At 52.5% G+C, this 57,671-nt stretch carries 55 protein-coding genes and 3 tRNA genes (1 of these 58 running past the window's edge); 9 read left to right on the top strand and 49 right to left on the bottom strand.

Features of this window, described 5'->3' with window-relative positions; genetic code table 11:
* Positions 1-503: the 3' portion of a tRNA 5-methoxyuridine(34)/uridine 5-oxyacetic acid(34) synthase CmoB gene (gene cmoB, locus AAIG26_RS00290; protein WP_020454132.1), read on the top strand. The gene continues 469 nt to the left of window position 1, outside the view; only the last 503 of its 972 coding nucleotides appear in the window; the start codon falls outside the window, past its left edge; its stop codon occupies positions 501-503.
* An 82-nt stretch (positions 504-585) separates the two neighbouring features.
* Here cmoB and cutC read toward each other — a convergent pair whose 3' ends face one another.
* Together cutC and AAIG26_RS00280 are read right to left on the bottom strand one after the other, a co-directional pair.
* A complete protein-coding gene (gene cutC / locus AAIG26_RS00285; protein ID WP_343179340.1) occupies positions 586-1,329 on the bottom strand; it encodes a copper homeostasis protein CutC in 744 nt (247 codons plus the stop codon).
* A 43-nt stretch (positions 1,330-1,372) separates the two neighbouring features.
* A complete protein-coding gene (locus AAIG26_RS00280) occupies positions 1,373-1,936 on the bottom strand; it encodes a VOC family protein (RefSeq protein WP_343179339.1) in 564 nt (187 codons plus the stop codon).
* Positions 1,937-2,082: 146 nt separating this feature from the next.
* Here AAIG26_RS00280 and argS point away from each other — a divergent pair, with 146 nt between their 5' ends.
* A complete protein-coding gene (gene argS / locus AAIG26_RS00275; protein WP_045511294.1) occupies positions 2,083-3,816 on the top strand; it encodes an arginine--tRNA ligase in 1,734 nt (577 codons plus the stop codon).
* Positions 3,817-3,876: 60 nt separating this feature from the next.
* Here argS and AAIG26_RS00270 read toward each other — a convergent pair whose 3' ends face one another.
* The 5 genes from AAIG26_RS00270 to flhB all read right to left on the bottom strand — a co-directional run bounded on the left by AAIG26_RS00270 (position 3,877) and on the right by flhB (position 10,538).
* Complete coding sequence (locus tag AAIG26_RS00270; RefSeq protein WP_343179338.1) at positions 3,877-5,016, bottom strand: glycoside hydrolase family 105 protein; 1,140 nt, start codon at positions 5,014-5,016, stop codon at positions 3,877-3,879.
* Between the two features lie 10 nt (positions 5,017-5,026).
* Positions 5,027-6,601 carry an MFS transporter gene (locus AAIG26_RS00265; protein WP_020454137.1) on the bottom strand — a complete coding sequence of 525 codons (1,575 nt, stop codon included), beginning with the start codon at positions 6,599-6,601 and terminating at the stop codon, positions 5,027-5,029.
* A gap of 292 nt (positions 6,602-6,893) precedes the next feature.
* A complete protein-coding gene (locus AAIG26_RS00260) occupies positions 6,894-7,244 on the bottom strand; it encodes a flagellar protein FlhE (RefSeq protein ID WP_276307067.1) in 351 nt (116 codons plus the stop codon).
* 71 nt (positions 7,245-7,315) lie between these two features.
* A complete protein-coding gene (gene flhA / locus AAIG26_RS00255) occupies positions 7,316-9,394 on the bottom strand; it encodes a flagellar biosynthesis protein FlhA (protein ID WP_045511290.1) in 2,079 nt (692 codons plus the stop codon).
* A complete protein-coding gene (gene flhB / locus AAIG26_RS00250) occupies positions 9,387-10,538 on the bottom strand; it encodes a flagellar biosynthesis protein FlhB (RefSeq protein WP_044489677.1) in 1,152 nt (383 codons plus the stop codon). The genes flhA and flhB overlap by 8 nt, the downstream gene beginning before the upstream one ends.
* A 285-nt stretch (positions 10,539-10,823) precedes the next feature.
* Between flhB and AAIG26_RS00245 the strand changes: the two genes are divergently transcribed.
* Positions 10,824-11,474: a type II CAAX endopeptidase family protein gene (locus AAIG26_RS00245; RefSeq protein WP_343179337.1), complete on the top strand. Its 651-nt coding sequence runs from the start codon at positions 10,824-10,826 to the stop codon at positions 11,472-11,474.
* Positions 11,475-11,553: 79 nt separating this feature from the next.
* Here the strand turns inward: AAIG26_RS00245 and cheZ are convergent, their stop codons facing one another.
* From cheZ to flhD, 17 genes are all read right to left on the bottom strand, one after another.
* Positions 11,554-12,198, bottom strand: a complete 645-nt coding sequence (cheZ, locus tag AAIG26_RS00240; RefSeq protein WP_020454142.1) for a protein phosphatase CheZ — start codon at positions 12,196-12,198, stop codon at positions 11,554-11,556.
* Between the two features lie 10 nt (positions 12,199-12,208).
* Positions 12,209-12,598, bottom strand: a complete 390-nt coding sequence (cheY, locus tag AAIG26_RS00235) for a chemotaxis response regulator CheY (RefSeq protein WP_007371559.1) — start codon at positions 12,596-12,598, stop codon at positions 12,209-12,211.
* A 17-nt stretch (positions 12,599-12,615) separates the two neighbouring features.
* On the bottom strand, positions 12,616-13,665 hold the full coding sequence (locus tag AAIG26_RS00230; RefSeq protein ID WP_020454143.1) for a chemotaxis response regulator protein-glutamate methylesterase: 1,050 nt from the start codon (positions 13,663-13,665) through the stop codon (positions 12,616-12,618).
* Positions 13,662-14,531, bottom strand: a complete 870-nt coding sequence (cheR, locus tag AAIG26_RS00225) for a protein-glutamate O-methyltransferase CheR (RefSeq protein ID WP_017458307.1) — start codon at positions 14,529-14,531, stop codon at positions 13,662-13,664. The genes AAIG26_RS00230 and cheR overlap by 4 nt, the downstream gene beginning before the upstream one ends.
* 19 nt (positions 14,532-14,550) lie before the next feature.
* Positions 14,551-16,149, bottom strand: coding sequence for a methyl-accepting chemotaxis protein IV (tap, locus tag AAIG26_RS00220; RefSeq protein WP_020454145.1), 1,599 nt, complete (start codon positions 16,147-16,149; stop codon positions 14,551-14,553).
* Positions 16,150-16,190: 41 nt separating this feature from the next.
* On the bottom strand, positions 16,191-17,855 hold the full coding sequence (tar, locus tag AAIG26_RS00215) for a methyl-accepting chemotaxis protein II (protein ID WP_020454146.1): 1,665 nt from the start codon (positions 17,853-17,855) through the stop codon (positions 16,191-16,193).
* Between the two features lie 86 nt (positions 17,856-17,941).
* Positions 17,942-18,904: a spore coat U domain-containing protein gene (locus AAIG26_RS00210; protein ID WP_343179335.1), complete on the bottom strand. Its 963-nt coding sequence runs from the start codon at positions 18,902-18,904 to the stop codon at positions 17,942-17,944.
* Positions 18,904-21,297 carry a fimbria/pilus outer membrane usher protein gene (locus tag AAIG26_RS00205; RefSeq protein ID WP_343179333.1) on the bottom strand — a complete coding sequence of 798 codons (2,394 nt, stop codon included), beginning with the start codon at positions 21,295-21,297 and terminating at the stop codon, positions 18,904-18,906. The genes AAIG26_RS00210 and AAIG26_RS00205 overlap by 1 nt, the downstream gene beginning before the upstream one ends.
* Positions 21,273-22,037 (bottom strand): molecular chaperone, encoded by a 765-nt coding sequence (locus AAIG26_RS00200; RefSeq protein ID WP_160269660.1) that lies wholly within the window; start codon positions 22,035-22,037, stop codon positions 21,273-21,275. The genes AAIG26_RS00205 and AAIG26_RS00200 overlap by 25 nt, the downstream gene beginning before the upstream one ends.
* A gap of 14 nt (positions 22,038-22,051) precedes the next feature.
* Positions 22,052-22,525 carry a spore coat U domain-containing protein gene (locus tag AAIG26_RS00195; RefSeq protein ID WP_343179332.1) on the bottom strand — a complete coding sequence of 158 codons (474 nt, stop codon included), beginning with the start codon at positions 22,523-22,525 and terminating at the stop codon, positions 22,052-22,054.
* 91 nt (positions 22,526-22,616) lie between these two features.
* Positions 22,617-23,186, bottom strand: a complete 570-nt coding sequence (locus AAIG26_RS00190) for a spore coat protein U domain-containing protein (RefSeq protein ID WP_045511272.1) — start codon at positions 23,184-23,186, stop codon at positions 22,617-22,619.
* A gap of 420 nt (positions 23,187-23,606) precedes the next feature.
* Entirely contained in the window at positions 23,607-24,110 is a 504-nt protein-coding gene (gene cheW / locus AAIG26_RS00185) for a chemotaxis protein CheW (RefSeq protein ID WP_007371553.1), read from the bottom strand.
* Between the two features lie 22 nt (positions 24,111-24,132).
* Complete coding sequence (cheA, locus tag AAIG26_RS00180) at positions 24,133-26,184, bottom strand: chemotaxis protein CheA (RefSeq protein ID WP_343180295.1); 2,052 nt, start codon at positions 26,182-26,184, stop codon at positions 24,133-24,135.
* A gap of 10 nt (positions 26,185-26,194) precedes the next feature.
* Positions 26,195-27,154: a flagellar motor protein MotB gene (gene motB, locus AAIG26_RS00175; RefSeq protein ID WP_343179330.1), complete on the bottom strand. Its 960-nt coding sequence runs from the start codon at positions 27,152-27,154 to the stop codon at positions 26,195-26,197.
* Positions 27,151-28,038 (bottom strand): flagellar motor stator protein MotA, encoded by an 888-nt coding sequence (gene motA / locus AAIG26_RS00170; protein ID WP_017458318.1) that lies wholly within the window; start codon positions 28,036-28,038, stop codon positions 27,151-27,153. The genes motB and motA overlap by 4 nt, the downstream gene beginning before the upstream one ends.
* 126 nt (positions 28,039-28,164) lie before the next feature.
* A complete protein-coding gene (flhC, locus tag AAIG26_RS00165) occupies positions 28,165-28,743 on the bottom strand; it encodes a flagellar transcriptional regulator FlhC (protein ID WP_017458319.1) in 579 nt (192 codons plus the stop codon).
* Positions 28,744-28,745: 2 nt separating this feature from the next.
* Positions 28,746-29,096, bottom strand: coding sequence for a flagellar transcriptional regulator FlhD (flhD, locus tag AAIG26_RS00160; RefSeq protein ID WP_017458320.1), 351 nt, complete (start codon positions 29,094-29,096; stop codon positions 28,746-28,748).
* A 777-nt stretch (positions 29,097-29,873) separates the two neighbouring features.
* On the opposite strand from flhD, the gene uspC reads away from it, so the two are divergent.
* Positions 29,874-30,299, top strand: a complete 426-nt coding sequence (uspC, locus tag AAIG26_RS00155; protein ID WP_343179328.1) for a universal stress protein UspC — start codon at positions 29,874-29,876, stop codon at positions 30,297-30,299.
* Positions 30,300-30,331: 32 nt separating this feature from the next.
* Here the strand turns inward: uspC and otsA are convergent, their stop codons facing one another.
* The 8 genes from otsA to azuC all read right to left on the bottom strand — a co-directional run bounded on the left by otsA (position 30,332) and on the right by azuC (position 37,734).
* Entirely contained in the window at positions 30,332-31,756 is a 1,425-nt protein-coding gene (gene otsA, locus AAIG26_RS00150; protein ID WP_020454154.1) for an alpha,alpha-trehalose-phosphate synthase, read from the bottom strand.
* Entirely contained in the window at positions 31,731-32,537 is an 807-nt protein-coding gene (otsB, locus tag AAIG26_RS00145) for a trehalose-phosphatase (RefSeq protein ID WP_343179327.1), read from the bottom strand. The genes otsA and otsB overlap by 26 nt, the downstream gene beginning before the upstream one ends.
* A gap of 186 nt (positions 32,538-32,723) precedes the next feature.
* Complete coding sequence (araH, locus tag AAIG26_RS00140) at positions 32,724-33,704, bottom strand: L-arabinose ABC transporter permease AraH (RefSeq protein WP_017458324.1); 981 nt, start codon at positions 33,702-33,704, stop codon at positions 32,724-32,726.
* 14 nt (positions 33,705-33,718) lie between these two features.
* Complete coding sequence (araG, locus tag AAIG26_RS00135; protein WP_020454157.1) at positions 33,719-35,233, bottom strand: L-arabinose ABC transporter ATP-binding protein AraG; 1,515 nt, start codon at positions 35,231-35,233, stop codon at positions 33,719-33,721.
* A 70-nt stretch (positions 35,234-35,303) separates the two neighbouring features.
* The gene (locus tag AAIG26_RS00130; RefSeq protein WP_020454158.1) at positions 35,304-36,284 is read right to left on the bottom strand and encodes an arabinose ABC transporter substrate-binding protein; all 981 of its coding nucleotides are present in this window, start codon (positions 36,282-36,284) and stop codon (positions 35,304-35,306) included.
* Positions 36,285-36,601: 317 nt separating this feature from the next.
* On the bottom strand, positions 36,602-37,159 hold the full coding sequence (locus AAIG26_RS00125) for a DJ-1 family glyoxalase III (RefSeq protein ID WP_020454159.1): 558 nt from the start codon (positions 37,157-37,159) through the stop codon (positions 36,602-36,604).
* A 117-nt stretch (positions 37,160-37,276) separates the two neighbouring features.
* Complete coding sequence (locus AAIG26_RS00120) at positions 37,277-37,528, bottom strand: DUF2766 family protein (RefSeq protein WP_343179326.1); 252 nt, start codon at positions 37,526-37,528, stop codon at positions 37,277-37,279.
* A 122-nt stretch (positions 37,529-37,650) separates the two neighbouring features.
* The gene (gene azuC / locus AAIG26_RS00115; protein WP_017458329.1) at positions 37,651-37,734 is read right to left on the bottom strand and encodes a stress response protein AzuC; all 84 of its coding nucleotides are present in this window, start codon (positions 37,732-37,734) and stop codon (positions 37,651-37,653) included.
* A gap of 213 nt (positions 37,735-37,947) precedes the next feature.
* On the opposite strand from azuC, the gene AAIG26_RS00110 reads away from it, so the two are divergent.
* Entirely contained in the window at positions 37,948-39,372 is a 1,425-nt protein-coding gene (locus AAIG26_RS00110) for an MFS transporter (RefSeq protein WP_097405748.1), read from the top strand.
* 52 nt (positions 39,373-39,424) lie between these two features.
* Here AAIG26_RS00110 and AAIG26_RS00105 read toward each other — a convergent pair whose 3' ends face one another.
* The gene (locus AAIG26_RS00105) at positions 39,425-40,063 is read right to left on the bottom strand and encodes an RpiB/LacA/LacB family sugar-phosphate isomerase (protein WP_017458331.1); all 639 of its coding nucleotides are present in this window, start codon (positions 40,061-40,063) and stop codon (positions 39,425-39,427) included.
* Positions 40,064-40,300: 237 nt separating this feature from the next.
* Here AAIG26_RS00105 and yecR point away from each other — a divergent pair, with 237 nt between their 5' ends.
* Positions 40,301-40,633 (top strand): YecR family lipoprotein, encoded by a 333-nt coding sequence (yecR, locus tag AAIG26_RS00100; RefSeq protein WP_343179325.1) that lies wholly within the window; start codon positions 40,301-40,303, stop codon positions 40,631-40,633.
* Between the two features lie 207 nt (positions 40,634-40,840).
* A complete protein-coding gene (ftnA, locus tag AAIG26_RS00095; protein ID WP_020454164.1) occupies positions 40,841-41,338 on the top strand; it encodes a non-heme ferritin in 498 nt (165 codons plus the stop codon).
* A 40-nt stretch (positions 41,339-41,378) separates the two neighbouring features.
* Here ftnA and AAIG26_RS00090 read toward each other — a convergent pair whose 3' ends face one another.
* Together AAIG26_RS00090 and AAIG26_RS00085 are read right to left on the bottom strand one after the other, a co-directional pair.
* On the bottom strand, positions 41,379-41,618 hold the full coding sequence (locus tag AAIG26_RS00090; protein ID WP_097405746.1) for a YecH family metal-binding protein: 240 nt from the start codon (positions 41,616-41,618) through the stop codon (positions 41,379-41,381).
* A 110-nt stretch (positions 41,619-41,728) separates the two neighbouring features.
* Positions 41,729-42,220, bottom strand: coding sequence for a hypothetical protein (locus AAIG26_RS00085; protein WP_343179323.1), 492 nt, complete (start codon positions 42,218-42,220; stop codon positions 41,729-41,731).
* A gap of 36 nt (positions 42,221-42,256) precedes the next feature.
* Between AAIG26_RS00085 and tyrP the strand changes: the two genes are divergently transcribed.
* Entirely contained in the window at positions 42,257-43,468 is a 1,212-nt protein-coding gene (gene tyrP, locus AAIG26_RS00080; protein ID WP_045511397.1) for a tyrosine transporter TyrP, read from the top strand.
* Positions 43,469-43,861: 393 nt separating this feature from the next.
* Here tyrP and AAIG26_RS00075 read toward each other — a convergent pair.
* From AAIG26_RS00075 to uvrY, 6 genes are all read right to left on the bottom strand, one after another.
* Positions 43,862-43,948: transfer RNA gene (locus tag AAIG26_RS00075), tRNA-Leu, on the bottom strand.
* A gap of 13 nt (positions 43,949-43,961) precedes the next feature.
* Positions 43,962-44,035: transfer RNA gene (locus tag AAIG26_RS00070), tRNA-Cys, on the bottom strand.
* Positions 44,036-44,089: 54 nt separating this feature from the next.
* A tRNA-Gly gene (locus AAIG26_RS00065) sits at positions 44,090-44,165 on the bottom strand.
* Between the two features lie 149 nt (positions 44,166-44,314).
* A complete protein-coding gene (pgsA, locus tag AAIG26_RS00060; RefSeq protein WP_017458337.1) occupies positions 44,315-44,863 on the bottom strand; it encodes a CDP-diacylglycerol--glycerol-3-phosphate 3-phosphatidyltransferase in 549 nt (182 codons plus the stop codon).
* 56 nt (positions 44,864-44,919) lie between these two features.
* Positions 44,920-46,752: an excinuclease ABC subunit UvrC gene (gene uvrC / locus AAIG26_RS00055; protein ID WP_313626197.1), complete on the bottom strand. Its 1,833-nt coding sequence runs from the start codon at positions 46,750-46,752 to the stop codon at positions 44,920-44,922.
* Positions 46,749-47,405, bottom strand: coding sequence for a UvrY/SirA/GacA family response regulator transcription factor (gene uvrY / locus AAIG26_RS00050; RefSeq protein ID WP_020454168.1), 657 nt, complete (start codon positions 47,403-47,405; stop codon positions 46,749-46,751). Before uvrY ends, uvrC begins: the two co-directional genes overlap by 4 nt.
* A 466-nt stretch (positions 47,406-47,871) precedes the next feature.
* On the opposite strand from uvrY, the gene AAIG26_RS00045 reads away from it, so the two are divergent.
* A complete protein-coding gene (locus AAIG26_RS00045; RefSeq protein ID WP_020454169.1) occupies positions 47,872-48,096 on the top strand; it encodes a DUF2594 family protein in 225 nt (74 codons plus the stop codon).
* A gap of 67 nt (positions 48,097-48,163) precedes the next feature.
* Here AAIG26_RS00045 and sdiA read toward each other — a convergent pair whose 3' ends face one another.
* The 8 genes from sdiA to AAIG26_RS00005 form a co-directional block, all read right to left on the bottom strand.
* Positions 48,164-48,886 carry a transcriptional regulator SdiA gene (sdiA, locus tag AAIG26_RS00040; RefSeq protein WP_020454170.1) on the bottom strand — a complete coding sequence of 241 codons (723 nt, stop codon included), beginning with the start codon at positions 48,884-48,886 and terminating at the stop codon, positions 48,164-48,166.
* A 285-nt stretch (positions 48,887-49,171) separates the two neighbouring features.
* Positions 49,172-49,924, bottom strand: a complete 753-nt coding sequence (gene tcyN, locus AAIG26_RS00035; RefSeq protein WP_160269644.1) for an L-cystine ABC transporter ATP-binding protein TcyN — start codon at positions 49,922-49,924, stop codon at positions 49,172-49,174.
* A complete protein-coding gene (gene tcyL / locus AAIG26_RS00030; RefSeq protein WP_020454172.1) occupies positions 49,921-50,589 on the bottom strand; it encodes a cystine ABC transporter permease in 669 nt (222 codons plus the stop codon). Before tcyL ends, tcyN begins: the two co-directional genes overlap by 4 nt.
* 21 nt (positions 50,590-50,610) lie before the next feature.
* Positions 50,611-51,597 carry a D-cysteine desulfhydrase gene (dcyD, locus tag AAIG26_RS00025; RefSeq protein WP_343179321.1) on the bottom strand — a complete coding sequence of 329 codons (987 nt, stop codon included), beginning with the start codon at positions 51,595-51,597 and terminating at the stop codon, positions 50,611-50,613.
* Between the two features lie 110 nt (positions 51,598-51,707).
* A complete protein-coding gene (gene tcyJ, locus AAIG26_RS00020; protein ID WP_017458346.1) occupies positions 51,708-52,508 on the bottom strand; it encodes a cystine ABC transporter substrate-binding protein in 801 nt (266 codons plus the stop codon).
* Positions 52,509-52,591: 83 nt separating this feature from the next.
* Positions 52,592-53,143, bottom strand: coding sequence for a flagella biosynthesis regulatory protein FliZ (gene fliZ / locus AAIG26_RS00015; RefSeq protein WP_017458347.1), 552 nt, complete (start codon positions 53,141-53,143; stop codon positions 52,592-52,594).
* 62 nt (positions 53,144-53,205) lie between these two features.
* Entirely contained in the window at positions 53,206-53,925 is a 720-nt protein-coding gene (locus AAIG26_RS00010) for an RNA polymerase sigma factor FliA (protein WP_007371523.1), read from the bottom strand.
* Between the two features lie 281 nt (positions 53,926-54,206).
* Entirely contained in the window at positions 54,207-57,530 is a 3,324-nt protein-coding gene (locus AAIG26_RS00005; RefSeq protein WP_343179317.1) for a tetratricopeptide repeat protein, read from the bottom strand.
* Positions 57,531-57,671 lie beyond the last annotated feature (141 nt).

The raw sequence follows: 57,671 nt of genomic DNA, 5'->3' as shown, positions 1-57,671 counted from the left end.
TTTTATGCCAGTTTGAAGCCGTGCGTAAGCTGTTGGGCGACGATCGTCGCGCGCATCTTTTGCCGCTTGGCATTGAGCAGCTTCCGGCGCTGAACGCTTTCGATACCGTGTTTTCCATGGGCGTGCTCTATCACCGCCGTTCACCGCTTGAACATCTGTGGCAGTTGAAAGATCAACTGGTGAAGGATGGCGAGCTGGTACTGGAAACACTGGTGGTGGAAGGCGATGAAAATACCGTGCTGGTGCCCGGTGACCGCTATGCGCAAATGCGAAATGTCTATTTTATCCCTTCTGCGCTGGCGCTGAAAAACTGGCTGGAGAAGTGTGGTTTTGTTGATGTACGCATTGCGGATACCAGCGTTACCAGTACCGACGAGCAACGTCGTACGCCGTGGATGGTCACGGAATCACTGGCCGATTTTTTGAACCCGGCGGATAACAGCAAAACCGTTGAAGGCTACCCGGCCCCGGTTCGCGCGGTGTTGATTGCCCGCAAACCGTAAGATAAAAAAAGGCCCCTGTTAATGGCAGGGGCCTGGTACAAGCAAGCATCATATTGGGCGACATGATGCGCGGTAAAAACTGTTACGGGCGATGGTGCAAAATCATCTCTTTCATTAGCGCCACCGCATCGCCATCCACGCCGTAGCGGGCATATTCATCCGCACTGGCATCTGACGACATCGATAATCCTGGATTGCGATAGCGCATCGGCGATGCTGTCCAGTGGCCTGCCGAGCTATGCACCTCTTTAATACCCGCATGGAGAAAGGTTTCGAGGTTATCCGGACGCACACCTGCGCCGGCCATAATGATTGGAACACCAGACCTGGCATTTAGTTCCCTGATTAATGAAAGTCCTTTTGCTGCCGAGGGCTGCTGACCAGACGTGAGAATACGCGCAATGCCTAATTCCGCTAAGTTATCAAATACCTGAAGCGGATTAGCACACATATCGAACGCGCGATGAAAAGTTACCGCCATCCCCTGTGCGGCCTGCATAATTTCCCGCATGCGCACAATATCGACATCTCCCTCTTCCGTCAGCACACCGGTGACCAGCCCGGGGAAACCCAACTCACGCAGCATCTCAATATCGCTCAACATGGTGGCAAACTCATCGGCCCGGTAGCAAAAATCCCCACCGCGCGGGCGCACGATCGGATGTACGGGAATGGTCACCGCCTGTCGAATCGCTTTTAACGCGCCAAAGGAAGGGGTTAAACCGCCCTCTTTCGGCGCGGCGCAAAATTCAATGCGGTCGGCGCCACGTTGCTCAGCAATCACCGCGTCATCGACACCATAACAACAGATTTCCAGTAAGGTCATTTCCTCTCCCCCGGTTCAGCATGGCTCGCTTTCGCAAGCGCTTTCACCCCTGCTCGCTCGCGACAATCTCTTCAATGGTCCACGGATGAAATTTCACGGTGACTTTGCCATCCGTCACCGCCAGTGTTGGATTGGGCAGCCGTTCGCGCTCGCCTTTTGGTGAACTGGTTTTCACCGAAATACCCGGCTGGCTTAAGCCCTCATCAGCCAGCAGCGCCAGCGCACGCGCGTTGAGCGTGGCGATATCGCCCGGCAGCACGATTTCTACATGCTCCCACCCTTCGTGCGGGTAGCGCTTTTCACCCGGCCACGGCAACTCAATCACCGTAAACTGCCAGTGGGCGACACACACGGGTTCACGCAGTTTGAACAGGCAAATCGGCCGACCATTAATGATGTTTTCCGACAGCAGTTCGCCACAGTGTTCAAAACCACGCCGCCAGCGCTCCGCCGTGGTGTTCTGGTGGCAGCGCAACGAGATGTGATCGGCATTTAAGGGTGCGATATCCAGCCCCAGACGGGTAGCTAAATTTTGCAAATCTTGGGTAAACCGTGGCAAATCTTCCACGATATCCTGCAACTCTTCGACAGTTTGCCAGTTACGCATAACAGTGCTCGCAAGTCATAACAAAGCGCATAATCTACCGTGTTATGCAGTGCTGACGCCACCGGGCATTTGCAGTATACTCCCGCCTTTATTAAACACCCGGACGCCGCCTCAGCGACGCGGTGTCCTAAAAGTAAGGTATCCCGGTGAATATTCAGGCTCTTCTCTCAGAAAAAGTCAGTCAGGCCATGATTGCAGCAGGCGCGCCAGTCGATTGTGAAGCGCAGGTTCGTCAGTCAGCAAAAATTCAGTTTGGCGACTATCAGGCTAATGGCGTGATGGCAGTAGCGAAAAAACTGGGCATGGCGCCGCGACAACTGGCCGAGCAGGTTCTGTCTCACCTTTCTCTCGACGGGATTGCCAATAAAGTTGAAATCGCCGGTCCTGGCTTTATCAATATTTTCCTCGCGCCTGAGTTTCTCGCCTCGCAGGTAGATGCGGCGCTGAAATCCGATCGCCTGGGCGTAACAAAACCGCAGCCGCAAACCGTGGTTATCGATTACTCCGCGCCGAACGTGGCGAAAGAGATGCATGTCGGCCATCTGCGTTCCACCATCATTGGCGATGCATCAGTCCGTACGCTGGAATTCCTCGGCCATAACGTGATTCGCGCCAACCATGTCGGTGACTGGGGCACCCAGTTCGGCATGTTGATTGCTTACCTTGAGCTGCAACAGCAGGAGAACGCCGGTGAAATGGCGCTGGCGGATCTGGAAGGTTTTTACCGTGAAGCCAAAAAACATTATGACGAAGACGCGGCATTCGCTGAACGCGCACGCGCTTACGTGGTGAAACTGCAAGGCGGCGATGAATATTGCCGCGAGATGTGGCGCAAGCTGGTCGATATCACTATGAGTCAGAACCAGAAAACCTACGAACGCCTGAACGTGACGCTGACCCGCAAAGATGTAATGGGTGAAAGCCTGTATAACCCGATGTTACCGGGCATCGTTGCGGATCTGAAAGCCAAAGGTCTGGCGGTCGAGAGCGAAGGCGCGACCGTGGTATTCCTGGATGAGTACAAAAACAAAGAAGGCGAACCGATGGGCGTCATCATCCAGAAAAAGGATGGCGGCTATCTGTACACCACCACGGACATCGCCTGCGCGAAATACCGTTATGAAACGCTGCATGCCGATCGCGTGCTCTACTACATCGATTCCCGTCAGCATCAGCACCTGATGCAGGCCTGGACCATCGTGCGTAAAGCCGGTTATGTGCCGGATTCCGTGCCGCTGGAACACCACATGTTCGGCATGATGCTCGGCAAAGACGGCAAGCCGTTCAAAACCCGCGCGGGCGGTACGGTGAAACTTTCCGATCTGCTGGATGAAGCGCTGGAACGCGCGCGTCGTCTGGTGGCAGAAAAGAACCCGGATATGCCTGCCGACGAGCTGGAAAAACTGGCCAACGCGGTCGGTATCGGCGCGGTGAAATATGCGGATCTGTCGAAAAACCGCACCACCGATTACGTTTTCGACTGGGACAACATGCTGGCCTTTGAAGGCAACACAGCACCGTACATGCAGTACGCTTACACCCGCGTGCTCTCCGTATTCCGTAAAGCGGGTATTGAAGAGAGCGTACTGGAAAACGCACCGGTGGTGATTGGCGAAGAGCGTGAATCCCAACTGGCAGCGCGTCTGTTGCAGTTCGAAGAAACCCTGTCCGTCGTTGCCCGTGAAGGTACGCCGCATGTGATGTGCGCCTATCTGTACGATCTGGCGGGTCTGTTCTCCGGCTTCTACGAGCACTGCCCGATCCTCAGCGCGGAAAACGACGAAACCCGTTTAAGCCGCCTGAAACTGGCCCTGCTGACGGCAAAAACGCTGAAACTCGGTCTTGATACGCTGGGTATCGAAACCGTAGAGCGTATGTAATCCCTTCCGTTTTTAGCCATAAAAAACCCCGGCCAGCCGGGGTTTTTCATTTATCGCCTTTCAGAAATATTTGCGCAGATACTCCGTCAAACAGAGCATCGCCATCGCCTGGCCGTATGGCATTGAGGTCAGCGGGATCTGGCGATAAAACGCCAGATTACTGCCCATCCCGGTGCCGAACGACACCTGCAATAACTCCCCTTCCGGCGAAATATTTCCCACAATCGCTTTCACCGCTTTTTCCGCCACATCCGTGTAATCGGTGCTGATATAACGCTTACGCAGCGCTTTCAGAATGCCATACGCAAACCCGGCGGTTGCCGAGGCTTCCAGATAAGAATCTGGATCGTCGAGCAGCGTATGCCACAACCCGCTTTCATGCTGGCACTTCGCCAGCGCGGCGATTTGCGCATTCAGCACCTGGACCAGATAACGGCGCACCGCATTGTTTTCCGGCAGATCGACAAGCTCAAGGAAATCCGGGATAACGATGGTCAGCCAGCTATTCCCGCGCGCCCAGCGCGCGTTGGCAAAATTGTGGTGACCGTCATAATTCCAGCCGTGGAACCACAACCCGGTTTCCCTGTCCATCAGGTTCTGCACATGCAACAGAAACTGATACACCGCCTCTTCCACATAGTCTGGCCGGTTGAGCAATTTGCCGATTTTCGCCAGCGGCAGCACGGTCATCATCAGCGTGTCGTCCCACATCTGCTGGTGGTTCTCCTCCGCCAGCGTAATGTGCTGCATCCCGCCGCAGTCGGTGCGCGGCATCTCGTTCATCGCCCATTCGGCCCAGCTTTCCAGCCAAGGGAGATAAGTCGGGTTACCGGTTTCTTCATAGCGATACGCCAGCGTCAGGAACGGCGCCATGGTGTTGACGTTTTTAGTGGTTGCGCCTTCTGCAAAACGGTCGGCGAACCAGTTATCAATCACCTCGCGCACGCCCTCTTCGCCGGTCTGGCGATAATACTGATACATCCCGTACAGACCCACGCCGTGCGTCCACTCCCAGCCAGCCCAGCCTTTGGTATCAATCACGCGCCCATCGTCGAGACGGAGTAAAAACTCACCGGTGTTGTCGTGAATATTGACCAGGTTATGCGTCACCTTGCGGATCAACGCTTTCAGTTCATCACGGGCGATAAAACGCTCTGGCTGACGCAGTAACGGGCTGTGTTTGACAGGCCAAACCTTCATATTCTTAACCTCAGTTATAAGTCGATTTCAGTGACGCGTCTTTCAGCGATGGCGCGGCAGGTTTATTGCGATTCAGATAGCCAATGTTGTTGTTGCCCCACAAGGATTCGTAAGGCATGCCCGCCAGCATTTCGACGGTTTCGCGCGCTTGCGGAGTGATACTTTCTGGCATCGCGCGGCCGCTCTGGCGCATTTTGGCCGTTTCTTCACGCAGCACGCTGTGGGTTTTCAGGTTCAGCTTGAAGCGTAAGGAGACGAGGAAGCCGCAGCACAGTACCGCAATGGTGCCAAAGCACATGATCATCAAAATGGTGTGGCTCACTTCTGGCACCTGGGTTTTCTGCCCGGAGACAAAGCCAGACGCCTGCATCACAATCCCCACCAGCATCACCGCACCGGCCTGCGAGGCTTTACGGGTCAGCGTCATGATCCCGGCGAAGATCCCTTCACGGCGCTGGCCGGTGACCACTTCGTCAATATCCGCAATGTAGGTGTAGGTGTTCCACGGTACGTAGTTGATACCACCGCGTCCCAGACCGGCAACGGCGGACACCAGCAACAGCAGCGAATAAACATCGCTTAAACCGGCGTAGTAGAGCACGGCATAAGAGGCGGCGCTCAGACCGAACAGCACCACCACCATGCGGTATGACGGTGCAGGTCCAAAGCGGATGCACAGCGGTATCATGGCAATCACCGCGATGAACTGGAAAATCGCCATCGTGCCCAGCAAGTTGGAGGCCAGCGATGCTTCCTGCATCAGCACGAACACCACGTAATAGGTGAACACCGCGTTAAATACGTCCTGCGCGATATAACCGCCGAGGTACATCCCCAGGTGCTGGCGGAAAATCTTGATACGCAGCGTGGAGCTGAGTTCAACAAACAGGCGGCGCAAACTTTGCCCAAGCGTGAGGCTCTTTTTCTCTTCTTCCGCGCGCAGCGCCGCTTCAGTCCACTCTTCGCGCGGACGCTCCCAGGTAAAACACCAGACAAACGTCAGCATCAGCGCACAGAGCACCGAGAACACCAGGCTTGCGTAGAAAAAGGAGACCGGGTTGTCTTTACCAAAGTGTGACAGCAGGACGCCCGGCAGGAACGAGGCCAGAATCGCCGACATCTGCGCCATGGAGATACGCGCGCCGGAGAATTTGGTTTTCTGTTTAAAGTCGTCAGTCATTTCCGGCACCAGCGTTTCGTACGGCACCAGAATCATGGTGTAGACCACATCAAACAGCAGATACGTCAGCAGGTAATACCAGAAACTCATGTCCCCTACCCACATTATTGAGTAGCTGAACACGCAAGGGATACCTAACAAAATAAAGAACTTACGTCGACCGAAGCGTTTACCAAGCCAGGTCGAACCGAAATTATCGGTTAAAAAGCCCATCAGCGGACTGACCACCGCATCCAGCACCCTTGCTGTCGCGAAGATAAATGTCGCTTCAATCGGCGTCAGGCCGCAAAAGGTCGTATAGAAATAGAGTAACCATGCTGCGGTTAACGCGGTTGTGCCCGCACCCAGAAAATCGCCCGAGCCATAGGCGAGATAATTAGCCAATCCAATTTTTCGTGTTTTCATTGCCGTCAACCCTGTTTATTTTGGGGGACCTTTGACGATCCGGCTTAGCCAAAGGAATTTCTTACACGGCTAAAGTAAGAGGATGTGCAACGGGAAACCTTTCTGTTTCTGCCATCAAAATTACGTGGCTGGCAAAAATGCAAAGAGTGCCGATACGCGCTTCACTGATTTATAAAACAGCGTTTCTGTTGCATCAAAAGGAGCGGTCAAAAATGCGGGGCGGATAGCAAAATCCCGCCAGTGCGGCGGGATTTTCGGGTGAAAAACGAGCTAACTCATTGAAGCGAAGCGGTTAGTTTTGCTGAGTGGGTTGACGGTAGTTGACCAGCACTTTGTTACTACGAACGTCCAGCGGCGGCCATAACCGTCCACCGCCGGGCACTTCCCAGACAAAACGCAGCGATTCGAGTGCCGGAACATCGGTAAAGCCGCGCGTGGTGCCACTCTGCCCATCCAGCTCGACACAGCGCGCCTGAGAACAGAGCCGAACCACTAACCCGGCAGGCGTCGGGCCATTTAATTCATAGCGCCACGAGACATCCGTCATCAGCCCGTTTACTGGCTGCGACGGGCCCAGCGGTCGTGATGAAGAGACCACGCCGCGGTTATCCAGCCGGATACCGATACTGCTGGCCTGCCACATGCCTTCGCCAATGCCGTTTCCGGCCGCGTGGGCAAACAGCGGCAAAGCCACCAACCAGGCCAGATAACGCATTATTTGCCTCCGATAGTCGCAGTCATACGGATGCTGCGGTTATCCGACATTTCCATGTTCGACAACACCACCAGTTGCGGCAGGCTGCGGCGCAGGAAGCGTGCCAGCAGTGGACGCAGCGCATGGTTCACCAGCAACACCGGTGGCGCACCCAACATTTCCTGGCGCGTTAACGCTTCCTGAGTTTGTTCCAGTAAGCGATCGGCAAGACCCGGTTCCAGACCGCCACCGCCCTGCAATGCCTGCAACAGCAAACGTTCAAGCGGCGTATCAAGACCAATCACCTGCACTTCATCATTACCCGGGAACCACTGCTGGGTAATGGCGCGGCCCAATGCCACGCGCACTACCGCCGTGAGTTCGTGCGGATCGGTTTGCAGCGGCGCATGCTCGGCCAGCGTTTCGAGAATGGTGCGCATATCGCGGATTGGCACTTTTTCGGCCAGCAGGTTTTGCAGCACTTTGTGCAGCGTGGTCAGCGTGACGACGCCCGGCACCAAATCTTCGGTCAGCTTCGGCATCTCCTGGCTCACCCGGTCAAGCAGTTGCTGCGCTTCCTGGCGACCAAACAGCTCCGCCGAGAATTGACCAATCAGGTGGTTAAGGTGTGTTGCCACCACGGTACTGGCTTCCACAACGGTGTAGCCCTGGATCTGCGCCTGTTCTTTCAACGCGCTCTCAATCCAGATAGCGGCCAGGCCAAAAGCCGGGTCCACGGTTTGCTCACCCGGCAGCGTGCCCGCCGCCGTGCCTGGGTTAATCGCCAGCCAGCGCCCCGGGTAAGCCTCGCCGCTACCAATTTCCACCCCTTTCATCAGGATGCGGTAACGGGCTGGTGGCAGATCCATATTGTCGCGGATGTGGACAACAGGCGGCAGGAAGCCCATATCCTGCGCGAATTTCTTACGAATACTGCGGATACGGCCTAACAGTTCGCCATCCTGCTGGAAGTCCACCATCGGGATCAGGCGATAGCCCACTTCCATACCGAGGGAATCTTCAAGCTGCACATCGTTCCAGGTGGCTTCCACCGCCTGGGTGTTTTCCGGCAGCTTCATCGGCGCGGCTTCAGCAGGCGCAGCCTGGTCTTTACCACGCAGCCACCAGGCAAGACCGAGCAGCGCGGCGGTAAACAGCAGGAACACAAAGTTCGGCATCCCCGGCACCAGCCCCAGCAGGCCGAGTACGCCGGCGCTGAGCATCATCACGCGCGGATTGCTGAACAACTGGCCAACCATCTGCTGGCCAACATCCTGATCGGTGCTGACGCGGGTGACGATAACGCCCGCCGCGGTAGAGATAACCAGCGCCGGGATCTGCGCAACCAGACCGTCACCGATGGTCAGCAGGGTGTAACTTGAGGCCGCATCGCCCATCGACAGACCATGTTGCAAAACGCCCACCAGCAAACCGCCGATGACGTTAATAACCATGATCAGAATACCGGCGATGGCGTCGCCGCGAACGAACTTACTCGCACCGTCCATCGAACCGTAGAAGTCCGCTTCTTGCGTCACTTCAGAACGGCGGCGTTTCGCTTCATCTTCACCGATAATCCCGGCGTTGAGATCAGCGTCAATTGCCATCTGTTTACCGGGCATCCCATCGAGTACGAAACGCGCGCCCACTTCGGCGATACGCCCCGCACCTTTGGTGATAACCATAAAGTTGATGATAACGAGGATGACGAACACCACGATACCGATGGCGAAGTTACCGCCAACGAGGAAGTGACCGAAGGCTTCAACCACCCGCCCTGCCGCCGCCGATCCCGTATGCCCTTCCATCAGGATAATACGCGTCGAAGCGACGTTCAGCGCCAGGCGCAACAAGGTGGTAAACAGCAGAATGGTCGGGAATGCGGCGAATTCCAGCGTGCGCTGGGTAAACATTGCCACCAACAGCACCATGATGGAAAGTGCGATGTTAAAGGTAAACAACAGGTCGAGGATAAACGCCGGTAGCGGCAGCACCATCATCGACAAAATAAGCAAAATGAGCACCGGCCCGGCGAGAACCTGCCATTGGGTCGATTTCAGATTGCTGGGTAGACGCAGCATTGCTACCAGATTAGCCATCAGTGTCCTTCTCGTTCAAAAAGTCCAGCGCCTCAGGCACCGGGAGATTCTCAGGTTTAACAGGTCGTTGCCCGCCGGACAGACGCCAGCGTTTCAACTGCCATACCCACGCCAGCACTTCGGCAACTGCCGCATACAGCTGGCCCGGGATTTGCTGACCAATTTCAGAATGGCGATAGAGCGCACGCGCCAGCGGTGGCGCTTCGAGGATCGGCACACGGTTCTCCGTCCCCAGCTCACGAATACGCAGCGCAATCATTCCCGCGCCTTTGGCCACCACTTTCGGCGCACTCATCTTATTCTCGTCGTATTGCAGTGCGACGGAGTAGTGCGTCGGGTTGGTGACAATGACATCTGCTTTTGGCACATCGGCCATCATGCGACGGCGCGCCGCTGCACGCTGCATCTGACGGATGCGGCCTTTAATGTGCGGGTCGCCTTCGCTCTGTTTAAATTCGTCACGGATGTCCTGACGGGACATGCGCAGTTTTTTCAGATGGCTGTAGATCTGCCAGAAAACGTCAAACCCCACCATCGGGATAATGCTCAGCGCCACCAGCATCGCGCACAGCCCGGCCAGGTTGAGGGCGCTCGCCATAGCGGTCAGCGGCGATTCGCTCATCAGACGCATCATATCCGGCCAGTGGTGCCATAAAAAAAAGCCCGCGACGCTGCCCATCAGCAGCGCTTTCATCAACGCTTTCACCAGCTCCGCACCCACTTGCGCGGAGAACAAACGCCCCAATCCGCTGAGCGGGTTGAGCTTGGAAAACTTAAACTCCAGCGATTTGGTGCTGAACACCAGCCCGCCCAGCATCACCGGCGCGACCAGCGCGATGATCACCACGCCCGTCAGCAGCGGCAACATACCGAGCAGCACGTTTTTTAACATCACGATGATCTGCCCGAGGATCAGGTTCTGGTCACTGATAATCTTGTGGTCAAAACGCAGCCCGGATGAGAGCGCCATCGATAACCTGCGACCAAACGCTTCACCGCCAAACCACAGAATGCCGATACCGACCAACATGATCAGTAGTGATGTCAGTTCTTTGGATCGGGGGACTTGCCCTTCTTCGCGCGCCTTCTCTAGTCGGTGCGCTGTGGGGGCTTCTGTTTTGTCGTCGTTGTCTTCAGAGGCCACGGCCAACACATCCACGGGTTACAGGTTTGATGACATATTGCCAGAGTCAAGCCTGTCCAATGGGCAGAGTAAGGCATAAAAACAGAGGGTTTTCGCCATTTGAGGTGTCGCCTGATGTTCAACCCCGCCAGCTGAAACGCAGACCAAACGGCAACGCTAGTTGGAAAATGCTGCCTAAAGCCCATTTTTTATCGACATATCCTGATTATTAACCGCAGAACAGAAATGCCAGCGCTCTCCTTTATAATGGTCAGCTTCGCGTATTTATCGGCACGGACGTTTTTTATGCCACGACACCTGGACAGAATTTCGCATACGGCAATTTGCATCGCGGCGTTTGTTAGCTATTACAGCCTCTTTTATCTGGCTTTTTTCATCCCCGGTTTTATGACGCTTTATCGAAATGGCCTTGCCGTGCCGTTTCTCTGCACCGCGCTGTTATTGCCTTGTTCACTGCTACTCTGGCGCTATTACGCGCGCCATTTTGAGGGGCTATTACCCGTTGGTACACTGGCACTGCGTAACCTAACGGTGCCACTGCTGGCGCTGACGGTGATGCTGGTGATGGAGAAATTGTTTCAGCAGCCCGAACCCTGGCTTGATTCGCTGCGTGATTACACCGGGTTGACCCGCTGGGCGTGGATTTTAACGGCGTGCCTGGTGGCCCCCGTAAGTGAAGAGATTATCTTTCGCGGCTTTTTACTCAATGCCAGCCTGGGATGGGGAAAAGCGCCGCAGCAAGTGGGAATTGTGCTGACCTCACTGCTGTTCGCCGTCATCCATATGCAATATCACGCGCCCATCACCTTTATTCAGCTCTTTATTTTTTCTGCGGTGTTATGTGTGGTCAGGCTCGGTACGGGCGGCTTGATTGTCCCGATGGTGTTGCATGCGCTGGCGAACTCCTTCTCGATGGGGGATATTTTCCTGCAATAAAAAAAGGGAAGGTTTCCCCTTCCCTTTTCCTTGTCAGACACGCGCCTTCAGGCTTGCTGAAGGCGCGTGTACAGAAACATCAGAAGCCCAGACTGTCGAGCAAGTCGTCGACCTGATCCTGGCTTGCCACCACGCCCGCTTTGGTCGCGTCGAGTTGTGGGCCATTGAGCAGGCTGTCGTTTTCACGCTTCGGCCGTGCGGACTGTTCCGGGATGTTCTCCAGCAGCACCATCAACAGCTGACGTTCGATCTCCTGGATAACATCCATCATGCGTTTGATAACCTGACCGGTGAGGTCCTGGAAATCCTGCGCCATCATGATGTCCAGCAACTGGGCGTTGGTGAAGCTGGTGTGCCCCGGAATTTCGCCAAGGAATTTGCGCGTATCGGTCACCAGTTCACGCGCATCCGCCAGTTCGATCGGGTTTTCAAACCACTCGTCCCAACGTTTGCTCAGCGCTTTCGAGCCTTTTTCCATCTCATCCTGGTGCGGCTGAGAGGCTTCAACGCTGTTAAGCGCGCGTTCTGCCGCTTGCGCGGTCATCTGCACAACATAATCCAGACGGTCACGCGCGTCCGGAATCGCTTCCGCAGCTTCGGCAATCGCCTGGTCGAGACCTAATTCGCGCAGGCTATCACGCAACATACGCGTCAGGCTGCCAATCCGGGCAATGATGTCGCTGGGTGAATGTTCGTCCGCTGGTTTAATTGAAGGTTGAATCATTAGCCAGTCCTCACATGCCAAGTTTCTCGAAGATCTTACCGAGTTTCTCTTCCAGGGTTGCAGCGGTAAACGGTTTCACCACGTAGCCGCTCGCGCCGGCCTGCGCCGCCGCGATGATGTTCTCTTTTTTCGCTTCTGCTGTAACCATCAGCACCGGCATGGAAGCCATATTGCTGTCGGCACGAATCGTTTTCAGCAGTTCCAGACCGTCCATGTTTGGCATGTTCCAGTCAGAGATAACAAAACCGAAGCCACCCGTCTGCAATTTGTTTAACGCATCAACACCGTCTTCTGCTTCTTCAACGTTGTTAAATCCCAGCTCTTTTAGCAGGTTACGTACAATTCGACGCATGGTGGAAAAGTCATCCACGACCAAAAACTTAAGCTCTTTATCCGCCATAAAAAATTACTCCTGGTTCAAATACGTATCGCCTGTCCGGCACTGATTTTCGCCAGCATCTGCTGGCTTACCTGGCTAAGATCGACCACTTCGCTGACGCCACCCATATTGATGGCCTCACGCGGCATGCCGAACACCACACAACTTGCTTCATTTTGCGCAATCGTCCAGGCGCCCGCCTGGTGCATCGCTAACATTCCGGCCGCGCCATCGTTGCCCATCCCCGTGAGAATCACTCCCACGGCGTTACGCCCCGCGTGTTTCGCCACCGAATTAAACAGCACGTCCACCGACGGTCGGTGCCGGTTAACCGGCGGGCCGTCATGGATCTTAATTTGATAGTTCGCCCCGCTACGCGCCAGCTCCATATGCCGATCGCCAGGTGCAATATACGCGTGTCCGGGTAATACGCGCTCACCATCTTCCGCTTCTTTGACGCTGATCTGACAGAGCTTATTCAAACGCTCAGCAAATGAGCGGGTAAAGCCCGGTGGCATATGCTGAGTGATAAGAATACCCGGACTTGAGAGCGGCAATGGCTGGAGTACATGCCTAATTGCCTCTGTTCCTCCGGTTGACGCGCCAATTACCAGCAGTTTTTCCGAACTGAGTAACGGCCCGGCTTTCAGCATGGTCGGCGCTTCCATCGGTTTATGCGCCGCGATACGCGCGCGTGACGCGGTGCGTACCTTGTCGGCAATCATCTCGCTGTAAGCCAGCATGCCTTCGCGAATGCCAATCTGCGGTTTGGTGACAAAATCAATTGCCCCCAGTTCCAGCGCCCGCAGCGTCACTTCCGAGCCTTTTCCGGTCAGTGAAGAGACCATTACCACCGGCATTGGACGCAAACGCATTAATTTTTCAAGGAAATCCAGCCCGTCCATGCGCGGCATTTCCACATCCAGCGTTAACACGTCCGGGTTGAATTTTTTAATTAAATCCCGGGCAACCAATGGGTCTGGCGCCGTCGCCACCATTTCCATATCGCTGTGGCTATTGATAATTTCTGTCATGATCTGGCGCATCAATGCGGAATCATCGACGGACAACACCCTGATTTTACTCATGCTTTATCCTTACTCAGCGCATAAACTGTTTGCCCACGAAGGGTAAACTCACGCACGAGGTTGCTGAAGTTCTCCGAATGCCCGGCAAACAATAATCCGTCCGGCTTAAGCAGCGGAGCGAAACGATGCAGAATGTCCTGTTGCGTCGTTTTATCAAAATAAATCATTACGTTACGGCAAAAAATTGCGTCGAAAGGCCCCGGAACGTTGTACTGCTTATCCAGCAGATTGACCGTGGTGAAATCGACGTAGTTCGCCAGTTCCTGCCGTACGCGCACCAGCCCGGCATGCGGGCCTGTGCCGCGCATAAAGTAGCGTTGCATCTGCTGGGGCGAGAGGGTTTTCAACTCGTCCTGGCGGTAGATGCCGCTACGCGCTTTTTCCAGCACTTCTGTATCAATATCGCTGGCGAAAACTTTCCAGCGACCCGGTGCCATACCCAGCGCGTCAGCGAGGGTAATGGCAAGCGAGTACGGCTCTTCGCCTGTCGACGCCGCCGCGCTCCAGACCCGGTATTCCCCCGTGCGTTTGCGCGCATGGTCCGCGAGAACCGGGAAGTGATGAGCTTCCCGGAAAAACGCGGTGAGATTGGTGGTCAGCGAGTTAATAAACGCTTGCCACTCGGCGCTGTTCTGGTTCGCTTCCAGCATGCTCAGATAGCGGCCAAAATCATCTAGCCCAAGCGTGCGTAAACGGCGAACAAGGCGGTTGTAAACCATGTCGCGTTTATGATCCGCGAGGACAATCCCCGCACGCTGGTAGATCAATTGACATATCCGACGGAAGTGCGCGTCGGACAGCGCCAGGCGCTGTGTCATCTGTTGCAATATTGATGACGTTTGCCCGTTAGGCATGGATGATGTCATAGCGCCTTCTCAACTAGGTTCAGGATGCAACGGGCACTGCCTTAGGCGGTGCCACTTCGGGTATTGCGACATGCTCTTCAATCTTAAATACGGCCACCAGCGCGGTAAGGTTATCTGCCTGGTTAGCCAGTTGGTCGGTGGCGGAAGCTGCCTCTTCAACCAGCGCAGCGTTCTGTTGTGTCACCTGATCCATCTGTGTTACTGCCTGAGCCACCTGCTCTATCCCGCGCCGTTGTTCATCGGACGCGGAGGCGATCTCGCCCATGATGTCGTTGACCTGAGTGACAGAGCGGACGATTTCCGTCATCGTCTGCGCGGCGGTATCCACCAGGGTGGATCCCTGCTGAACGCGGGAAACCGACTCTTCAATCAGGCCCTTAATCTCTTTTGCCGCCTGCGCGCTGCGGCTTGCCAGGTTACGCACCTCACCGGCGACCACCGCGAAACCCCGCCCCTGTTCACCGGCACGGGCCGCTTCCACAGCGGCGTTCAGCGCCAGAATATTGGTCTGAAACGCGATGCCATCAATCACACTGATAATGTCGCCAATTTTCTGCGAGCTGCCGGCAATCTGCTGCATGGTACTTGCCACGCTCGATGTCTGCTGCCCACCTTTTCTCGCCGTTTCCGCCGCGCTCTGCGCAAGTACGGAAGCCTGACGGGCGTTATCGGCGTTCTGGCTTACCGTCGACGTTAACTGCTCCATGCTGGCCGCGGTTTGCGCCAGCGACGCCGCCTGCTGCTCCGTTCGCGACGATAAATCATTGTTGCCCGCCGCGATTTCCGAGATACCGGTATGCATCGCGTAGCTGCCCTGGCGGACATCGCTCACCGTGGTGCGTAACGCAGTTTGCATCTTTTTCAGGCTGGTAAAAATCGCCGAGATCTCGTTACGCCCCTCAACGGCAATCGGTCGTGCCAGATTGCCTTCAGCGATGCTGTCAAAGTGGCTGCTGACCACCGCCAGCGGCTGGACAATCATCTTGCGCGACCAGAACAACGCGGCGCTGGTCAATAACGCGGCAAGAATAACCACCACGACAAAAATCACCGCCGAGCGATGATAATTACTTTCACCATCCGCTCTCGCCTGTTCAGTAAAGTGGTTAATGTGTTTCTCCCACGCACTGAAACTGGCATCAAACTTATCCTGCGACTCCTGCACCGGCGCGGTCATAAAGTCCGACAGCTGGTTGTTTTCAAGCCAGGTCGCCTGGTGCTCCAGGTCACCGCGCCAGGCGGTGTAACTGGCCTGCGTGATTTCCTGTAATTTTTTGCCTTCCGGTGTCATCACCTTCAGGCCAAGAAACTCTTTCTCTACCTCTGCCGACTGCTTGAGGCTGGCTTTCGCCTGGGTCATCAGCGCCTTGATGTCATCCGGCGGATAACTCAGCGCCGTTAACGTCCCGGCTTTGTTCAACGCGGTGCTGGCCTGAAGCAGCGTGGCCCGCATCTGCATTAATGCGCTGCGCTGGTGATTACTGTTTTCTACTTCTTGTAAGTGTGAAGTGCTCTCTTTAAATGCCCAGAAAGACAACCCGTTACTGCCAACCTGTAAAATGCCACACACGATCAAAATCAAAAAAAGTGTTGTCGAGATGCGAATACGATTTAACATTAACGCCCCATCTGGCGGAAAAAGTCCGCGGTTAAGAACTGCTAAAATGTTTCCCAGTTATCCTCTTGTCCGGTTACAAGTTGGCGACTCCGCGCCGGGGTCTGAGCGCTGCCTGCTGCCGGAGTTGTAGCACGCGACGCCGGTTTGCCGGATACAGAAGAAAGGCGGAAAGCAGATACCGCCTGCGTCAACAAACTGGCTTGTTCTTCTAAGGCGGCCGCTGCGGCTGCCGATTGTTGTACCAGTGACGCGTTTTGCTGCGTGACGCGATCCATTTCGGATACCGCCAGCGCAACCTGATCGATGCCGCGGCTCTGTTCATCAGAAGCCGAGGCGATCTCACCCATAATGTCGTTCACCCGGGTTACCGCGTTAACGATGTCCGACATCGTCTCCCCTGCGCTCTCCACCAGCACAGAACCGGTATCGACACGGGAGACAGAATCTTCAATTAAGCCTTTAATTTCTTTCGCCGCCTGCGCACTGCGGCTGGCAAGATTGCGCACTTCTCCGGCGACCACGGCGAAACCACGCCCCTGCTCGCCCGCTCGCGCGGCTTCCACCGCGGCGTTCAGCGCCAGGATATTGGTCTGGAAAGCAATGCCGTCAATCACACTAATAATATCGGCAATTTTTTGCGAACTGCCCGCAATGTCGTGCATGGTTTTTACCACGCTGTTGACCACTTTACCGCCGCGCTCTGCCGTTTCCGACGCACTCTGCGCCAGCAGTGCAGCCTGACGGGCGTTATCGGCGTTCTGTTTCACCGTGGCGGTCAACTCTTCCATACTGGCGGCGGTCTGCTCGAGCGCGGACGCCTGCTCTTCCGTACGGGACGAGAGATCGTTGTTGCCGGCGGCGATTTCACTGGTTCCGGCATAAATGGCATCTGAACCCTGGCGAACGTTGGTCACCGTTTCGATCAGCGCGTTCTGCATATGGTCAACGCTCTGCGCCAGCTCGGTCATTTCACTGCGACCAGCAATGGTCAGCGAATGTGTCAGGTTGCCACCGGCGATTTCACGGATGTGGGCAATGACCGACGACAACGGCGACAGCAGAATACGGCGAATGCCATACCAGACCCCGGCCAGCACGATCACCAGCGCCAGCGCCAGGATCGCCATCTGCCATTTGGCAAAATTGTAATCACTGACACTCTGTTCCCAGGCATTGCGATACAAGCCTTCACTCAAATCCGCGTATTTCTTCATCGCATCGCCAAGGGCGTTTTGCATCCCCTGCGTCGGCTGCGCCATAAAGCCGTTAATATTGCCGGCTTCAAGGAACTGCACCAGTTCCGCCAGCGCGGCATTGTAGGTGCGGTATTTCTCATCCAGCGTCTGGCGCGCGGCGTCAGTTTCCGGCAGCGATGGCAGCGCGCGGAAGGCATCGTAATGTTTTGCCGCATCGGCAAGCGACGCTTTCGCGCTGTTCAGCAAATCGGTTTTCGCACTGCTCTGCTGGTTGCTCGGATCCAGCAACATCCGCGCCGAGGAACGGCTCAGGTTGATACGCGTTTGCAGCATCAACTCCCAGGCTTTACCTAATTCCGTCTGTTGCATGCGCAGGTCATTGGAGACCGCAAAACTTTGCTGGTTTTGCTTAAGCGACGAAAAAAACAGGCCACCAGAGACAAGCTGCAACAAGGCAAAGACCACCAGCACGCTCATAAGCAGAGTAACGACGCGGATACGGTTCAACATGCAACACCTTCTTGATAAGTTCTTAACGGTGTTATCGGCATGCGGCCACGGAACTTTACATTTGCGAAAGGGAATTAAATTATGACTTAAAACGCGATATCCACAGTTAAGGTATCACTATATGTTCCCCCCGGCGGCGTGGTCTGCGACGTCAAAATTTGCGCGGTGTAATTGTAGGTTCGCAGCAGGCCATCGGTGCTAACCTGCGATGAGACGCCGCTTGACCAGCGCTCCGCGCCGGCGCTGCCCCAGCGGTTGGTGGTTGCCCCTTTGTAAATCTCATAACTGAGCCGGTTGCTGCCGCTGGCCATATTCCGCGCGCTGCCGTTGTAGTAGCCGCCGTTGTTGATGCCGACGGTGTAAACCATGCCTTTCGTACAGGTGATGGCAATAGATTGCGAAATGGTCGGGAAGTTGCGCACCAGTGGCGCACTGCCAAAATTAACGTTCGGTGCACTGATGGTGGTGCAGTCGTTGGTGATGGTGCCGTTGACCTGCAGGCTGGTGGTCGCCGTGCCCGTTTGTGCTGTCGAACAGAACCCTAAAATCCCCACCGAACAGACGTTATACGCGACGCTAAAATTGAGCGTCACCGTATAAGGCCCGGCGCTGACGTTTTGCCCCGGTACGGTGAGGAAATAGAGCGGCAAGGTGTAGGTTCGTGTGCCCAATAACGCCAGCAAGGCTGAGCCGTTCCAGGTGTAGCTGTTGCCGCTGATAGTCGCTTCGCTATTATTTGCGCAGTTGGCCTGGCCGCAGACACGGAGCGGGATCACATCCGTCACGGCGGCATTATCAGACCGTTTCATGACGCCCCGGTTCGAGGCGGTAGCGCTCGCCCCGGTCAGCGTCAGGGTAATCGAGTCGTTGGTGAGCAGGTTGAGCGCCGCGTCGCAGCGCACAATCAGGCTGGCGGTGGTGTTTTGCGCCGAGGCGTTAAGCACAAACGAGGTCACCGTGCCGAACGCCCCACTGGTCGTGCTGACCGTACAGGCCGACCACGCTGACCCGCTACTCAGGAGTAATAAAAGAAGAAGTAGCCGACGCATCAGGGGTTCCTCCGGCAGGTCAGTGGCCCGTAGGTTTGCAATTTATGGTCAGGATTCGCGAGCAGCGTGAAGCGGGTGTCGCAGGTTTTGCCATCCGGCAAACGGACATGCAGCGCATTGGCTTCATCCAGATTTTCCAGCCACGCAATGCCGTCATAGCCGACAATGGCCGTGGCTTTACCCGCCCGTTCAACTTCGCTGGCAAGCGGAATGGCTTCGCCGTTTTCATCATGCAGGATCACGCTGGCGACGCGCTCCTGCACCATCGGAAATTCCACCAGATAGCCACTGCGCCGACGCAGCGAAATTTTGCGCTCGGTATCTTTCAGTTGCGTATCCGCCGGTAAGTTCAGCGTATTAATGCTGTAACTGGCCGGGTAATAGGCAGATACCCCGCTCACCAGCAGATAGCCGTCACGGTTGGTTTCACCCACCGGCTGATTTTCATAGTTCACTGGCACACCGCCATGACCGCCGGTACTGATCAGCGCAAACGCGTCATTGATGCGGTTGGCGGCAAATAGCTGGCCATCCATCAACACCAGCGACCCCAGCGCTTCGCCCCACCATGTCAGCATGTCGCTTTCGCCGTAACCGCCGCTCTGCAACTCGACATTGTTATTGCGCCAGCCCAGCGTGCCTTGCTGGTAATTTTTCGCCTGCGACTGGTGCGCAAAAGCCATGTTCCAGCTAAAACCGCCATCGGTCGGCATGGCGTGGTTATAGTTGATACGCTCGGTGGAGCCGCTATCGGGGGTTCGCTCCATACTCACCGCTGCGCTATCCATGTCGCCAATCGGTATTTGCAGCGACAGGGCAAATGTCCAGTCGCCCTGCTGGTTATCACGGCTCGCCGCCAGATAAAGGCTACTGCCGCCCCACAGATTGCGGCTCCAGGAGAGGTTGAGCAGTTCCGTCTTTTTATTATCAAAGCTGCGTACACCGATCCATGCCGCGCCCACGTTGCCGAAATCGCCCATATTAACCGTCAGCGCATATTGATCCGTGTTGCGGCTCAGGCTGGCGACAGGCCGCTGCCCGTTGCTTTGCTCGTTGTTGTAGAGGTTGCGCTGGTCGTAGAGCGCCAGATTGCCAAAGCCGCGATCACGTCGGCTGTGCTGCGTATTAACGCTAAACAGGCGGGTATTGTACTGATACCCCCAGGCAAGCTGGCTGCCGTTATCGCCAGACATGCGGCTTTGCGTCCATGCCCCGTTCACCACGCCAAGCCGCCCGAGTTTCAGCACCGCGCCCGCGCCGCCCAGCGTCAGAGACTGCGCCGCTTCGCCATGCCCTTCGAGGGTTAAATAATCGCTCACTCCATAGCGATACGATCCGCTGGCCACCAGCGTCCCGTAGTCAATATTCTCGACGCCGTAATTGCGCCGCAGCGCCCCCACGGTAATCGCTCCGTCGCTTAAGCCGGGTTTGAGCAAATCGCTGGCGACATAAAAAGGCAAGGTGGTGCTGACCTGGCGCCCCAGCGCATCCGTGGTAACCAGCACGGCATCCCCCGCGCCGTTGATATAGGGCATATTGGTCAGCGTGAAGGGGCCCGGTTGTAACTGCGTGTTCCCGGCGCGATAGCCATTAATAAACACATCCACCGAGGTCGGCACTGCCGCTTCGCCGGAAAACGCGGGCAGTGGCCAGGTGACCAGATCCGGGCGCAGGGAGAAGTCGCGCCCGTAACTGACGCCGCCGATACGCACACTGCTGCTCCAGGTTAATGCATCGGAAATAACATCGCCCACGCTCCACTGCGTGGCGTCATCTTCATCGGTAAACGTGAGGGTGGTGTCATAACGCATATACCCTTCCTGCTGCCTGAGGCTACCGGAAAGTGTCTTACGCAGTGCACCGGTTGAGGAGAGCACGCCGTTGCCGTTGAAGTAGCGAAACTCATGCCACAGCGCCGCCTGACCGCCGATGTGTTCGGTGGTGCTGGTGTAGACATCGTAATTGAGTAACGCGCCCTGGCCATATTTCGGTGTCGTGCGCCGCAGACCCGAGTTAAACGCCGTAGCACGCTCCGGCACCCACTCACCGGGTACCGAGAGCAGCAGACGCTGACCCGCGCTGTCATAATCGGCGCGCACATTCGCCAGTGCCGACACATTGACCTCCCCTTGCGGTAGATGCTCAGCAGGCAGCCCGGCCTGCAGGAGATCGGCGCTGGAGACAAAAAAAGCGTTCTGCCGCCGGGTCACGGGCACCACCCGCCGGGTATCGTAATGGTTAATCACCAGGCTTAAATGGTATACAGCGTGCTCGTTGATGGCGTGCGCATCGGGCGGCGGCGGGAGCATATCATCGCCCTGTTGTGCCCGTGCTGAACACGCCAGCAGCATAAAAGTGCCCGTTAAAATCAGTTGCCCGCGGACGACTGCCATTCGCTTTCCCTGGCATTGATCGTCGCCTTCATTTCCACTGGATTACTGATACCCGCGGGTAGCGGCCAGCTACGCACACTGTGCGGCAGCACATAACCGAGTAGTCCCTCGGCAACCTGCCGCGTTTGCCCGCCTTGCCGTACGCTGACTTTGCTTAAGCGGACATGGACATCACCATTGTTACGCACTTCCAGGGCCGGTTTGCCGTTGTCCCGGCTCACCCGCCAGCGTAAATCTTTGGTATCTACCAGCGCATGATGCGCGCCGCTGGTGTGAGTTTCGATGCCGGTGCCATAGACAAAGAGCGGAATCGAGTAGCGCATTTGCAGCTTGAGGCCAATCTGCGGTTTGTCGCTGTTTTCCGGCTGCGGGATCTCATCAACGATGATGCGATAAGCCTGTTCGACACCCGCCGGGATTGACGCCTGCTTGATCAGGCGAATCAGCTGTTTGCTCTCTTTTTCGATTCTCACAATCGGTGGGCTGGCAACGATCTCGTTTTGTTGCTGGTAGCGTTCAAGCCCCCTTTCCTGCTGCCAGCGGACAATGCGCACCTGCATGGTGGTGGGCGCTTCACCCTGGTTCTGGATCCATAATTCGGTCGCGTTGCTGGTGGCGCTGAGCCACGGATCGATGGGCCAGAGCAGAATAGTGGCCGCCGCAAAAACGTTGCCCGCGCTAAGCGTCAGCGCACAGGTACACAGCACGCCCGCCGCGCGACCCGTCGAAATGACCTTCATCGCCTTCTCCCTTGTTACCATGACAATGTCACAGTGAGTTGATCGGTATAGGTTCCCGCCGGGCTGAACCCGGTTAGCTGCGCCGCACCGAAAATCGTCAGCGAGATAGTGTTGCTATTGTTGTAAGCGACAGAGACGGCCTGGTTAACGCCGATCTCGGTATTTGCCGCCAGCGTGCTGCTGGTATAGAGGCGATAAGGCACGCGATCTGTACCGCCGCTGCGTTGCATGTTGCGCACGTTTGCGTAGTTCTGCCCGCCGTTGATACTCATACTCAGCGCCACGCCGGGCGTGCAGCCCAGCGAGAACGACGCGCCAGGCACGAAACTGGCGGTGACCTGCCCGCTCTGCACGCCGCTGCGGGTGCCAAAATTGAGTGAGCCGAGTGCCCCGCCGCTGCCGCTCACCACTGAACAGCCGGGCGCGATGGTTGCGCCCACGGTGAAGGTTTGCGTCGTCACCGCAAAGGCACCCTGCGGGGCCATCATCGCGAACAAGAGCAGCCCAGAAATGACGCGCAGAGATCCCCGATTCCCCCGCAGGGAAACGCGCATGCCGCCTGGCATCATCTGGGGAGGTTTAGTACGTCACGCTCACATTGATCGTATCGGTATAGGTACCCGGTACGACGCTAACGCTGTTGCCACCGCCGGAGATCCGCCCATAGAGCGTGTAGTTATCGACACCACCGGTCGTTGAAGCGCGAGGAATGTTGGTGTTGTTGGTGATGACGTTGCTGAAGCCGCTATCGCTATAAAGGCTGTAGGCAACGCCTTGCGTGGTATTGGCCGCATTGACCAGATAACGGGCAGGCGTTCCCGGTGTGCCGACCACGGTGCCCGGCGCGGTAGAGTTGGTGTTGCCGGTTACCTGCACGGTGTAATCGGTTGTCGTACATTGAATACCGAAACTGTTACCGCCGCTTGCGTTGGTGAGCTGGGTGGTGAGCTGTGAAAACGTTGCCGGATGCGTACCAAAATCAAGCGTACCAAAGTTGATCCCGTTCTGGCTTGGCGAGCCATTAATCAGGCAGCCGTTAGTCAACGTCAGGGTCGCGCCAATCGTCCCGCTACTGGTGACCGCACGCGCGCTTTGCGCGGCCATTACCAGAACACCACTTACCAGCACATAAAGTAATTTTCTGTTCATGTTTCCACCTCCGAAAATACCGCGTGCTGTTTATTTCACCGCGCAATTAATTAGCCACCGAAATAAGAAAAACACGCAAACAATTAAAGCAGGAATAACAGAAATTTAGTTTACGCTGCGCGCTTCAACCACTTAAACGCAACGGCGTAAGCACCATAAACCGATGATGATTTTATGATTTTAAATCATTGAGTTAGAGAATGATTAATGCCTAATTCATTAATTTCCCGAAAGATATATACCTTGAATTGTGATAAACATCACAATATATGACCAGCCGTAACGAGAAGTAAGAGAACTTTATGAAATAGAAATTAAGCGGGGATGAAGGATATATATTATAGCGGCAGAAAAAGAACAAAAATAAAGGCGGATGAAGCAGCTTCATCCACCTTTATTATTACGCGACTGGCGTGATTATTACGCTACGTGCGTGGCAGCGATATCCAGCAGCGCCATTTCTTCGCTGTTGAGCAGTTTCTCAATGTTTACCAGAATCAGCATACGGTCGCCGAGCGCGCCGAGGCCGGTCAGGTATTCAGTCGACAGCGTGACCGCGAATTCCGGTGCCGGGCGGATCTGGTCAGATGCCAGCGACAGGACGTCGGAAACACCATCAACCACAATCCCCACCACGCGCTGACCGAGATTCAGCACGATAACAACCGTGTTGTCATCATACTCGACATCGCCCTGGCTGAACTTCACGCGCAGGTCGACAATCGGCACAATCACACCGCGAAGGTTGGTGACGCCTTTGATAAAGTCGGGGGTATTGGCGATTCGGGTCACCTGATCATAGCCACGAATTTCCTGCACTTTGAGAATATCGATTCCGTATTCTTCATCGCCCAGAGTGAAAACCAGGAACTCCTGACCTGATGGCTCGCCCGCCAGTTTTGCTACATTACTCATACCGGTCATGTTTTATACCTTCTTAACTAAATCAGGCGGCTGTGTGCGCCATACGATGTTCACGATTCAATCCCTGCAACGCTGATACGTCAACAATCAGCGCGACGCTACCATCCCCAAGGATAGTGGCAGCAGAAATGCCCGGCACTTTGCGATAGTTGCTTTCCAGGTTTTTCACCACCACTTGATGCTGACCAATCAGTTGATCAACCAGCAATGCATAGCGACGACCCGCGCTTTGCAGAATAACGACAATCCCCTGCGTAGCCTCGGTTTTCGCGCCCATAACATCAAAGACTTTCCACAATTCAACCAGCGGCAGGTATTCGCCGCGCACTTCCAGCACGCGCTCACCACCGGCCAGCGGATGCAGATCCTCTTCACGCGGTTGCAGCGATTCCATCACCGCGTTCAACGGCAGGATAAAGACTTCGTTGTTCACTTTTACTGACATGCCGTCGAGGATCGCCAGCGTCAGCGGCAGCAGGATACGAATGGTCGTCCCGGTGCCCTGTTTCGATTTGATTTCAACGTGGCCGCCCATCTCCTGGATGTTACGTTTCACCACGTCCATGCCCACGCCGCGTCCGGAAACGTCAGTTACCTGTTCAGCGGTGGAGAAGCCCGGCGCGAAAATCAGCATGCCCACTTCTTCATCGGTCATGTTCTCGTGTACGGCCATCCCCTGCGAAATCGCTTTCGCCAGAATACGTTCACGGTTCAGACCTGCGCCATCGTCGGTCACTTCAATACAGATGTTCCCGCCCTGGTGTTCCGCCGAAAGGATCAGGTTGCCGATAGGCGACTTCCCTGCTTCCACACGTTTTTGCGGCGTTTCAATACCGTGGTCGAGGCTGTTACGCACCAAGTGCGTTAACGGGTCAATAATGCGTTCGATCAAGCTTTTATCAAGTTCAGTTGAGCTGCCCTGCAGCGTCAGTTCCACTTGTTTATCAAGCTTGCTCGCCAGATCGCGAACCAGGCGTGGGAAGCGGCTGAAGACGTATTCCATCGGCATCATACGGATGGACATCACCGATTCCTGCAGGTCGCGGGCGTTGCGTTGCAACTGGCTCATGCTGGTGATCAAATCACCGTGCGTCACCGGGTCCAGCTCGTTCGAACGCTGTGCCAGCATGGACTGGGTAATAACCAGTTCGCCTACCAGGTTGATCAACTGGTCAACTTTTTCGACCGCAACACGGATACTGGTCGATTCACTGGCGCGGGCTGCCGGTTTTTCACGGCCTGCCGGTTGCTCTTTCGTTACCGCTTTCAGCGCAGGTGCCGCAGCCGGAGCCGCCTGCACCGCCGGAACAGCCGCTGCTGCCGGCGCTTCAGCCACTTCAGCCGGGGCTTCAACAGCCGTTTCTGCTGCCGCGGGCGCGGGTGCCGCTTTTTCGAAAGCGATTTGATCCGCTTCGATAACAAAGCACAGCACCGCGATAATGTCGTCTTCGCCCACGCCGCCGTCGATAGTCACGCTCAGGGTATCTTTCCCCTTCACCACATCGCTCAGCGTGCCGAGGTTGCCCAACTCCTCTTCGAGTAAGTCAACTTCATTCTCTTTCAGGCGAGAAAGAACGATTCGTAATTTACCGTCATTTTCAGCGGCGGGCGCTGTCGCATCAGATGCCAGTGCGGTCTCAACAACCGAGAGTTTTGCACCATTCGCAGCGGCAGGAACGACCTCTCCTTTTGCCTCCAGCGCCAGCTGGCGCAGGGCATTGCAGATGTATTCGAAGCTTGCGGCATCTGGCTCTGACGAGCTTTTATAGGCATCGAGCTGTTCCTGCATAATATCTTTGGTTTCCAAAAACAGGTTGATAATGTCGGTGTTGAGCTGCATCTCGCCACGCCGAGCCTCATCAAGCAGGTTCTCCATCAGGTGAGTTGTTTCCTGCAAGATGGTAAAGCCAAATGTACCCGCACCGCCTTTAATAGAGTGAGCAGCACGGAAGATGGCGTTGAGCTGTTCTGAATCCGGCGCTTCCGGCACCAGGTCCAATAAATGTTGTTCCATATCGGCCAACAGTTCGTCGGCCTCATCAAAGAATGTTTGGTAAAAATCACTAATATCCATGCTCACGCTATCACCTCGGATTGGCTTGTGGCGACGTAGGAACTGCTGCCGGAGACGAGGCTGCTGGCGCGGGTGCTGCCGCTGCCACTGGCTCTGGCTGTGTAATCGCGCTTATTGGCGCACTCTGACTTTCGGCGTTCTCATGCAGAATGGCCGCTTCTGCTTGTTTATTCAGCACCAAAAGACTAATTCGGCGGTTGATTGCTTCATCCGGGCCGCGGTTGACCAGGCGCATGGTTGCCGCCATGCCAACAACGCGCATCACTTTGCCATCATCCAGGCCACCGGCAACCAGCTCACGGCGCGACGCGTTAGCGCGATCGGCGGAAAGCTCCCAGTTGCTGTACCCTTTATCGCCGTTAGCGTAAGGGGCATCGTCGGTGTGACCAGAGAGGCTCACTTTGTTCGGGATCCCATTCAGTACTGGCGCAATCGCCCGTAAAATATCGCGCATATAAGGTTCGACTTCCGCGCTGCCGGTTTTAAACATCGGCCGGTTCTGGCTATCGATAATCTGTATACGCAACCCTTCCTGTACCAGGTCGATTTTCAAATGCGGACGCAATGCGCGCAGTTTGGGATCGGCTTCAATCAACTGGTCCAGATCGCCGCGCAATTTACTCAAGCGCGACTGCTCCATGCGTTTTTTCAGGTCGTCAATATTGGGCTGTTTTTGTACTTCGCCCTGTTGCTGTGTGTAGTCATCGCCACCGCCCGGGATCGGGCTGTCGCTATTCGAAATTCTCGGCCCACCCGTGACCGCAGTTGCCAGCGGCGTGCGGAAATACTCCGCAATCTGGATAAGCTCTTTCGGGCTGGAGATGGAGATAAGCCACATCACCAGGAAAAACGCCATCATCGCCGTCATAAAGTCGGCATAGGCAATTTTCCAGGAGCCGTGTCCGCCGCCACCGTGGCCTTTATGTTTTTTTCGTCTAACTACGACGATCGGATGGGACTGGTTTTTCATGCGTCCTCAGTCGTCGTCTGTTGGTTAGGGTTTCTGACCGCACGAACATGTTCGTCCAGTTCGATAAACGACGGGCGCTCGCTGGAGTAAAGTGTTTTACGACCAAACTCAACCGCGATCGGCGGCGCATAACCGTTCAGGTTCGACAGCAGGGTTATCTTCACGCACTGCATCATTTTGGCGGTTTCCGCACTCTTCTGGCGAAGTACGCTTGCCAGCGGAGAGATAAAACCGTATGCCAACAAAATACCGAGGAAAGTTCCCACCATCGCATGCGCAATCAGCGCACCCAACTCCGCCGCCGGACGATCCGCCGAGGCCAGCGCATGTACCACCCCCATTACCGCCGCCACGATACCGAACGCCGGAAGTGAGTCACCGACCATCGCCAGCGCGTTCGCCGGGACTTCGGCTTCACTTTCATGGGTCTCAATCTCTTCATCCATCAGCGCTTCAATTTCGAAGGTATTCATATTGCCGCTGATGATAAGTCGCAGATAATCCACGATAAATTCAAGCATCGTCGCATCCGCGAGAATGCGCGGGTAGCTGGCGAAAATCTCGCTCTCTTTCGGGTTTTCAATATCCCGTTCCAGCGAGAACATCCCTTGCTGACGTGATTTCGCCATCAGGCGATACAGCAGCGCCAGCAAGTCCATATACATACTTTTGGTGTACTTCGAACGGCGAAACAGCAAAGGCATCGCTTTCAGCGTTCCTTTGATGGCTTTACCGTTGTTGCCAACGATGAATGCACCTACCCCCGCGCCCCCGATGATGATCAGTTCAGACGGTTGATAAAGTGCCCCAAGTTCTCCGCCGGTCATCATATAACCGCCAAAGACTGCACCAAGAACAACCAGGTAACCTAATACGATAAGCACGACATCATCCTTCTGCTAATGACTAAGGCTCGGGATAAACATTTCAAAGGGTTAACGCGAGTAGCAGGTAAAAAAAAAGCAGCGGCATAACTGCACCGCTGCTGGAGTGTTTCCACCTGTATTCGGTTAAACAGCCTGATCGATCTGTTCATCCAGCAGTTGTGGAATAATATCGGCAGCATCCTGGGAAAGTTTACGTCTTTTTACCGCGCGGGACGGCGGCTGGCATAAACTGCAGGCAAAGCTACCAACAGGCTGATGCGCGTGAGTAATAAAATTACCACCACAGCAATTGCAGCGAGACAACTCCAGCATTCCGCTTTCCACGAAACGAACCAGCGTCCAGGCGCGGGTCAGCGCCAGCAGCGGTCCTTCCTCAGCATGAGGGCATTGTTCGAGGTAAAGTCGGTATGCTTTGATGACTGCGTCAACGCCGCTGCAAAGGCCTGTTTTTAACAAAAATTGCCATGCGTTACAGAACATAGACGCGTGGATGTTTTGTTCCCAGGTCATAAACCAGTCGGTGGAGAATGGCAGCATACCTTTTGGCGGCGGGCTACCACGCAACTCTTTGTAGAGTTTGATAAGACGACCGCGGCTAAGCTGCGTCTCACTCTCCAACATTTGTAAACGCGCACCCAGCGTAATCAGTTCCATTGCTAACTGAATATCGCGTGCTTCCTGAACAATGCTTTTTTCGCTCATCGTTATGCCCTTTTCTTCCGGGCCGCGTCGCCAGTCTGTGAGGACTCATTCAGCAGGCGGGTTGAAAGTAAAATCCCGGTGTGAACTTGCTGTAAATCGTCCACACGTGACTCTTGGGTCAGACGAGTGATGGTCTGATGATTGTCAAAACGGAACTGGCAAATCAGCTGATTGGTTTCAGCCAGCTTCACCATTTGCGGAAGGGTTAACTCAACCAGTGTGGTCGCCATCTCTTCATTAATACCAAGACGGAACATGGCGGACGCTTTGTCCTGGCTGATCAAACGCTGAGCAAGAAGTAAATACGACAAATTAATGTCATAAACATGTTTCAGCAACTCGGATGTATGCATTTTTCCCATCCCGAATAACCAACTTGTATCTTATGCGGCTAAGCCGCACCCCGTGATGTCGCCGGGAAAAAACCCGGTATAAAAAAGAAAGGCTAAATGCATAACTGACTAGGATCTTGCGATAAGGCGCTTCGCTCAAATGTTAATTGCCTTATAACGTTCTTAATCATTTCTTACAAAGAACTAAGATTTTTCCTAATTCGACGCAACTGTACTCGTAGGTGCTGCCACATACAATCTGACCAGTGCGGAAATTTGAAATTTTTGTGATCCACGTCACATAATTTGCGTGAATATGGACAAGAAATCTATCAGTCTCGCTTGTGAATTGATGTTTTTTTGCGCGATCAGCCCCCTTTTCTATTCCAATTGTCCGAATAGGCATGCAAAACGCTCTCTTACCCACGCTAACTGGTCGGAGGATTAGGATGCTGCCCTATTTACATTTGACAAAATGTGTCTACTTAAGAAACAAAAATAAAAAGTTATATAAAACAATACATTATGTTTTAAGCGATCTTAATTAATCACCCGAAGTAACCATTGCATTTTTGTTAATCTTTATGATTGATAATTTAACAATTCGATCTTAAATTCTCTTAATTTTAGTTAAGCTTTTAAAATCGGTTAAGGTGATTAAAGCGCGACCATACCGTTACGTAAGAATAATTAATGAATATTTATGATAACCTTCACATCCCTGCCATATTCACAGGTTGCGCTGGTTTAAGAATCGGAGTAATGGTGAGAAAAATTTGATTCAATCGGGGAGTAAAAATGGCTTATGCACATCTTTTGGTCGCCGTAGCCGTTACGCCAGAAAGCCAACAATTGCTGGCAAAAGCGGTCGATATTGCCCGCCCTTCCGGTGCCCGTATCACACTGATTACCTTAGCCGCTGACCCGGAATTATATAACCAGCTTGCAGCGCCGATGATGGAAAACGTCCGTGAGGTGTTGCAGGAAGAGACGCAGCAGTTTCTGGATGAGCTGGTGCGCAACGCGAATTATCCTATCGAACAGGCGCTGATTGCCTCCGGCGAGCTGAGCAAGAACATTCTGCATACTTGTCGCACCCAGGATGTCGATTTAGTGGTGTGTGGTAATCACAATCAGACGTTCTTCTCGCGCGCCGTCTGCTCGGCGAAAAGCATTGTCCAGGCCAGTGAAGTTGATGTGCTGTTAGTACCGTTAAGCGCGTAGAACGCCCCCGCATAAGCGGGAGCGTTGTTACCTCAGGCTAGCTTTTGGAAGGTCGCCACTTTGCTTTGTAGCTGGCTTTGTGCGCTACGTGGCGTGATGCGCTTTAAATCGCTGATAAACCTCTGCTGCCAGTGATGGATATCATTCTCCTTGATAACTTTGAGCATCTCCGCATGACGCGAAATACGCTCCGCCAGCGGCATCCTTAATGCCTTGTCCATCGCCGCCGCGACATCATCACGATCGTAAGGGTTAACGATCAGCGCCGACGTCAGCTCGTTCGCCGCACCGGCAAACTGCGAAAGAATTAACACCCCCGGATTTTCAGGATCCTGAGCCGCCACATACTCTTTCGCCACCAGGTTCATCCCGTCACGCAGCGGCGTCACCAGCCCGACTTCCGCATAGCGGAATACCTTCATCAACACTTTGCGATCAAAATGCTGGTTGAGGTAATAGAGCGGCGTCCAGCCAAGCTGACCGTATTTCCCGTTGATGCGCCCGGCTTCGGTTTCCAGTTGATGACGAATATCCTGATAGGCCTGCACTTCGCCACGCGAGGTGGGCGCTATCTGCGTATAACGGATCTTACCGTGGTGCTGAGGGAACTTCTCCAGCAGTGTTTCATACGCCAGGAAGCGTTCCGGCAAGCCTTTGGAATAATCCAGACGCTCTACCGAGAAGATGTTTTTCACATTCTTCAGTTCATTTTTCAGTTGTGCCAGTTTGGGCGGCAGCGGCCCTGCGGCTTGTTGCGCGATTTCTTGCGGCTCAATACCGATGGGGTAGACTTCGGTGCGGAAGTTTTTGCCCCAGGCAACATGCTCTTTACCACCACGCGTGGTAAGCCTTGTTTGCATCGACAAGCTGTCGAGGAAAGCCAGGCGATCGCTTTCGGTCTGGAAGCCCAGCAGGTCATAATCACACAGCTGCTCAAGCAACTCGGCATGCGGTGGCAAGGCGTTGAAAATTTCCGGGGTCGGGAACGGAATATGCAGGAAGAAGCCGATCTGGTTGTTGACGCCGCGCTTACGCAGCTCGCTGGCGAACGGCAACAGGTGGTAATCATGGATCCACAGAATGTCGTCGTCTTTAATCAGCGGCAGCAGCTTGTCAGCCAGCAGCGCGTTGACATCCTGGTAGCCTTCCCACGCCTCGCGCTGGAACTTAACCAAATCCAGACGATAGTGGAAAGCGGGCCACAGCACCGCGTTGGAAAATTGCGAATAATACTGTTCGTAATGATCTTCGCTGAGGTTAAAAGAGGCCCAGGTAATATTCCCTTTCGTGACCTTTTTTAGCGGTTGATCCTCGTCACCGATCTCCCCGCTCCAGCCAAACCACAGCCCACCGGTCGCTTTTAGCGCCCCAAGGATCCCCACAGCCAGCCCGCCAGCGCTGGATTTTCTATCGTCAGGCGGAGCAATACGATTAGATACTACGACTAAGCGACTCATAGCCATCTCTCCTGTTTGTTAGCGCCCGTTGTTCTTGTTGTTGATGGTCGACAAGTTGTTCAAGCCATTTATAGACATCATTCACGCCAGCCAGACGCCACATTGCCTGTGTTGCGCCCGGGCCGACTTTTATCGATATGCCGCCAAGTTTGTTAACGGCTTTAAACCCGTGTTCGTCAGTCAGATCGTCGCCAAGAAACACCGGTTTCTTGCCGAGAAAGGGTGGCGTTTGCATAAACGCGTCAATAGCGGCGCCTTTATGAATGCCAGAGGGTTTCAGCTCGACCACACATTTTCCCGGCTGCATTGCCAGCTGCGGGTAGTGCGCGATGAGTGTTTTTGCCAGGGCAAAGACCGCCTCTTCATGCTGCAGTGCCTGCCGATAATGCAGTGCAAATGCCATCCCTTTAGTTTCAAGTTCAACGCCGGTTAACGGCGCAATGCCATGCCGTAATTCACGTTCCAGCGGCTGCAAAACCGTTTCCGGTAAGGTCATTCGTTCGGTTCGACCATTGATATCGCGGCGCTCCGCCCCATGTACCCCGGCCAGCGGGAAACGATACGGTTTGGCGAGCTGTTCCAGCTCAGCAATTGAACGCCCTGAAATCAATGCCAACGCCCTGTCATTTAGCTCAGCAAGCAATGAAAGTCTGGTCAGCACATCTTCAGGGATAAAAACATCATCCGGGTGCGGTTTGATATCCGCAAGGGTGCCATCCAAATCGAAAAAAAAGGCAAAATTTCCGGAAATGAGAGGCGGTATAGCTAGTGCGTCTTCCACCCTGGTTTCCTCCTTACAGTGTCAGATGAGAGCCGTTTTTCATTAACGTCTCATTATCATTAGCCATGTAAGTATAGACAGTGTGACGCTGCTCGCCATTTTAAACATGACTTACCAGCCGGATTAGCGGCTGGTAAGGTCTGGAGTTACACTATAAGGTTGTGTGCAAAATTTAAGCAAAAAGCATCAAACCGTGCGTTTGGCCTTTTGTTTGTAGCGGTCGAAAATCACCGCCGCCAGCAGGATCAAGCCGCGCACAACGTATTGCGAGAAGGGAGAGATATTCAGCAGGTTCATGGCGTTTTCCACGGTCCCCAGAATCAAAATACCGGCCACAACGTAGGAAATTTTACCGATGCCACCTTTCAGCGATACGCCACCCAGCACGCAGGCTGAAATGACAATCAGCTCATAACCGATCGAGGTCATTGGCTGTCCGCTGGTCATACGTGAAGCAAGAATAATCCCCGCCGCCGCTGACACAAGGCCTGAGAGCACAAAGATAATAATCTTGGTTCTGACTACCGGCACACCCGCCAGCCGCGCCGCCTCTTCGTTACCACCAATCGCCAGCGTGTTGCGACCAAAGGTGGTTTTATTAAGCAGGAAGCCAAAAATAATCAGGCAGCCGACCGTCAGCCAGATAGGCGCAGGCAGGCCAAGCCAGTTCGCATAACCGAGCGTAAAGAAGCGCTCATCTTCAATCCCGACCGCTTTACCATCAGAGATGATATAGGCCAAACCGCGCACAATCTGCATTGTCGCAAGTGTGGTTATCAGGGCGTTGATTTTCAAACGTGCGATGACAAAGCCGTTAATAAAGCCGCTCACCACACCGAGCAGCAACCCGGCAAATACCCCAATCCACAGGCTTTCGCTAAGGTTGATCACCACCGCCGTGGTCACCCCGGCGCAGGCAATCACAGACGCGACGGAAAGGTCGAAATCACCGGAGGCCAGGCAAAAAAGCATGCCGCAGGCCACCATACCGGACATGGAAATCGCCAGCCCCAGCCCTTTCATATTGACGAAAGAGGCAAAGTTCGGCACGAAAACAGCGCAACCAATGAACAGTACGGCGAACACCACCAGCATGCCGAACTGATCCCAGATGCGCCCGAAGCTGAACGCCGACTTCGGCGCGCGGGACGTAGTTAAAGATGACATCGTATTCTCCTCACTCAGGCGACAGCCTGACTCACTTTCGGCATCGCAAGGCTCAGCGCCTGCTGTTCATCGCCCTGGCCGTGTAACAACTCACCGGCTATTTCGCCTTCACGCATGACCACAATACGGTCGGCGACGCCAAGGACTTCCGGCAAATCACTGGAAGCAAACAGCACCGCCACGCCACGTGCCGCCAGCGCATAAATCACGTTGTAAATTTCATGTTTCGCCCCAACGTCAATCCCACGCGTAGGCTCATCAAGCAGGATCACCTTCATCTCTTCCGACAACCAGCGGCCAAGAATGGCTTTCTGCTGGTTGCCACCAGACAGATTCATAATCAGCTGATCCGCACTCGGGGTTTTGATATTGAGCGAGCGAATATGGTGCTCGGCGTTTTCGCTCTCCCAGCCACTGTTGATGAGACACCCTGCGCGAATGTATTTGCGCCGGGCGCTGATATTGATGTTCTCCTGTACCGAGTGCACCGGAATAATGCCTTCGGCTTTGCGATCCTCCGGGCACAACATCATGCCGGCACGGATGGCGTGAGCAGGTTTGTGAATATTGACCTGCTCGCCGTCAATAAACACCTGCCCTTCGGTGATCTGCGTTCCGCCAAACAGCCCTTTCATCAATTCGCTGCGCCCGGCACCGACCAGCCCAAACAGGCCGACGATTTCTCCGCTGCGCACACTCAGGCTAATCGGCGTGCGTACGCCCGGCGCTTTCACCTGCTCCAGGCGCAGGCGCTGCTCGCCATATTCGCGCGGCTGCCAGCCGTAAATATCGCCCAGCTCGCGCCCAACCATCGCCTGTACAAGCTGGTCATGATTGACCTGCTGCATATCGGTAAAGGTGCGCACATAGCGGCCATCTTTAAACACAGTGATGGCGTCGCTCAGGGCAAATATCTCCTCCATGCGATGCGAGACATAAAGGATGACTCGCCCCTCTTTACGCAGCTCGCGGATCACGCGAAACAGGTTGTCTATCTCACGCGCAGAAAGGGAACTGGTTGGCTCATCAAAGGCGATTATTTTGGCGTTACGCGCCAGCGCCTTGGCGATTTCCACCATCTGCCACTGGCCGATAGAGAGGTATTTCAGCGGCGTTTGTGGGTCGATATCCAGCCCCAGATGCTGAAGCTGCAAACCCGCTTCATAGTTGAGCAGGGAGCGGTTCACAATGCCGCTTTTATGCGGCAACTGGCCCAGATAGATGTTCTCGGCGACGGTCATTTCCGGCACCAGATGCAGCTCCTGGTAAATAATGGCCACCCCGGCGTTGAGCGCGGCGGTGGTATCGGCAAAGGAGACTTCTTCTCCTTTTATTACCAGCGTGCCGGTCGTCGGCGCGTAGTTGCCGCTGAGGATTTTAAGTAGCGTTGATTTACCGGCGCCGTTTTCGCCCATCAAGGCGTGAACCTGCCCGGCATAACAATCAAAACTGATCTCGCTGAGCGCTTTCACACCGGGGAATGTCTTACCGATGCCGCGAAACGAGAGGTAAGGAGTAGACTGTTGCATAACGTCTCCGCAAAACAGTTCATTGTACGTCTGGCTCCCCGCTTATGCGGGGAGCGCAACCAACAGAGAATTACAGTCCTTTTTTCGCCAGTTCTTCTTTGAAGTTATCGCGGGTGATCAATACCACATCCGTAACGGCGGTGAATTTTGGCGGTTCCACGCCTTTGGTCACCCAGTTGTACAGCAGCTCACTGGTTTTGTAGCCGTGAACGTCCGGGCTTGGCAGCAGGGAACCAAAGAAGCCCGTCGCCTGCGCTTTGGACAGCTCGCTCACCGCATCCACGCCGTTAATGCCGATACCGATAACGTCAGCCGCTTTAAAGCCCTGCCCTTCCGTAGCACGCACGCCGCCAAGCACGGTGTTGTCATTCATACCCAGCACCAGCCAGTGTTTCACTTCCGGATGCTGTACCAGCAGGGAGTTACCGGCATCAAATGCACCGGGGATATCGTTCGATTTTGTCGGCACCTGGTAGATCTGTTTTTCCGGGAAACCGGCTTTTTTCAGCGCATCCATGGAGCCAGTGGTACGCCGGCGAGCGGTATCCAGTTCGTTAGCCGTAATCGCCATCACGCCGGTCTGTTTCACATCCCAGCCGCGTTTTTGCATCTCTTTGTACAACTCATCGCCCTGACGTGCGCCAATTTCACTCGCCGCCATCATCACTAACGGCACCGATTTCATCGGCTCACCTTTGGCGTTGACGAACTGGTCATCGACGGTAATGACTTTCATGTCGTAACCGCGCGCTTTGGCAACAATTGCGGAGCCCAGTTTCGGATCGGGAGTACAGATAACAAACCCTTTCGCGCCGCTGGCCGCCAGGCTATCAATGGCGTTCAGGGTTTTTTCACCATCGGGGACGGCGATTTTGATCACTTCGAAACCTAAATCTTTGCCTGCCTTGTCGGCGAATCTCCACTCCGTCTGGAACCATGGCTCTTCTGGTTGTTTAACCAGAAATCCGAGCTTCATGGTTTCAGCGATAGCGGATTGTGACATAACTGCAGCCAGGCCGATGGCCGCCAACGCTTTAGTGAATTTGTGCATGGTAAACTCCAGCTTTAGCATTCTTTTATGTAGGGAAAACAACTCATCAGGTCTTTTAAAAGTTCATAAAACAAGGCATTAGAGTCCATACGTCACTGGAGCTCTGTGCTGGAAATAGTTTTAGCGGGAAATTGATTCTCCATAGGAGAGCGGCATCACACGGCTGAATTACAGTAATTCCGTACATAAATTCAGCGATTTATCACATAAAATCAGCCGTTTTTGTCTGACAAATAAGAAGGGTAAAAGCAGGATAATCCATAACATCAGCCAGCTTATCCTTGTGCCCGGATACAGGACGCATCCGGGCGGAAAAATCACCAGCTATAGTAGATATGCTCGGCGTGATCTCGCGCCGCGATTTCATTCCCTTGCAGGCGCGCGGCTATGGTTAAGGCAAAATCAAAAGCCCGTCCCAGACCTTTGCCGCTGATCAGGTTGCCATCTTCGACCACTGGCGCATCAACATATTCGCCGTCGCGCACGTTTTCATATAAATCACCGGAGCAAACATAGCGGCGACCTTTCAGTAAGCCGTTTGCCCCCAGCACGCGCGCGGCGGCCGAACAAATTGGGCAAATAAATTTGCCCGCCGCGTCATGATGTTCAATAAATTGCAGCACTGCCGGGTTGGCGGCGAGGTTGACACTGCCCTGCGGACCGCCGGGCAGCACGATGGCGTCATACAGCGTCTGCGAGCGCTCGGCCAGCGTGCTGTCTGCCACCATGGGGATATTGTGATAACTGACCACCGCGCGGGACCCCGCACAGGCCAGCGTTTCGACCTCAATCTGCAAGCGGCGCAAAATATCAATGGTGATAATCGCTTCCGCTTCTTCAAAACCGGGCGCCAACAACACCGCCACTTTTTTCATTCCCGACTCCTTTTGTACAAGGTTGGTTGAATTCAGTGGCGTTATTGTTGATCAAAACAACGTTTCAAAATCCCCGCTGTGTCACAGACCGACAGACGTAACACAGCAAGAATAAAATCAGTGCGCTTCACCCTGCGGGGTGAATTTCAGTTCGATCAACGCAATGGCTTTCTGGATAGCGCGGCGGGTGACCGGATCGGCGGCTGCCGGATGGGTAGTAAAATCGATGCTTTTTAACTGGTTCGCCATTTTCTCGCGCACTTCAACCGGCGCGATGACGTCAATAACATCAAGGATTTGTTTAATGACCAGCTGGCAGGCGACGACATCAGAGACCAGTTCCTGTTCAGCAGAAAGAATTTGCGACATATGAGGCTCCTTTTCTAAAGGGCGTCATAGTAGCGGGAAATGCCTGGCAAGAGTAGTTTTGTCCCCTTCTGCCATCGAATGGCGGGCATAAAAAAACCTGCTCGCAGCAGGTTTTTTTATCATCAGAACATAGCGCCTGGCGGTACGTCTTTGAAAGTTTTGCAATAGGTTTCAAACATATGCTTCAGGATTTTACGCAGTTTCATTTGTTACTCCGGCGATGTGTTATGCAGGTGTTACGTCTCAATGCGCATATAATATGACCTGCATCACAAAAAGCAAGTTCAATGTGATGGAAATCACGCTTCAAAAATCAAAAGTGCAGTAACTTTGTTAAAAATTCAATTATAAATCCTGCGGTTAGCACGCTAAAAAAATTTTTAGCATCTTCAATTATTTTTGCAAATGGCATCCCAACAATGAGTGAAAGCACCCTTTCGCGAAAGACAGGAGGTCTTTCTCCCGCAGCGCTACTGGTAGCCGGCGCTTTCTTTATGGAGTTTATCGACGGCACAGTGATCGCCACGGCGTTGCCGGATATGGCGAAAACCTTCGGGGTGGAAGCCGTCGCGCTCAATATTGGCATCAGTGCCTATTTGATCACACTTGCAGTGCTGATCCCCGCCAGTGGCTGGATTGCCGACCGCTTTGGTGCGCGCAATGTTTTCTCACTGGCACTGGCGATCTTTACCCTCGCCTCGGTGCTTTGCGGGCTTTCGACCAGCGTTGATATGTTTGTTTCGATGCGAATTTTACAAGGCATCGGCGGTGCGTTAATGGTGCCGGTCGGCCGTCTTGCGGTGTTGCGCACCACGCCGAAACACCAGCTCATTACCGCTATCGCCACGCTGACCTGGCCCGCGCTGGTCGCGCCCATTATTGGTCCACCGCTCGGCGGTTTTATTACCCACTATGCCAACTGGCGCTGGATCTTCTTTATTAATGTGCCGCTGGGCCTGCTGGCGATTGCGCTGGCGTTACGCATTATCCCCAATATCCGCGAGGAGGAGCGCCGTCCATTCGACTTGCCGGGTTTTATTGCCACTTCTGTGGCGATGGTCAGCCTGGTGTACGCTATGGAGGCGTTAGGTTCTGAACATCCGCAAGGTACGCTAACGTTGGGTTTGCTGGCACTCGGCGCGTTAACACTTGCTGTTACCCTGCGCCATTTTCAGCGCGCAAAATGGCCGATGATCCGCCTCGACGCCATGAAAGTGCCGACATTTCGCGTAACCATGTATGGCGGTTCACTGTTTCGCGCCTCCATTAGCGCCGTGCCATTTCTGTTGCCGCTGCTGTTTCAGGTCGGATTCGGCATGGATCCGTTCCACGCCGGGTTGTTAGTGCTGGCGGTGTTTGCCGGTAATCTTTCCATCAAGCCTGCCACTACACCGCTTATCCGCTGGCTGGGTTTCAAAAAGCTACTGTTAATCAATGGCGCGCTCAATGTGCTGGCGCTGCTGGCCTGCGCATTACTGACTGCGCATACTCCGGAGTGGCTGACATTTGTGATCCTCTATCTCGGCGGCGTGTTCCGTTCGGTGCAGTTCACCGGCGTCAGTACGCTGGCATTTGCCGATGTACCGTCGCCGCAAATGAGTTATGCCAACACGTTATTCAGCACGGCGACACAATTGGCGGTGGGCTTAGGCATTACACTGGGGGCGATTGGTATTCGCATTGGTGAGCATGTCAGTACGTGGTTACAAATAACCGCCATTGAGGGGATCAGCTTTCGGCTGGCGTTTGTGTTTATTGCGCTGATTTGTCTGGTGGGCATGATTGATACCCTGCGGCTAACAAAGGATGCGGGTAGCGCCGTGTCACGTAAACAGAAAGCCTGATGCAGGAAAGGAAAAAGATAAAAGCCGCAACATCTGTTGCGGCTTTTTATTATCAGGCGAGGACTTCGCGAACGAAGGCTTCAATCTCTTTATTCTGGCAGTTTTCAAAGAAACATTTCTGGAAACGTTCACCAGAAACGGCGGTTTTCACCAGCTCACGGTCGATAGCGCGCAGCGTATCGAGATAGTTCTCTTTTACCACCGCCGCTTTCACCTGGTTCAGAATTCCCGCGTTGCGCACCTGCGGTTCTTTGCGCTCCGGCGGGTAACCTTCCCCTTTACGACCAGTAAAGGCTTTCTCAAAGATAAAGCGCACGTTCAGTTCTGCGCCCCAGCCAAAACCTTTGGCGAACGGCAGTGCCAGTGCGTTACCGTTGTTGATTTGCGCGAACAGGAAAGCATCCGCCGGATCGATACAGTAACCGCACACCACACCCGGGTGAATATTCAGTGACATCAGCGCGCCCTGGCCAGTGCCACAGCCGGTTACCACGAAATCCACTGCTTTGGCATTCAACAAAATACTGGCCATAATACCAAGGTGGATATAGGTCAGATGGTGGTCGTTCTCATCGCTCATCCCGACGTTAAAAACCGGGAAATCTTTCTCATCGGCAACCGTCTTCAGCTCTTTGAGGATGATGGCGTTTTTCGCCGCCTGGCTGTTTTCCATCATCAGTGCAATTTTCATTTTTGATCTCCTGTAACATGCTTCAGATAGCAAAGGTTGGGTAAACCTTACTACCTGACAAACATACTTTCAAATTTAATGAAAAATGGTTTTAAAAATCAGAAGCAGGCTCACAGTTTTTGCTCTTCGCGCATTGCCGTCGCGATTAGTAGAGGCTGTTCGGCGGGTTATTCTGTCGATTGCCTGCAAATCAACGCGATAAGATGAGATCATGCCAAAATGAAACAGAGTGATTTCATGAAGAGAATAGTTGTAGCCGCCTCGCTGCTCCTGCTCGCGGGATGCACGATGACGAAAGAAGCGGAGATCAGTAGCGTGGATACCATTAGCGGTCTGGTACGCCTGAGCTATAACCAGTCGATGATGCAAACTGCAAAATACGACACCTATACCGCGCAGGGGACTGCTAATAAACAGTGCCAACAGATGGGGTATGCCACCGCAGTGCCTTACGGTCAGCCGGTGCAAACCTGTAGCCTGATTAGCGGCTCGGTCTGTATGAATACGAAAGTAACTATTCAGTACCAGTGCCGTGGTGTGGCTTTTACGCAAACCAAACCGACCTGGTAAATTCTTAAGCCAGTATAATTCTACTGGCTTATCTTTTTATTAAAAATAAAAACAATTCTCATTCATTTAATTAATTGCCGGCAATGCGTGTTATTCTCATTATCTTCTTAATGCATTTATTTTTTATTTTACCTTTTGCAAATAATTAAATAACAAATTATAGTGAGCGCTCCTTTCGCCTGATAATTATATTTATGGAGCCGCGCCATGTTAAAAGCAGAGATGATCGAAAAATTAAATGAACAAATGAATCTGGAACTGTTTTCTTCCCTGCTCTATCAGCAGATGAGCGCATGGTGCAGCTACCATAGTTTTGAGGGTGCGGCCGCGTTCCTGCGCCGCCACGCGCAGGAAGAGATGACGCATATGCAGCGCCTGTTTGATTACCTGACTGATACCGGCAGCCTGCCACGTATCAATGCCATTGAATCGCCGGTTGCTGAGTATGCTTCACTCGATGTTCTGTTTCGCGCAACGTACGAACATGAACAACTGATCACGCAGAAAATTAACGAGCTGGCACATGTTGCGATGACCACTCAGGATTATCCAACATTTAATTTCCTGCAATGGTATGTGGCGGAACAGCATGAAGAAGAAAAACTGTTCAAATCAGTGATTGATAAATTAACACTGGCAGGTAAAAGCGGCGAAGGTCTTTATTTCATCGATAAAGAACTGGCGACGCTGGACACACAAAACTAATATTACCGGCGGTAAAGAATATTCTTTACCGCCTTTTTTATTAATGCCTGCAGATTTTACTTTCGTGAGTAGAAAATCCCTCTTCCGCCGGAATAAACTTTCCGCGTGATGCCAGAAATGCGACCAGTTCAGCCGCCGTCATTCCTTCCGCTGAGCAGGTATGAAAACGCGCCGTTTCGCCAAACCGCTGAATAATTGCTGCCGTCAGACTCTCGTTTGAATAGCGCTCTCCTGTTTCAATCATCATATTCAACACTTCATGACCGTGAATGGATGTCATAGCTCCTCCCCGAAAAAGATGCATCATAAACTCAACATTTACTGTGGATGTTGCGCTAAAACAGGTTTACATGCATCCGACACCGCTGGTGCAGCGCCAGTCCTGCTTATTCACGGTAGATTTAAAGTAGCGATAATTTGCCGTTTCCCGCAGGATGCCGTTTTCAAAAACAACCCGGTCAGCCAGTCGACGTTGTCAATAATCCACTCTTCTTTCGGCAAGCCTTGAACAAAGGCCGGGTCAATGATCGGACGGATTTCCCTCGTCCCCCTATCCTTTTGCTGGCGAGATTCTGCCAATGCTATCTCTGGCTCCAAACCAGTGAATTTGTCAGTGACCATGACCAAGCAGGTTTCCGCTGCGCGACCATCGCGTTGTAAAGGGATTATTACCCGGCATTGCCCGCCCTCAATATGTTGAGGGTTAAGAATATTTTTTAGGTTACGCCGGATTGCCGCGTAAAAACGTCTTCCTGATGAAGTAGGCAAATCTGGCAATTTTTCTTCGCTGGTGTCCGAAAGAAGGTTGTCGTAAAGAAATAAATACAGCCCATGTAACGGTTGTTTGACGAAATCACTGAATTGTCTTACTCTGCGCCGCATCTTGAGCTGGCAGTGTGTTTTATTACAGAGGAAAGCGTGAAGAATCGAACACTGGGTAGTGTTTTTATCGTCGCCGGAACCACCATCGGCGCGGGAATGCTGGCAATGCCGCTGGCAGCGGCAGGCGTAGGTTTTGCAACCACTTTTGTTTTACTTTTCACTTTATGGGCCGTGATGTGTTACACCGCCCTTCTTCTGCTGGAGGTTTATCAGCATGTCCCGGCAGATACCGGACTTGGATCGCTGGCCCGGCGTTATCTGGGGAAATATGGTCAGTGGGTGACAGGCTTTAGTATGATGTTTTTGATGTATGCGCTGACGGCGGCATATATCAGTGGCGCAGGTGAATTGCTGGCCGCAAGCATCAGCGCGTGGCTTAACATTTCGCTTTCGCCCACGGCTGGTGTGTTACTGTTCACTTTTGTTGCCGGCGGCGTTGTGTGCGCAGGAACCTCACTGGTCGATCTGTTTAACCGTTTTCTGTTCAGCGCCAAACTGTTGTTCCTGGTAGTGATGCTGGCGCTGCTGATGCCGCATATTCATAAGGCTAATTTGCTGACCATGCCGCTGGAAAAAGGTCTGGCGCTGTCCGCCATACCGGTCATTTTCACCTCATTTGGTTTTCACGGCAGCGTCCCCAGCATCGTCAGTTATATGGGCGGCAATATTCGTAAACTGCGCGGGGTGTTTATTACCGGCAGCGCCATCCCGCTGGTAGCCTATATTTTCTGGCAACTGGCGACGCTTGGCAGTATTGATTCCCAGACCTTCACCGGGCTGCTGGCCAGCCAGGCCGGGCTTAATGGTCTGTTGCAGGCATTACGCGAAGTGGTGGCATCACCACACGTTGAGTTAGCGGTACATCTGTTTGCCGACCTGGCGCTTGCAACCTCTTTCCTTGGTGTATCGCTCGGTCTCTTTGATTACCTTGCCGATTTGTTCCAGCGCCGCAACAATGTCGCAGGACGTTTACAGACAGGCGCTATCACGTTTCTGCCACCGCTGGCGTTTGCGCTGTTTTACCCGCGTGGCTTTGTAATGGCGTTGGGCTATGCCGGCGTTGCTCTTTCCGTGCTGGCGCTGTTGTTGCCTTCAATGCTGGCATGGCAAAGCCGTAAGCATCATTCGCAAAGCGGTTATCGCGTACTCGGCGGCAAACCGGCGCTGTGTCTGATTTTTGCCTGCGGTGTCGCGATTATTGTTATTCAGTTCTCTATCGTCGCCGGGTTGCTCCCGGAAGTGGGTTAATCACCGCCATCAGGTGTGAGTGCTGGCATGTTCAATGCACATACTCACACCGCTCTTCCCTTCATTAAGGGGTCAGCATTTTGTTCACTCTCTACAACATTCCAGGCAGATGATTGCCAGCGCACAAGCACAGGTAAGCTTACACGCGTCAGCAAATGCATGAGTTATGACACCGCTATGCAGGGAACGTGAAATGAAAGAAGGAAATTTCAGGGCATAGAAGAGTTGTACAAACTGCGCATTATGGCCGCAAGGTTGCTGTCGCTCCCATCGTTGAACGGGTAAAAATATTACGAAACGATATTATGGAACATGAAATACAGGCATAAAAAAACCGCCTTTAAGGGCGGTTTCACGACACTGCTTATCATTGATTTTATTCTTGTTTTCCCATGGTACCCGGAGCGGGACTTGAACCCGCACAGCGCGAACGCCGAGGGATTTTAAATCCCTTGTGTCTACCGATTCCACCATCCGGGCTCGGGAAGGAAATTGGAGGCGCGTTCCGGAGTCGAACCGGACTAGACGGATTTGCAATCCGCTACATAACCGCTTTGCTAACGCGCCTGAATACTACAGGTTTTGCAACCCGCACCCGCTAATATAGCCGATGCGTTAAACTGGAGCGGGAAACGAGACTCGAACTCGCGACCCCGACCTTGGCAAGGTCGTGCTCTACCAACTGAGCTATTCCCGCATTATCAACATTTCTTGTAATCTCTTGATTTTACAATCATCTGGCGAGCTGCGCTGCCTTCCGATGCGTTGCATTCTACTTACCTGACGCACTGAGTCAACGATATTTTTCAAAACCCGGATCGTTTGCTGAAAATTGCGACGAAACGATCACGGTTCAAGCAGATCGCCACGCGCAGCATTGAGGTATTGCAGCATTGACCACAGCGTTAATACTGCGGCAACGAAAAACAGCGCAATGCCGGCATATTCAACCCAGATATTCGGACGCCAGAGGAGCCATACCAGCGCGACCATCTGCGACGTGGTTTTGACTTTACCAATCCACGAAACGGCCACACGGCTGCGCTTACCCATTTCCGCCATCCATTCACGCAACGCAGAGATAATGATCTCCCGCGCGATCATCGTTGCCGCCGGCAGCGTCACCCACCAGCTGTGGTAGTGTTCTGCGACCAGCACCATCGCAATCGCAACCAGCACTTTGTCAGCAACAGGATCGAGGAAGGCACCAAAACGGGTACTTTGATTCCAGCGACGCGCCAGAAAACCGTCAAACCAGTCGGTTACCGCAGCACAACAGAAAATTAGCGCACAAACAAACGGCGCCCACGGAAAGGGAAGATAAAACGCCAGCACGAAAAACGGGATCAGGATGACGCGAAATAGGGTAAGCAACGTAGGGATATTAAATCGCATAGTGGCGTTAACTGTCTGTTGTCCGTAAATATTCGCTCTATGGTGCTACAGAGCCCTTAATGTTTCAACGAGTAGTAGATCTTTTCTGCCAGTCCTTGCGAGATCCCCGGCACTTTTGAGATTTCATCAATACTTGCATTGAGTAGACCTTGTAAACCGCCCATATATTTTAACAACATCTGACGTCGCTTCGGCCCGACACCTTCAATGGTCTCCAGTGAACTGGTGTTTTTCACTTTCGCGCGTTTTTTCCGGTGTCCACTGATGGCGTGATCGTGTGACTCATCGCGAATATGCTGGATAACGTGCAGTGCTGGTGAATCCGGCGGCAGGCTAAAACCCTCCCCCTCCGGCTCAAAGAACAACGTTTCCAGACCCGCTTTACGATCGGCCCCTTTCGCCACACCCAGCAGCAACGGTTTATTTTTATTCCACGCCACATCCAGTTCGGCAAAAACGGCTTTCGCCTGCCCTAATTGCCCTTTACCACCATCAATAAGGATCACATCGGGGATTTTGCTCTCTTCGATCGCTTTACCGTAGCGGCGACGCAGCACCTGATTCATCGCCGCGTAGTCATCACCCGGCGTGATACCACTGATGTTGTAGCGTCGATACTCCGCACGCAACGGCCCATTGGCATCAAATACGACGCATGAGGCCACGGTTTGCTCCCCCATCGTATGGCTGATGTCGAAACACTCCATGCGCTTCACTTCCGGCAGCTTAAGCACGCTGGCCAGCGCAGCAAGCCGCTGGTGAACCGTGGATTGCTGAGAAAGTTTGGTTGTCAGCGCCGTAGCGGCGTTGGTACGCGCCAGCTTAAGGTAACGCGCACGATCACCGCGCGGTTTGGTTTGCACATTCACCCGCCGGCCAGCGAGTTCGGAAAGCGAGTCGCTCAGCAGCGTTTTATCGCTCAAATTGAAATCGAGCAAAATTTCACCCGGCAAGGTACGCATCTGGCTCCCCTGCAAGTAGAACTGACCAACAAAGGTCTCCACTACTTCGCCAAGCTCCGTCCCGCCTGGCACTTTCGGGAAATAGCTGCGACTACCGAGCACTTTTCCCTGCCGGATAAACAGCACATGCACGCAGGCCATTCCGGCATCAAAAGCCACGCCAATAACGTCTAAATCATCGCCAGTATTAGAAACAAACTGTTTTTCCGTCACGCGGCGTACGGCCTGAATCTGGTCGCGGATACGTGCCGCTTCTTCAAACTCCAGCGCCTGGCTGGCTTTTTCCATACGCGCGATAAGCTGAGTCAGTACCTGGTCATCTTTACCGGCAAGAAAGAGGCGCACATAGTCAACCTGCTGCGCATATTCCTCTTCGCTGACCAACCCGGCGACACACGGCCCAAGGCAGCGACCAATCTGGTATTGCAGGCAGGGGCGTGAGCGGTTGCGATAGACGCTGTTCTCACACTGGCGAACAGGGAAAATTTTCTGCAGCAGCGCCAGCGTCTCGCGCACAGCATAACCGTTCGGGAAAGGCCCAAAGTACTCCCCTTTGGCATGCTTCGCACCGCGATGCATGGAAAGACGAGGATGCGTATCACCGCTGAGAAAAATAAACGGGTAGGATTTATCGTCACGCAGCAGCACGTTATACCGGGGCTGGTAGAGCTTGATGTAGTTATGCTCAAGCAACAGCGCTTCGGTTTCCGTATGGGTAACGGTGACATCAATCTGTTTGATCTGTGCAACCAGCGCTTCCGTTTTGCGCGAGGCAAGGTTGCTGCGAAAATAGCTGGAAAGCCGTTTTTTCAGGTCTTTCGCTTTACCGACATAGATAACAGTGCCGCCGGCATCATACATACGATAGACGCCGGGTTTACTGGTAACCGTTTTGAGAAATGCTTTCGAATCAAAAACTTCAGTCACTGACTTATTAACGTCTCCGCATTGCACAACCCGTGGCGAATAGCGAGGTGCGTCAGTTCGACGTCGCCGTGAATGTTCAATTTGCTGAACATACGATAGCGGTAGCTATTCACCGTTTTTGGGCTCAGATGTAGCTGTTCTGAGATCTCATTGACCTTCTGGCCTTTGGTGATCATCAGCATAATCTGCAATTCACGTTCAGACAAACTGTCGAACGGCGAGTCCGTTTTTTCGGGTTCGATTTGGCTAAGCGCCATTTGCTGAGCAATGTCGGAAGCGATATAGCGCTGACCAGACTGCACAGAGCGGATAGCGTTCACCATTTCCTGCGGCGCAGCGCCTTTGCTGAGGTAGCCCGCTGCGCCTGCCTGCATCACTTTCGCGGGCAGTGGGTTTTCAGTGTGGACAGTAAGCATAATCACTTTGGTATCAGCATTACCACGCGCGATTTTCCGCGTCGCTTCAAGGCCGCCGATACCAGGCATGTTCATATCCATCAGAACGACATCAACCGTATTGGCGCGACACCATTTAATGGCATCTTCCCCACAGTTGACCTCACCGATAACTTTTATGCCCTTAATGTCTTCAAGAATGCGTCGTATCCCTGCGCGCACCAGTTCATGGTCATCAACAAGTAGTACGTTGATCAATGGAGTATCTCCGGAATAGGGATAACGCGACAAAAGCCTAATTCAAGGTATATTAACTTTTTTTCATCTAACAGTGAAAGGTTAAAAAACCAGTAACTTTCGATTTTGTTCGCGTTTTTGGAAATTAAGTTATACAGCGTGTGGAAAGTCCCGCGATCTTTTAAAGCGCAGCGCTAAAAAAGTTTTAGCCGTGCTTTTCAAAAAGTTACTCGAAAATTGTCTTTGCATGTATGATTATTAGCACGCTTTGCATGTAACAACAATTAACTGCCTCTAAACCTTGCTTAAACATATATTCTTCGACAATTAAACGCAGTACCGTTAATTACCGTCAGGTTTAATTTAATAAACTGAAAAGAATGATCAAAAAACAACCACTGCTTTCTTTTGCCATCATTATGGTATACTCCGCCGCTTTGACAGTGTCCGTCGCGCACCTGTGCGACACCGTAACGAGGAAAATAAATTGAGCACACCTGATTTTTCCACTGCTGATAATGCAAAGGAACTGGCGCTGGAAGTCTCCTGCCTGAAATCAATGATTACGCTGATGCTGCAGGCCATGGGCCAGGCAGACGCCGGACGCGTTATCCTTAAAATGGAAAAGCAAATCGAACAAATGGAAGACGAAGCTCAGGCGACGGTATTTTCCGGTACTGTTAAGCAAATTAAACAAGCCTATCGCCAGTAAATAATAACCGGCTGCCAAAATAAGTTTGTCAGCTGGCTATCTTTGCCGGGCAAAACATAAGGGACATTTAAATCATCCCTGTCGCCGCTGCGTAGCATGCGATCTGTGTTTTGTTCGGCGCGTTAAATTTCTTCTGCATATTTTTTTGATGAAAATTAACGGTGTTTTCGGAGATGGATAAAATCATCGCGATCTCTGCAGATGTTTTACCTTCCGCCGTCCACTTGAGAATTTCACGTTCACGCTTACTGAATTTCATTTCAGGCGCCAGCACCATCTGATCTTCCAGACGCGTTAATGCCAGCAGGCTTAACTGCACCAACGTCTGCAGGCGCAATTCAATTTCATCATCCGACATCATTTTGCCAAACAGACTGGTACGCGACACGGACAAAAAGCCCATCGCATGATTGGGCAACATCAGGCACTGCGAAATACCTTTACGCAATCCGTGATCCCGTGCGGCATCCCACAATACCGTGGCATCGCGAAAGAGTTTGTCATTCCAGGGAAGATGTCCCTGAATGAAGTTTTCAGCCTTCAGCACCGGGTCAATAGCAAAGTAATTCTCTGCCTGATAATGCTGCATCCACGCTTGTGGATAAGAGGTTTCAACGCTCAACTTCGGCCGGGTAAAAGGCACCGGGTGACGAACGCAAAGCGAAAAATAATCAAATTCCAGCAGCTGTGTCTGCCGCTGTAATTCGGAATAAACATCCTGGGATGTTGTCATCTCCTGGAACCGCGACATCATGTCACGACGCCAGGTAAAGAATTCTGTATCCTGCATACCGACCGGTAATACCCCTGGTTTTAATAATCATTATTTTGTATACAATAAACTAACACATAAAACTTAATTATAAATATAAAATATCGATACCGCCGGAAATAAGTTGCGTTTAACGCCAACGTTAACGGTATCTTCAGGAGGGAATAACGGCCTGACGTTTCAGGCGCACAACAGAAAACCGGGAAATATCCCTGCAAAATTTGTACGTAATAAAACCAGCGAACTTTAACTAAAGTGAAATTAACGCGATTCAGCCGCAATGGGCGCTGAACCGCGAAGGCATTACTGCATGAGGAATTTTTCCAGAAACTGGCGCGTACGCGGTTGCTGCGGGTTGGCAAACAGCGCTTTCGCGGGTCCTTGTTCCACAATGCGCCCCTGATCCATAAATATTGCCCTGTCCGCCACGTCACGTGCAAAGCTCATCTCATGCGTGACAATCACCATCGTGCGTTTTTCCTGCGCCAGCTGGCGAATGGCATTAAGCACTTCACCCACCAGCTCAGGATCGAGCGCGGATGTCGGCTCGTCGAAGAGGATCACATCCGGACGCATCGCCAGCGCGCGGGCTATCGCCACACGCTGCTGCTGCCCGCCGGACAAGCGCCGCGGGTAGCGATTCTCTTTGCCACTCAGCCCCACTTTTACCAGCAGTTCGCGCGCCCGCGCGACCGCCTCGTCTTTGGGCTCGCCTTTCACGATCACCGGCCCTTCAATAATGTTCTCCAGCACTGTCCGGTGCGGGAACAGATTGAAGTTCTGAAAGACAAACCCGACATGCTGGCGTAACTGGCGGATAGCACTTTTCTGCTGGCTCAGCGATCGCGCGGTATCAATGGTGATATCGCCCACGCGGATTGTGCCGTTCTCCGGCTGTTCAAGCAGGTTAATACTGCGCAACAAGGTGGTTTTACCGGAGCCGCTCGGGCCAATAATCGCCACCACTTCGCCCTGTTGCACCTCAAGATCGATACCGTGCAACACCGTCTGGCCGTGGAATTTTTTCACCAGGTTTTTCACGTCGATAGCACTCATTTCGGATCACGCTCCTGACGATTAAGCTGGTTTTCGAAATAGTTTTGCAGCGAAGAAAGCACCGTCGCCATTACCCAGTAAATCAGCGACGCCGCAAGGTACATAGTGAACACTTCCAGCGTACGGGAGGTGATTAACTGCGCCTGACGGAACAGTTCCGGCACCTGGATAGTGGCTGCCAGTGACGTATCTTTCACCAGGCTAATAAAACTGTTGCTCAACGGTGGCAGCGCGACACGCGCGGCCTGCGGCAGAATCGCGCGACGCAGCGTTTGCCACGGCGTCATGCCTATACTGGCCGCCGCCTCCCACTGCCCTTTATCGATAGACGAAATCGCCGCGCGCAACGTCTCCGCTGCGTAGGCCGCCGTATTAAGTGACAGACCAATCATCGCCGACGGAATAGGATCCAGCTCAATACCAAACTGCGGCAGACCGTAGTAGATCATAAATAACTGGGCGATAAGCGGCGTACCGCGAAAAATCGAAATGTAAAAACGCGCCAGCCAGCGCACAGGTAAGAACGACGACATGCGCATCAGCGCCAGCAGAAAGCCCAGCAGTAAACCAAAAAACATCCCGCCAATACTGAGTTGCAGTGTAAATACCGCGCCCTTTAACAGGTAAGGCGCGGAGTCGATAACCAGTTGTAGACTCTCTTGCATTATTTTTGCTCTGCCTGGGAATTAAATATGGGGGTGATAGGCAAACAGCGCCGGTGCGCCGCCCGTATGGATAAACAGGATTGGCCCGTTATCTTTAAAGCGATTCTGTTCAATACCATCCAGTAACCCGGCCATCGCTTTGCCGGTATAAACCGGATCGAGCAAAATGCCTTCCAGACGGGCAAGCAATTTGACCGCTTCCATTCCTTCATCATTCGGCGTGCCGTAGCCTGGCGCGAAGTAATCATCCCACAACAGAATATCGGCATTGGCCTGCAATTCGAGTTCTCGCGCAATCGCCTGTTGCAGCTTCACCACTTTCGGTTTCTGATCCGCAACGCTACGCGAAACCGTCACGCCAATCAGCTCCACCTCCGGCATCAGTTGCTCAAGCCCGACCGCCAGCCCGGCGTGCGTACCGGCACTGCCGGAAGCCACCACCACCGACGAAAGGGCCACCGCACCTTCGCATTGCCGGGCGATTTCCAGCGCACTTTCCACATACCCCATTGCGCCCAGCGCGTTTGAGCCACCAACCGGGATCACATAAGGGCGAAAACCCTGCGCTTCTATACGCGTCGCCAGTTCCTCCAGTTGCGCAGTGGGATCCGTCAGCGCATCGCACATTTCGATCTGCGCATTGAACAGATCCAGCAGCAAGCGGTTGCCATTGGTGAGGTAGTTTTCTGCTGTGGTGCCAATTGGGTTTTCTAATAGCGCAACACAGTGCAGGCCTAATTTAGCCGCCACGGCCGCCGTCTGACGAACGTGATTGGACTGAATCGCCCCGGCGGTAATCAGCGTATCAGCGCCCTCGCGCAGCGCATCCGCCGCCAGAAACTCGAGCTTGCGCAGCTTATTGCCGCCCATCGCCACCGGCGTGACATCATCGCGTTTAATAAAAATTTCTCGCCCCAGGTAATCGGAAAGCCGCGGCAAATATTCCAGCGGCGTGGGCGCACCAATCAACTCCAGGCGCGGAAAGCGGGTCACATTGTGCAAGGGCATAAAACCTCCGAAGACCGGGTAACGTTAGCAACTGCTTTTTATTATGCACACTAAAAGCGATCAAATAAAAAAGGCGCTTGATTAAGCGCCTTTTTTTTAGCGGGCAACGATTACTTCGTCACATCCGCGCCAAACCATTTTTCCGACAGCGTTTTCATGGTGCCGTCTTTTTGCATCTCGGCAATGGCTGCGTCGATAGCTTTCAGCAAATCGTCATTACCTTTACGCAGCGCAACGCCGGATTCCTGACGCGAGAACGCATCTCCCGCTACCGCCAGCGTATCTTTGGTTTTCTTCACCAGATCCAGCGCGGCCAGACGATCGACCAGGATGGCGTCAATACGGCCAACGCGCAGATCCTGATATTTTGTCGGGTCATCATCATAGGTGCGAATATCAACGCCCTGCACGTTCTTACGCAGCCACTCTTCATAGTTAGTGCCGAGACCCACGCCCACTTTCTTGCCTTTCAGGTCCGCGGCGGATTTGATGCCCGCTTCGTTCCCTTTTTTCACCAGCGCCTGGATACCAGAAACGGTATAGGGCGTGGAGAAATCATACTTTTTCTTGCGCTCATCGGAGATGGTGACCTGGTTAATCACCACGTCGATGCGTTTAGAATCCAGCGATGCCAGCATGCCGTCCCATTTGGTGGGTTTCAGGGATGCTTTTACGCCAAGATGCTGCGCCAACGCTTCGGCGAATTCCACTTCAAAACCAGTAAGCTTGCCATCGTCGCCCTGGAAACTAAACGGCGGATACGTGCCTTCCAGACCCACCAACAGCGTGCCACGCTCTTTGACTTTATTGAGCAGGTTTTCCGCCGCGAATGTTTTCACGCTCATACCTGCTACCAGCGCGACGGCCATCACACCCATCAGCGCCTGACGTCCCAAAAGTGCTAGTTTCATAGTTACCCCGATAAAGAAATTGGCTGTAGTGTAAGGTGCCTGACGCTAAGTACAAGCACAACTCGGCTACATCTTATTCCTTTTTAATATAAATCAGATGTTGCACCTACAGCGATTTTTTGCACGGAGGCAAAACGCATCTGGGTTTTAAACTGCGCATATTTGCGCAAGGCAATCCGATAATTATTGGTGCTGGTCGCAGGTAACCACGGTTCCAGATTTTCGTCGAGGAACCCTTCTTCAAGCAGCTGTCGGGAAATATTAAGTTCAGTGAGATGGTTGCCGAGGCGGCGCAAACGCACGACATACTCGCGCACCGTACCGTGGCTCATTTCGGTTTGTTCGAAGAGATATTGTTTAAAACCGATGATATCGAAGAAATCGCTCTGCTCTTTGCAGTGCAGATCGCCGCAAAAACGACAGAGTGCGACCCACTCTTTTTGCTCTTGTTGCCAGGCCGCTTCATCCAACAGCATATCCAGACGCGAAATCGCGATTTTATTCACGATCTCGCCCCGGCGTACCAGCGTGATGCGATCAAGCAGCTTGTGGCAGTGTGCGCAATGCGTCTGGCTGTGTTTAAAGTCTTTAAGGTAGCGGCTTAGAGGCCGTCTTTTAGGTTGCTGCACCGTCATGATAACTCCTGGTTGTCAATGCGTTGTACGGCATTTACCAGGAGTGATGCAGAATCACCGACCTATAACTTACCCAGCTTGGTACGTAAGCGCTTAATGGCCTGGCTATGGAGCTGGCTGACTCGCGATTCCCCGACTTCCAGAACGGCGCCAATCTCTTTCAGATTGAGTTCCTCCTGGTAGTACAATGTCAGGACAAGTTGTTCACGTTCCGGCAGCGATTCAATCGCTTCCATGACCCGGTGACGTAAATTACTTTCCATTAACTGGAATAACGGGTTTTCCTGTTGATGATCGTCAGTGACCAGCTCGATACTGTCGCCATGCTCTTCCCGCCATTCATCATAGGAGAAAAGCTGGCTGTTATTGGTATCGAGCAGCATCTGACGGTATTCCTCTACAGGAATTCCAAGACGCTGCGACACTTCTGTTTCCGTCGCGTTACGTCCCAGTTCTTGCTCAAGTTGCCCCATTGCCTGCGCCACTTCGCGGGCATTACGCCGAACGCTGCGCGGCACCCAATCGCGGCTGCGCAATTCGTCCAGCATCGCCCCACGAATACGCTGTACTGCGTAAGTGGTAAATGCCGTTCCTTGCAGAGCGTCATATCGGTCTACTGCATTCAGTAAACCGATACCGCCCGCCTGTAGCAGGTCGTCCAGTTCCACACTCGCCGGCAAACGCACCTGCAGGCGCAATGCTTCGTGACGCACAAGAGGTACATAACGCTGCCACAGCGAGTGTTTATCCATTACACCTTCAGCGGTATAGAGTGAATTCACGATAAACAGCCCTGCGTTAATTGAGTTATCGGCACGATTATCCGATTCTGGAGTGGTTTTAATCGGATGAATAGTGGGTGAAATGGGGGGTTATTTTGCTGGTTAGATATCAAACCCGTGCTGTCAATCGAAAAAGCATTCAAGTCACATCCACTTTCCTTAATAAAATCATGTTGTTGCCCTTGGGAACCATCTTTTTTTGATTCAGTAACTTTTTCTTTAGAAAATGTCCCGCTTAAAAAAAGGGGACATTTTTAGTAAAAGCTCATAGAGGCAAGAAGCTATATCGTGACATACTTATGCTCTTCAATTTTTTCTGCAAGTTTTTTTAAATCAATATTTTTCTTGAGTTTAAAAACACCGAGACTTTCAGAACGTTCCACAACGTCAAGGAACCTTAATACATCGTGGTAACTTGGCCGATTCCAAAAATCATGAATGAGAATAAAAGTCTTTCTTATATTTTTCTGGTATTTTAGAGTATGTTTAATCGCATTTAATGTACACGCCACACGGAAACGGCCGTCAATAAGAATCAAATCAAACCCATTTTCAAAGCGCAAAATGGCTTCGCTATAATGAGGGAACTTATCTTTCTCCGTTTCATCAATCGGATAACCCCAGTCTTTAGTAGGTCCAATATCAACATAATCTACTTTACACAGCTTTCCAGCCTCTTTGCGCAAGGTCTCTACCCAAAACTTGTCACTTTCAACACCGTAAACTTCGACACCATGTCTGATCGCTAATTTTGTCGACCCACCACTACCGAACTCAAAATAACTTTTCGTTTTTTTAAGATATTTTTCAAATGTACTCCTTTCAACGAGAGACATTCGAGGTATTTCCGGAATAATAGCATCTGGTTCGTTGGCATTAGGTCCCACGAGTGCAGTCTCATTCTGCGACTCGATCGCATCCAAGTATCGCGATGCCCGATCTTCATCATTCATGAGTAATATCGAATGCGTTACATCAGATCTCTTGTAAGCCATATGCATGATAAAGCAAATTTTTTCCCTCAGATCTGCTGAAAGCGATGCGAGCCTTTTCTCGCATGGGATGAATAGCATATTTGCCGCAACCATGTGAGCCGGTAATAACATATCATTCGTTGATTCACTGTCCGGATCTCCATACTCAATATTAGTGAAGCTTTGGAAAACAAAACCCATCCCATGTAATACGGAATGAATTTCTTCATAAAACATTTGGCCCTCATGTGTCGGTTTAAATGTCGTACGGATATCTAAGACCAGACACTCTCTAATTTTATTCGTGCCGTACATGAATAACTTGCGCAAATCAAAGCGATTATCAAGTATAAGCCATTCTATTCTTTGTAAGCTTTCAATTTCGTCCAACTTCTCAGTATGGGCGAGTACTTCAGTAATAACTTTTTGCCCGCCAAACTCTGTTCTCGGTTTTAAATCACTGCTGTAAGCCGGATCAAGACAGAGATGTACATTCGCGGGTTCACCGTCACCGAAGATAAACAGTTTAGTGTGTAAGACATTATTTTTACGGACTGGGAGTTCATCTTCACGCACATTTCCAACAATATCCATAATAATGGACTGGAGCGCGTCAGTAGAAAGAAGAGAAAGAAATAACTCACTTTTAACAAATTCCGCACCATAATCGACAGTAATAATTTTGCCGCTTAGATGAAAATTAAACTCTTCGCTATCATCTTTTTGTCGTATCTCTGAAATAGCCTCCGGTTGCTGTAGCATTACAGGCTCAGGTTCGTCACAAAATTGTGGCCCAGTGTTATCACTTAAAGTGAGTGCTTCAGCCGCTTTCCCGTCACAGTATCTTTGCCAGATAGCGCGCATGGCATGAGAAAAATGCAGAGCGAATTTTTTACCATCACATACAGGGGAATTAAGTAAAATTTCACGCAGATGCTGACGAATTATTGTCAGGCTCGACAAATCCTGTGTCAGTCCCACAACAATATTTATATATTGTTCCCAATTTTCTGCAACAAGCTCATTCATGCCAGCATTTGTAAGATGTGTTGCTGAATGGCGTCCCGCAAATGTTGGGCCTGGAAGCGTGACCACAGGCACTCCCATGATCATCGCTTCACACGTTGTCAATCCACCTGAATATGGCCACGGATCAAGAGCGATATCAACATCGTTATAACAAGCCAGCAGTTCTTTATGTGGAGAACGGCCTTCAATACGCACGCGATCGCGTGAAATTCCGTTCATTTCAAGCTGGGAAAGCACACGTTCTTGCAAGCCTTCATTCTCAAAGTTGAAGCTTTTCAAAAAAAGCCTAGAGTCCGGAACTGCATGCATAATAACTGACCATTGCCGCAACAGTACCTCATTGATTTTAGTGGCGTTATTAAAGCAGCCGAAAGTGATATACCCCTTACTCTTAACAGGATTATCACTCAGAGGAGGTAAATAAAGCGGTGGATCGTAACAAATATAATCGTTCGGCATTCTGATAAGCTTTTCTGTATAATATTTATCACTACCTTCAGGCGTTTCGATATTATCGCTGATTAGATAATCTATGGTCTTGAGGCCAGTACTACTAATCAGGCCGCCCACCCATTTTACCAGGATAGGCGCTGGCGCCAATTGAAGTGTACGCATGCGACTATTTGAATTGTAGCCGCTCAAATCCAGCAATATATCTATTTCATCTTCTCTAATTATGCTATCAAGCTTCTCTGCTGAATAGTTTGCAACAACTGTCCACTTAGAACAAAATCTTTTAATGCGCTTGGTGGTATGGTCATTTTTAAAGTTTGTGCTGTAAGCATAAAACTCCAATTGAGCTGGAGAAATATTTGATAGAGTTTGTATGATCATATTGCCAACAGGGTGGCCGCGTAATCCATCTGAAATCATGCCAATTCGCAAACATCTATTTTTTTCTTTATTTTTCGGTTTAGCTCGACAAAAGTTTCCAGGTCTGAATTTTTTCTGCCATTCATTGCAGATAGCCAAAATATTTTCTGGCGTTTGTTGAGGATTGTAATGTGCTCCAACAATTCGGTTAAAGAACGGAAGAGGGTCATATTTCGTTAGCTTCGACGCGGTATCGAAGGCTGCGTCCATTTCATTAAAAAGGCTGAGATCTTGATAGACCATGCCTAAGTTATTCCAATGTAGCCAATTTTCAGGTTCTTCAATAAGCAATCTCTGGTAAACGGCAACCGCCGTTTCATATTTTTTTTGCTTAAGGAAAACGGTTGCCTGAAAAGAACGAAACCGAATTGCATCACTCTTATTAACAAAAGCGAGAATATCATTTAATAGACGCTCAGCCTCTGTATATCGCTCAGTGTGGTACAACAATTCCACTTTTGCGTAGAGTGCATTGATATAACCAGTATCAAGAGCAAGCGCTTCATTATAGCTTTGTTCCGCAAGTGTATAGCTTCCTAACGCAAAATAGGCTTGACCAATAAGGAATAGTGTCAATGGGTCCTTACTATTTTGAGATGCTAAGTTTTGTGCAAGCTGTAGTGCCTTTGTAGGTTCATTATCTAAGCTACCGAAAATTTCTTCGATTTTTTTCTTATAAGTCAATGCATTGACAGAGCCAGCAACGTTGTTGGCAACTTTGGATTTCATATCGGTAATCCTTTTATGATGATACGCATACAGAAGAAGCACCGTATGCACCGTAATAAGGAAAGAGTAGGCAATACAAAAAGAAATAACGGGCAAAATACCCGTTATTTTTGATGCTATTTATGAGGATTGCGACGTGAA

The organism is Kosakonia sp. PSU_27 (assembly GCF_039409795.1).
Taxonomy (GTDB): Bacteria; Pseudomonadota; Gammaproteobacteria; order Enterobacterales; family Enterobacteriaceae; genus Kosakonia.
Note: the sequence above shows the minus strand (reverse complement) of the source record. Positions and strands in the feature narration are given on the sequence as shown.

Coding starts and splice junctions, on each gene's coding strand:
- cutC (WP_343179340.1), bottom strand. CDS start 1,329: ATGACCTTACTGGAAATCTGTTGTTATGGTGTCGATGACGCGGTGATT.
- AAIG26_RS00280 (WP_343179339.1), bottom strand. CDS start 1,936: ATGCGTAACTGGCAAACTGTCGAAGAGTTGCAGGATATCGTGGAAGAT.
- AAIG26_RS00270 (WP_343179338.1), bottom strand. CDS start 5,016: ATGAAGGTTTGGCCTGTCAAACACAGCCCGTTACTGCGTCAGCCAGAG.
- AAIG26_RS00265 (WP_020454137.1), bottom strand. CDS start 6,601: ATGAAAACACGAAAAATTGGATTGGCTAATTATCTCGCCTATGGCTCG.
- AAIG26_RS00260 (WP_276307067.1), bottom strand. CDS start 7,244: ATGTGGCAGGCCAGCAGTATCGGTATCCGGCTGGATAACCGCGGCGTG.
- flhA (WP_045511290.1), bottom strand. CDS start 9,394: ATGGCTAATCTGGTAGCAATGCTGCGTCTACCCAGCAATCTGAAATCG.
- AAIG26_RS00245 (WP_343179337.1), top strand. CDS start 10,824: ATGCCACGACACCTGGACAGAATTTCGCATACGGCAATTTGCATCGCG.
- cheZ (WP_020454142.1), bottom strand. CDS start 12,198: ATGATTCAACCTTCAATTAAACCAGCGGACGAACATTCACCCAGCGAC.
- cheY (WP_007371559.1), bottom strand. CDS start 12,598: ATGGCGGATAAAGAGCTTAAGTTTTTGGTCGTGGATGACTTTTCCACC.
- AAIG26_RS00230 (WP_020454143.1), bottom strand. CDS start 13,665: ATGAGTAAAATCAGGGTGTTGTCCGTCGATGATTCCGCATTGATGCGC.
- cheR (WP_017458307.1), bottom strand. CDS start 14,531: ATGACATCATCCATGCCTAACGGGCAAACGTCATCAATATTGCAACAG.
- tap (WP_020454145.1), bottom strand. CDS start 16,149: ATGTTAAATCGTATTCGCATCTCGACAACACTTTTTTTGATTTTGATC.
- tar (WP_020454146.1), bottom strand. CDS start 17,855: ATGTTGAACCGTATCCGCGTCGTTACTCTGCTTATGAGCGTGCTGGTG.
- AAIG26_RS00210 (WP_343179335.1), bottom strand. CDS start 18,904: ATGCGTCGGCTACTTCTTCTTTTATTACTCCTGAGTAGCGGGTCAGCG.
- AAIG26_RS00205 (WP_343179333.1), bottom strand. CDS start 21,297: ATGGCAGTCGTCCGCGGGCAACTGATTTTAACGGGCACTTTTATGCTG.
- AAIG26_RS00200 (WP_160269660.1), bottom strand. CDS start 22,037: ATGAAGGTCATTTCGACGGGTCGCGCGGCGGGCGTGCTGTGTACCTGT.
- AAIG26_RS00195 (WP_343179332.1), bottom strand. CDS start 22,525: ATGATGGCCCCGCAGGGTGCCTTTGCGGTGACGACGCAAACCTTCACC.
- AAIG26_RS00190 (WP_045511272.1), bottom strand. CDS start 23,186: ATGAACAGAAAATTACTTTATGTGCTGGTAAGTGGTGTTCTGGTAATG.
- cheW (WP_007371553.1), bottom strand. CDS start 24,110: ATGACCGGTATGAGTAATGTAGCAAAACTGGCGGGCGAGCCATCAGGT.
- cheA (WP_343180295.1), bottom strand. CDS start 26,184: ATGGATATTAGTGATTTTTACCAAACATTCTTTGATGAGGCCGACGAA.
- motB (WP_343179330.1), bottom strand. CDS start 27,154: ATGAAAAACCAGTCCCATCCGATCGTCGTAGTTAGACGAAAAAAACAT.
- flhC (WP_017458319.1), bottom strand. CDS start 28,743: ATGAGCGAAAAAAGCATTGTTCAGGAAGCACGCGATATTCAGTTAGCA.
- flhD (WP_017458320.1), bottom strand. CDS start 29,096: ATGCATACATCCGAGTTGCTGAAACATGTTTATGACATTAATTTGTCG.
- uspC (WP_343179328.1), top strand. CDS start 29,874: ATGGCTTATGCACATCTTTTGGTCGCCGTAGCCGTTACGCCAGAAAGC.
- otsA (WP_020454154.1), bottom strand. CDS start 31,756: ATGAGTCGCTTAGTCGTAGTATCTAATCGTATTGCTCCGCCTGACGAT.
- araH (WP_017458324.1), bottom strand. CDS start 33,704: ATGTCATCTTTAACTACGTCCCGCGCGCCGAAGTCGGCGTTCAGCTTC.
- araG (WP_020454157.1), bottom strand. CDS start 35,233: ATGCAACAGTCTACTCCTTACCTCTCGTTTCGCGGCATCGGTAAGACA.
- AAIG26_RS00130 (WP_020454158.1), bottom strand. CDS start 36,284: ATGCACAAATTCACTAAAGCGTTGGCGGCCATCGGCCTGGCTGCAGTT.
- AAIG26_RS00125 (WP_020454159.1), bottom strand. CDS start 37,159: ATGAAAAAAGTGGCGGTGTTGTTGGCGCCCGGTTTTGAAGAAGCGGAA.
- AAIG26_RS00120 (WP_343179326.1), bottom strand. CDS start 37,528: ATGTCGCAAATTCTTTCTGCTGAACAGGAACTGGTCTCTGATGTCGTC.
- azuC (WP_017458329.1), bottom strand. CDS start 37,734: ATGAAACTGCGTAAAATCCTGAAGCATATGTTTGAAACCTATTGCAAA.
- AAIG26_RS00110 (WP_097405748.1), top strand. CDS start 37,948: ATGAGTGAAAGCACCCTTTCGCGAAAGACAGGAGGTCTTTCTCCCGCA.
- AAIG26_RS00105 (WP_017458331.1), bottom strand. CDS start 40,063: ATGAAAATTGCACTGATGATGGAAAACAGCCAGGCGGCGAAAAACGCC.
- yecR (WP_343179325.1), top strand. CDS start 40,301: ATGAAGAGAATAGTTGTAGCCGCCTCGCTGCTCCTGCTCGCGGGATGC.
- ftnA (WP_020454164.1), top strand. CDS start 40,841: ATGTTAAAAGCAGAGATGATCGAAAAATTAAATGAACAAATGAATCTG.
- AAIG26_RS00090 (WP_097405746.1), bottom strand. CDS start 41,618: ATGACATCCATTCACGGTCATGAAGTGTTGAATATGATGATTGAAACA.
- AAIG26_RS00085 (WP_343179323.1), bottom strand. CDS start 42,220: ATGCGGCGCAGAGTAAGACAATTCAGTGATTTCGTCAAACAACCGTTA.
- pgsA (WP_017458337.1), bottom strand. CDS start 44,863: ATGCGATTTAATATCCCTACGTTGCTTACCCTATTTCGCGTCATCCTG.
- sdiA (WP_020454170.1), bottom strand. CDS start 48,886: ATGCAGGATACAGAATTCTTTACCTGGCGTCGTGACATGATGTCGCGG.
- tcyN (WP_160269644.1), bottom strand. CDS start 49,924: ATGAGTGCTATCGACGTGAAAAACCTGGTGAAAAAATTCCACGGCCAG.
- tcyL (WP_020454172.1), bottom strand. CDS start 50,589: ATGCAAGAGAGTCTACAACTGGTTATCGACTCCGCGCCTTACCTGTTA.
- dcyD (WP_343179321.1), bottom strand. CDS start 51,597: ATGCCCTTGCACAATGTGACCCGCTTTCCGCGCCTGGAGTTGATTGGT.
- tcyJ (WP_017458346.1), bottom strand. CDS start 52,508: ATGAAACTAGCACTTTTGGGACGTCAGGCGCTGATGGGTGTGATGGCC.
- fliZ (WP_017458347.1), bottom strand. CDS start 53,143: ATGACGGTGCAGCAACCTAAAAGACGGCCTCTAAGCCGCTACCTTAAA.
- AAIG26_RS00005 (WP_343179317.1), bottom strand. CDS start 57,530: ATGAAATCCAAAGTTGCCAACAACGTTGCTGGCTCTGTCAATGCATTG.